Source organism: Streptomyces sp. NPDC050617 (assembly GCF_040654795.1).
GTDB lineage: Bacteria > Actinomycetota > Actinomycetes > Streptomycetales > Streptomycetaceae > Streptomyces.
In genome coordinates, this window is sequence record NZ_JBFAIS010000021.1 from 110,176 (window position 1) to 160,051 (window position 49,876).

The 49,876-nt window shown below is 73.6% G+C and carries 47 protein-coding genes (1 of these 47 cut by a window edge); 23 read left to right on the top strand and 24 right to left on the bottom strand.

What is annotated here, in order from left to right; all coding sequences use genetic code 11:
• On the bottom strand, window positions 1-196 hold the 5' end (the start) of the coding sequence (locus tag AB0I49_RS25910; RefSeq protein WP_363229477.1) for a hypothetical protein. It extends 743 nt beyond the left edge of the window; 196 of the gene's 939 nt are visible here — the first part of the coding sequence; the start codon lies at window positions 194-196; its stop codon lies beyond the left edge, outside the window.
• 256 nt (window positions 197-452) lie between these two features.
• Between AB0I49_RS25910 and AB0I49_RS25915 the strand changes: the two genes are divergently transcribed.
• Complete coding sequence (locus AB0I49_RS25915) at window positions 453-1,199, top strand: polysaccharide deacetylase family protein (RefSeq protein ID WP_363229478.1); 747 nt, start codon at window positions 453-455, stop codon at window positions 1,197-1,199.
• Between the two features lie 160 nt (window positions 1,200-1,359).
• Here AB0I49_RS25915 and AB0I49_RS25920 read toward each other — a convergent pair whose 3' ends face one another.
• Entirely contained in the window at window positions 1,360-2,313 is a 954-nt protein-coding gene (locus tag AB0I49_RS25920; RefSeq protein WP_363229479.1) for an aminoglycoside phosphotransferase family protein, read from the bottom strand.
• 114 nt (window positions 2,314-2,427) lie between these two features.
• On the opposite strand from AB0I49_RS25920, the gene AB0I49_RS25925 reads away from it, so the two are divergent.
• The gene (locus AB0I49_RS25925) at window positions 2,428-3,237 is read left to right on the top strand and encodes an AAC(3) family N-acetyltransferase (RefSeq protein ID WP_363229480.1); all 810 of its coding nucleotides are present in this window, start codon (window positions 2,428-2,430) and stop codon (window positions 3,235-3,237) included.
• A 27-nt stretch (window positions 3,238-3,264) separates the two neighbouring features.
• Window positions 3,265-3,699, top strand: coding sequence for an SRPBCC family protein (locus AB0I49_RS25930; RefSeq protein ID WP_363229481.1), 435 nt, complete (start codon window positions 3,265-3,267; stop codon window positions 3,697-3,699).
• 66 nt (window positions 3,700-3,765) lie between these two features.
• Here AB0I49_RS25930 and AB0I49_RS25935 read toward each other — a convergent pair whose 3' ends face one another.
• From AB0I49_RS25935 to AB0I49_RS25990, 12 genes are all read right to left on the bottom strand, one after another.
• Window positions 3,766-4,095 carry a putative quinol monooxygenase gene (locus AB0I49_RS25935; RefSeq protein WP_363229482.1) on the bottom strand — a complete coding sequence of 110 codons (330 nt, stop codon included), beginning with the start codon at window positions 4,093-4,095 and terminating at the stop codon, window positions 3,766-3,768.
• Window positions 4,096-4,284: 189 nt separating this feature from the next.
• Window positions 4,285-5,307 carry an acetamidase/formamidase family protein gene (locus AB0I49_RS25940; RefSeq protein ID WP_363229483.1) on the bottom strand — a complete coding sequence of 341 codons (1,023 nt, stop codon included), beginning with the start codon at window positions 5,305-5,307 and terminating at the stop codon, window positions 4,285-4,287.
• 207 nt (window positions 5,308-5,514) lie between these two features.
• The gene (locus AB0I49_RS25945) at window positions 5,515-6,291 is read right to left on the bottom strand and encodes an aspartate/glutamate racemase family protein (protein WP_363229484.1); all 777 of its coding nucleotides are present in this window, start codon (window positions 6,289-6,291) and stop codon (window positions 5,515-5,517) included.
• A gap of 62 nt (window positions 6,292-6,353) precedes the next feature.
• On the bottom strand, window positions 6,354-6,839 hold the full coding sequence (locus AB0I49_RS25950) for a MarR family transcriptional regulator (RefSeq protein ID WP_363229485.1): 486 nt from the start codon (window positions 6,837-6,839) through the stop codon (window positions 6,354-6,356).
• Window positions 6,832-7,713, bottom strand: coding sequence for an alpha/beta hydrolase (locus AB0I49_RS25955; protein WP_363229486.1), 882 nt, complete (start codon window positions 7,711-7,713; stop codon window positions 6,832-6,834). Before AB0I49_RS25955 ends, AB0I49_RS25950 begins: the two co-directional genes overlap by 8 nt.
• Window positions 7,714-7,784: 71 nt before the next feature.
• The gene (locus AB0I49_RS25960; RefSeq protein ID WP_363229487.1) at window positions 7,785-8,441 is read right to left on the bottom strand and encodes an isochorismatase family protein; all 657 of its coding nucleotides are present in this window, start codon (window positions 8,439-8,441) and stop codon (window positions 7,785-7,787) included.
• On the bottom strand, window positions 8,438-9,175 hold the full coding sequence (locus tag AB0I49_RS25965) for an SRPBCC family protein (RefSeq protein WP_363229488.1): 738 nt from the start codon (window positions 9,173-9,175) through the stop codon (window positions 8,438-8,440). Before AB0I49_RS25965 ends, AB0I49_RS25960 begins: the two co-directional genes overlap by 4 nt.
• 58 nt (window positions 9,176-9,233) lie before the next feature.
• Window positions 9,234-9,758 (bottom strand): (2Fe-2S)-binding protein, encoded by a 525-nt coding sequence (locus tag AB0I49_RS25970; RefSeq protein WP_363229489.1) that lies wholly within the window; start codon window positions 9,756-9,758, stop codon window positions 9,234-9,236.
• Entirely contained in the window at window positions 9,755-12,202 is a 2,448-nt protein-coding gene (locus tag AB0I49_RS25975; RefSeq protein WP_363229490.1) for a xanthine dehydrogenase family protein molybdopterin-binding subunit, read from the bottom strand. Before AB0I49_RS25975 ends, AB0I49_RS25970 begins: the two co-directional genes overlap by 4 nt.
• Complete coding sequence (locus tag AB0I49_RS25980) at window positions 12,199-13,062, bottom strand: xanthine dehydrogenase family protein subunit M (RefSeq protein ID WP_363229491.1); 864 nt, start codon at window positions 13,060-13,062, stop codon at window positions 12,199-12,201. The genes AB0I49_RS25975 and AB0I49_RS25980 overlap by 4 nt, the downstream gene beginning before the upstream one ends.
• 139 nt (window positions 13,063-13,201) lie before the next feature.
• A complete protein-coding gene (locus tag AB0I49_RS25985; RefSeq protein WP_363229492.1) occupies window positions 13,202-14,470 on the bottom strand; it encodes an FAD-dependent monooxygenase in 1,269 nt (422 codons plus the stop codon).
• A gap of 109 nt (window positions 14,471-14,579) precedes the next feature.
• On the bottom strand, window positions 14,580-15,611 hold the full coding sequence (locus AB0I49_RS25990) for a hypothetical protein (protein ID WP_363229493.1): 1,032 nt from the start codon (window positions 15,609-15,611) through the stop codon (window positions 14,580-14,582).
• A 474-nt stretch (window positions 15,612-16,085) separates the two neighbouring features.
• Here AB0I49_RS25990 and AB0I49_RS25995 point away from each other — a divergent pair, with 474 nt between their 5' ends.
• Together AB0I49_RS25995 and AB0I49_RS26000 are read left to right on the top strand one after the other, a co-directional pair.
• Window positions 16,086-16,349 carry a hypothetical protein gene (locus tag AB0I49_RS25995; protein ID WP_363130654.1) on the top strand — a complete coding sequence of 88 codons (264 nt, stop codon included), beginning with the start codon at window positions 16,086-16,088 and terminating at the stop codon, window positions 16,347-16,349.
• A 210-nt stretch (window positions 16,350-16,559) separates the two neighbouring features.
• A complete protein-coding gene (locus AB0I49_RS26000) occupies window positions 16,560-17,465 on the top strand; it encodes a hypothetical protein (RefSeq protein WP_363229494.1) in 906 nt (301 codons plus the stop codon).
• Window positions 17,466-17,485: 20 nt separating this feature from the next.
• Here the strand turns inward: AB0I49_RS26000 and AB0I49_RS26005 are convergent, their stop codons facing one another.
• Window positions 17,486-17,668, bottom strand: a complete 183-nt coding sequence (locus tag AB0I49_RS26005; RefSeq protein WP_030885513.1) for a hypothetical protein — start codon at window positions 17,666-17,668, stop codon at window positions 17,486-17,488.
• A gap of 70 nt (window positions 17,669-17,738) precedes the next feature.
• The gene (locus AB0I49_RS26010) at window positions 17,739-18,770 is read right to left on the bottom strand and encodes an acyl-CoA desaturase (RefSeq protein WP_363229495.1); all 1,032 of its coding nucleotides are present in this window, start codon (window positions 18,768-18,770) and stop codon (window positions 17,739-17,741) included.
• 320 nt (window positions 18,771-19,090) lie between these two features.
• On the opposite strand from AB0I49_RS26010, the gene AB0I49_RS26015 reads away from it, so the two are divergent.
• From AB0I49_RS26015 to AB0I49_RS26025, 3 genes are all read left to right on the top strand, one after another.
• Window positions 19,091-22,036 (top strand): DEAD/DEAH box helicase, encoded by a 2,946-nt coding sequence (locus AB0I49_RS26015; RefSeq protein ID WP_363229496.1) that lies wholly within the window; start codon window positions 19,091-19,093, stop codon window positions 22,034-22,036.
• Window positions 22,033-23,283: an SWF or SNF family helicase gene (locus AB0I49_RS26020; protein ID WP_363229497.1), complete on the top strand. Its 1,251-nt coding sequence runs from the start codon at window positions 22,033-22,035 to the stop codon at window positions 23,281-23,283. Before AB0I49_RS26015 ends, AB0I49_RS26020 begins: the two co-directional genes overlap by 4 nt.
• 123 nt (window positions 23,284-23,406) lie before the next feature.
• The gene (locus AB0I49_RS26025) at window positions 23,407-24,276 is read left to right on the top strand and encodes a YceI family protein (RefSeq protein ID WP_363229498.1); all 870 of its coding nucleotides are present in this window, start codon (window positions 23,407-23,409) and stop codon (window positions 24,274-24,276) included.
• Window positions 24,277-24,312: 36 nt separating this feature from the next.
• On the opposite strand, the gene AB0I49_RS26030 is transcribed toward AB0I49_RS26025, so the two are convergent.
• Window positions 24,313-24,978 (bottom strand): hypothetical protein, encoded by a 666-nt coding sequence (locus AB0I49_RS26030; RefSeq protein ID WP_363229499.1) that lies wholly within the window; start codon window positions 24,976-24,978, stop codon window positions 24,313-24,315.
• A 224-nt stretch (window positions 24,979-25,202) separates the two neighbouring features.
• Between AB0I49_RS26030 and AB0I49_RS26035 the strand changes: the two genes are divergently transcribed.
• Complete coding sequence (locus AB0I49_RS26035; protein WP_363229500.1) at window positions 25,203-25,700, top strand: hypothetical protein; 498 nt, start codon at window positions 25,203-25,205, stop codon at window positions 25,698-25,700.
• Here the strand turns inward: AB0I49_RS26035 and AB0I49_RS26040 are convergent.
• Entirely contained in the window at window positions 25,648-26,517 is an 870-nt protein-coding gene (locus AB0I49_RS26040) for a phosphatidylinositol-specific phospholipase C/glycerophosphodiester phosphodiesterase family protein (RefSeq protein WP_363229501.1), read from the bottom strand. The genes AB0I49_RS26035 and AB0I49_RS26040 overlap by 53 nt on opposite strands.
• Window positions 26,518-26,723: 206 nt before the next feature.
• Between AB0I49_RS26040 and AB0I49_RS26045 the strand changes: the two genes are divergently transcribed.
• The 3 genes from AB0I49_RS26045 (at window position 26,724) to AB0I49_RS26055 (ending at window position 31,008) form a co-directional block, all read left to right on the top strand.
• Window positions 26,724-27,980: a phosphodiester glycosidase family protein gene (locus AB0I49_RS26045; RefSeq protein WP_363229502.1), complete on the top strand. Its 1,257-nt coding sequence runs from the start codon at window positions 26,724-26,726 to the stop codon at window positions 27,978-27,980.
• 122 nt (window positions 27,981-28,102) lie between these two features.
• A complete protein-coding gene (locus AB0I49_RS26050) occupies window positions 28,103-29,515 on the top strand; it encodes a family 2B encapsulin nanocompartment shell protein (protein WP_363229503.1) in 1,413 nt (470 codons plus the stop codon).
• An 80-nt stretch (window positions 29,516-29,595) separates the two neighbouring features.
• A complete protein-coding gene (locus AB0I49_RS26055; protein WP_363229505.1) occupies window positions 29,596-31,008 on the top strand; it encodes a family 2B encapsulin nanocompartment shell protein in 1,413 nt (470 codons plus the stop codon).
• A 106-nt stretch (window positions 31,009-31,114) separates the two neighbouring features.
• Here the strand turns inward: AB0I49_RS26055 and AB0I49_RS26060 are convergent, their stop codons facing one another.
• Together AB0I49_RS26060 and AB0I49_RS26065 are read right to left on the bottom strand one after the other, a co-directional pair.
• Entirely contained in the window at window positions 31,115-31,870 is a 756-nt protein-coding gene (locus AB0I49_RS26060) for an AfsR/SARP family transcriptional regulator (RefSeq protein ID WP_363229506.1), read from the bottom strand.
• A 290-nt stretch (window positions 31,871-32,160) separates the two neighbouring features.
• On the bottom strand, window positions 32,161-33,831 hold the full coding sequence (locus AB0I49_RS26065; RefSeq protein ID WP_363229507.1) for an MDR family MFS transporter: 1,671 nt from the start codon (window positions 33,829-33,831) through the stop codon (window positions 32,161-32,163).
• Between the two features lie 146 nt (window positions 33,832-33,977).
• Here AB0I49_RS26065 and AB0I49_RS26070 point away from each other — a divergent pair, with 146 nt between their 5' ends.
• From AB0I49_RS26070 to AB0I49_RS26095, 6 genes are all read left to right on the top strand, one after another.
• Entirely contained in the window at window positions 33,978-34,505 is a 528-nt protein-coding gene (locus AB0I49_RS26070; protein WP_363229508.1) for a MarR family winged helix-turn-helix transcriptional regulator, read from the top strand.
• A 56-nt stretch (window positions 34,506-34,561) separates the two neighbouring features.
• Window positions 34,562-35,839, top strand: coding sequence for a beta-ketoacyl-[acyl-carrier-protein] synthase family protein (locus AB0I49_RS26075; RefSeq protein ID WP_363229509.1), 1,278 nt, complete (start codon window positions 34,562-34,564; stop codon window positions 35,837-35,839).
• The gene (locus AB0I49_RS26080) at window positions 35,836-37,095 is read left to right on the top strand and encodes a ketosynthase chain-length factor (RefSeq protein ID WP_363229510.1); all 1,260 of its coding nucleotides are present in this window, start codon (window positions 35,836-35,838) and stop codon (window positions 37,093-37,095) included. The genes AB0I49_RS26075 and AB0I49_RS26080 overlap by 4 nt, the downstream gene beginning before the upstream one ends.
• A gap of 85 nt (window positions 37,096-37,180) precedes the next feature.
• The gene (locus tag AB0I49_RS26085; protein WP_363229511.1) at window positions 37,181-37,465 is read left to right on the top strand and encodes an acyl carrier protein; all 285 of its coding nucleotides are present in this window, start codon (window positions 37,181-37,183) and stop codon (window positions 37,463-37,465) included.
• 12 nt (window positions 37,466-37,477) lie between these two features.
• Window positions 37,478-39,328, top strand: coding sequence for an asparagine synthase (glutamine-hydrolyzing) (gene asnB, locus AB0I49_RS26090; RefSeq protein WP_363229512.1), 1,851 nt, complete (start codon window positions 37,478-37,480; stop codon window positions 39,326-39,328).
• Window positions 39,325-40,599: an FAD-dependent monooxygenase gene (locus AB0I49_RS26095; RefSeq protein WP_363229513.1), complete on the top strand. Its 1,275-nt coding sequence runs from the start codon at window positions 39,325-39,327 to the stop codon at window positions 40,597-40,599. Before asnB ends, AB0I49_RS26095 begins: the two co-directional genes overlap by 4 nt.
• Window positions 40,600-40,672: 73 nt before the next feature.
• Here the strand turns inward: AB0I49_RS26095 and AB0I49_RS26100 are convergent, their stop codons facing one another.
• From AB0I49_RS26100 to AB0I49_RS26115, 4 genes are all read right to left on the bottom strand, one after another.
• A complete protein-coding gene (locus tag AB0I49_RS26100) occupies window positions 40,673-41,707 on the bottom strand; it encodes a methyltransferase (protein ID WP_363229514.1) in 1,035 nt (344 codons plus the stop codon).
• Window positions 41,708-41,822: 115 nt separating this feature from the next.
• Window positions 41,823-42,122, bottom strand: coding sequence for an antibiotic biosynthesis monooxygenase family protein (locus tag AB0I49_RS26105; RefSeq protein ID WP_363229515.1), 300 nt, complete (start codon window positions 42,120-42,122; stop codon window positions 41,823-41,825).
• 103 nt (window positions 42,123-42,225) lie between these two features.
• Window positions 42,226-43,884, bottom strand: coding sequence for a class I adenylate-forming enzyme family protein (locus tag AB0I49_RS26110; protein WP_363229516.1), 1,659 nt, complete (start codon window positions 43,882-43,884; stop codon window positions 42,226-42,228).
• Window positions 43,881-44,336: a nuclear transport factor 2 family protein gene (locus AB0I49_RS26115; RefSeq protein WP_363229517.1), complete on the bottom strand. Its 456-nt coding sequence runs from the start codon at window positions 44,334-44,336 to the stop codon at window positions 43,881-43,883. Before AB0I49_RS26115 ends, AB0I49_RS26110 begins: the two co-directional genes overlap by 4 nt.
• Before the next feature lie 229 nt (window positions 44,337-44,565).
• On the opposite strand from AB0I49_RS26115, the gene AB0I49_RS26120 reads away from it, so the two are divergent.
• The 5 genes from AB0I49_RS26120 to AB0I49_RS26140 are packed head-to-tail and all read left to right on the top strand — an operon-like array spanning window position 44,566 to window position 49,674.
• Entirely contained in the window at window positions 44,566-45,354 is a 789-nt protein-coding gene (locus AB0I49_RS26120) for an SDR family NAD(P)-dependent oxidoreductase (protein ID WP_363229518.1), read from the top strand.
• A 53-nt stretch (window positions 45,355-45,407) separates the two neighbouring features.
• A complete protein-coding gene (locus AB0I49_RS26125) occupies window positions 45,408-46,367 on the top strand; it encodes an aromatase/cyclase (protein ID WP_363229519.1) in 960 nt (319 codons plus the stop codon).
• Complete coding sequence (locus tag AB0I49_RS26130) at window positions 46,357-48,015, top strand: FAD-dependent oxidoreductase (protein ID WP_363229520.1); 1,659 nt, start codon at window positions 46,357-46,359, stop codon at window positions 48,013-48,015. Before AB0I49_RS26125 ends, AB0I49_RS26130 begins: the two co-directional genes overlap by 11 nt.
• Before the next feature lie 58 nt (window positions 48,016-48,073).
• On the top strand, window positions 48,074-48,856 hold the full coding sequence (locus AB0I49_RS26135; RefSeq protein ID WP_363229521.1) for an SDR family oxidoreductase: 783 nt from the start codon (window positions 48,074-48,076) through the stop codon (window positions 48,854-48,856).
• Window positions 48,853-49,674, top strand: a complete 822-nt coding sequence (locus AB0I49_RS26140; protein ID WP_363229522.1) for a cyclase family protein — start codon at window positions 48,853-48,855, stop codon at window positions 49,672-49,674. The genes AB0I49_RS26135 and AB0I49_RS26140 overlap by 4 nt, the downstream gene beginning before the upstream one ends.
• Window positions 49,675-49,876 lie beyond the last annotated feature (202 nt).

Sequence of the window (49,876 nt, forward strand, 5' to 3'; positions counted from 1 at the left end):
CCGACGTCTTCTTGTACGCGGCCGTGATGACCTGCTCAGGGGTGCGCGCGCCCCCGGCGCTCCCCGAACCCCCGCTCCCCGAACTCCGGCTCTCCGCACCGGCCTTGTCCGAGCCTCCCGCGCAGCCCGCCGCCCCCGCCAGCACCGCCACCGCGGCCAGCGAGACCCCCACGTGCCGCATCGCCCTCTTCCGCATGCCCCACCCTTATGCGTCTCTCAGCTCCAGTTATGCCACGCAGAGTAAGGCATTGGTCTGACATCTCACGCGGCAGCGTAGGTTCGGTTCGGCAGGCTTCATGACGTCTCGTCACCCGGACGGCCGCCGCGACGCCGCGGGTGCGGTGGCCGTTGGGGTGATGCGGCAGGCGGCAGCGGCGGGGCGAATGGGGCGCGGTGCCGGGGTGGCCGAGGCTGGGGAGATGGCGACTGACCGTACAACTGACCGTAGAGCCGTGCCGAGACGCCGCTTCCTGACCGGTTGCGGAGCGGGGCTGTTCTCGCTGTCCGCCCTCCCTCAGGCGCGCGCCGCCGGCGGCCGCGGCGCTCCGCCTCCGGCGCCGGAACTGCCGGAACGCACCGTACGAGCCGGGGCCATGACCCTGGCCCTCACCTTCGACGACGGGCCCAGCCCGCTCTACACCCCGAGGGTGCTCGCCGTCCTCGCCCGTCACGACGTACGGGCGACGTTCTTCATGCTCGGCGCCAACGTCGCGAAGTACCCCGACACCGTGCGCCAGGTCGCCGACGCCGGGCATGTGCTCGCCAACCACAGCTGGTCGCACCCCAACCTCGAAACGCTGCGTCCCGCGCAGGTCCGCGACCAGATCCGGCGCACCCAGGACGTCATCGAGCGCACCGCGGGGCGGCGGCCCGTGCTCTTCCGCGCGCCCGGCGGCCACTTCGCCGCCGCCGCGATGGCCGAGTGCGCCGCGCTCGGGCTGCGCCCCATCTCCTGGTCGGTCGACCCGGAGGACTGGTCGAATCCGGGCAGCCGCCGCATCGCCGACCGGGTGCTGGCCGATGCCCGTACGGGCTCGATCGTCCTCAACCACGACGGCACCCTCAGCGGGCAGGACGTCCCCGAGCACGAGGGGCTGGCCGACCGCTCCCAGACCGTCGAGGCGCTCAAGGTCTATCTCCCCCGCCTCAAGGCCGCCGGATACCGCTTCACCACGCCCGACGCGCATCCGCTGCGGTGACGCCGCGGGCCGATTCCGCCGCCGGATGGAGAGCCGGTGGGGCCGTCGCGTCAACGACGGGCGCCGCCCGGAACCGGTCCGGAAGGCCCACGACGCCCCGCCCGCGACAGCTGTCCCGCGCCGGCGGCCGTCGTCCCGACGCGGCGCGCCGGGTCGGGGCTCAGGCCGACGCGTCCATCAGGGCGGTGACGTAGGCGTCCAGGCGCTCCTCCACGGCTCGCGTCGTCAGCTCCGTCCTCCCCGCCTCCCGCCATGGCCGCGACACCGCCCCCACCTCTTCCGAGGCGGCCAGTCCGCTCCGCACCAGCCAGTACAGCCGTTCGCCCGCGTCCGCTGCCAGTACCCCGCCGGCCTCCTCGTACGCCTCGGTGAACCGCAGCCCCCATTCGGGGCCGTGCAGCAGCGCGAGGGCGGTGGAGCAGTGCGCCACGTCGAGATCCGCCGGGCCCCAAGAGGCCGCCGCCCAGTCGACGACGCCGGTGATACGGGCATCCGCCGGGCGTGCGGGCGGGACGTCGAACAGCACGTTGCCGGGGTGGAAGTCCCGGTGCAGGAACCGCCCCTCGTAGGGCGGCGCGGGCCTGCGGATCACGTCGATCGCCGCGGCCCACGCCGACGCGTCGGCGCACTGGGGGATCACGACGGTGTCGGCCGTCGTCAACGCCACGTATTCGCGGGGCTGTTCAACGGGGCGCAGCGCGTGGATCGCCAGGAGTTGCCGGGCCAGCAGGGGGACGCGCGCCTCCACTCCCTCGTCGTCGATGACCGTACGGCCGGCCAGACGCGTCATGAGGAGCGAGGGGTACTCGCAGTGCGCGGCCGTCGGATCCACCGCGACCAGCCGAGGAGCCGGCACTCCGGTCCCGGCGCACTCGGTCAGGGCGCCGGCCTCCCGGTTCAGCCAGTCCTCGGCGTCCGCCACGTCCACGAACGTCCGCAGCACCAACTCGCGGGCGCCCCCGTCCGGCGTGCCGATGGTCAGTGCCCGCATCTCGGCGGTGATGCCGCCGTGCAGGGCCTCGGCCCCGACGATCCGCTCGCCGGCTGCCAGGTGACGGCCCACCCAGGCCAGCGTCGACGGCCGGACGGCCGCCGTCCCATCGTGATTGATCATCGTGCCACCTCATCATGCGGGCGGAGCGCGCTGCCACCGCCTGCGACAGCGGTCACGTCGCCGTTTCCAAAATCGGTGGAACAGTTGTGGCGGGAACGTGCAGACTGATCGCCTATGTCGACGACACTTCCTTCCGGCCCCCTGTGCACCCGCGATTCGCTCGCCGCAGATCTGCGGGGCCTCGGTCTTCTAGAGGGCGAGACCCTGCTCGTTCATTCCTCTCTCAGTTCGCTCGGGTGGGTCTGCGGAGGCCCCGGCACGGTGGTGCAGGCGCTGCTGGATGTGCTCGGGCCGGAGGGGACTCTCGTGGTGCCGACGCATTCCGGGGAGAATTCGGATCCGTCGTTGTGGAGCAATCCGCCGGTGCCCGAGGAGTGGTGGGCGTGGATTCGGGCGTCGATGCCGGCGTATGACGCGCGGACCACGCCCGCCTTCGGTATCGGCGTCATCCCGGAGACCGCCCGGAACTGGCCGGGGGCCGTGCGCAGTGCCCATCCGCAGACGTCTTTCGCCGCGATCGGGCCGCTGGGCTCCGCGATCGTGGACGGGCACGCGCTGGACTGCCGACTCGGGGAGCGGAGTCCGCTGGCGCGGCTGGAGGAGGCGGGGGCGCGGATTCTGCTGCTGGGGGCGGACTTCGAGTCGTGTACGGCGTTTCATCTCGCCGAGTGCCGCGCGGACCCGCCGGAGGTCGACAACTCCTTCGCCGTCATGACCCCGCAGGGCCGTCGCTGGCTGACCGTGCGGGACTCCGGGATCAGCGGGGAGCGTTTCGAGGAGCTGGGCGCGGACTTCGAGCGGGAGCGGCCGGTGGTGCGGGGCACGGTGGGCGCGGCCGGGGCCCGGCTGTTCCCGCTGGGCGACGCCGTCGCGTACGCCCGGACCTGGATCACGCGACACCGGCCGTACGTGTCCGAGTCCTGACCACGCCGTCCTGAATACGATGGCGCCATGGCACCGTTCCTCATCGAATGCCGGACCCGGCTGCCGGCGGACGAGGCGTGGCGGCGGCTCACCGACTGGAAGCGGCATGCCGCGTACGTACCGCTCACCCGGATCACCGTGACGACCCCGCCGCCCAGCGGTACGGGTACGCGGTTCACGGCCCGTACCCGCCTCGGTCCGCTCGCCGTCGACGACCTCATGGAGGTCGTCCGCTGGCAGCCGCCCTCCGCGGACGCGCCGGGGCGCTGCCGGCTGGAGAAGCGCGGGCGGGCGATCACCGGCTGGGCCGAGATCGAGGTGTACGGGGCCGGGGCCGGGGCTCGGGCGCGCTGGACCGAGGAGCTGCGGGTCCGCGGGATGCCGCGAGCGCTCGACGCGCCGACCGCGTGGGCCGGGCGGCTGGTCTTCGGGCGTGTGGTGCGGCGGCTGCTCGACGCGTGACGGCGGCGCCCGGAGCCGATCGCTCCGGGCGCCGCCTTCCGCGTGCGTCGTCTGTGTCCTCGCGGCTCAGCTCTCGCGCGGGCTCAGCTCGCCCATCGGGCCCCAGTCCTCGGCCGGGATCTCGCCGTTGATGATCTCCGGGGTGCTGGCGATCAGCTCCGGCATCCAGGCCATCGCGGTCTGGAAGTGCTCCGAGTTGACGTGCGTCTCGCCCGCGGCGCCGTCCTTGAACGCCTCCAGGAGAACGAACTGATTCGGGTTCTCCACGCTCCGCGACCACTCGAAGAAGACGTTGCCCGGCTCCGCGCGGGTGGCGCGGGTGAACTCCTCGACCCGCGGCAGCCACTGGTCCACGTACTCGGGGCGGACGGTGAACTTGACGTTGATGAGGATCATGGCACTGCTCCTTCGCTGCACGGCGGGCCGACCGCCGGGTCGGCTCGGGAGCCTCCAGCGTGCCGGGGACGGTACCGGGCCCGGAAGCGCGGACCGTGCCGATTCCGGCCCTGCCGGAAAACCGGCCGCTTTCGGGTGCCGCCGGACGGCTCTGCCGGGCCGTTCCCGAGGCCCGGCGGCCCGTTCTCGTCAGCCGAGCGCCGCGGCCCTCGTCCGCAGGCGGTCGTGGAGGCCGCCGTGCGGCTCCGCCGCCGGCAGCCACTCCTTGCGGAGCTTGGCGACGCAGGTGTAGTTGCTGTCGCAGACGTTCGCGAGCGGGGATTCGACGGCTTGCGTCACGAACTGGTAGGCGTCCAGTTCGCTCAGGCCGTAGTCCCGCGCGAGCCACTGGATCAGGTCCAGCTGGGAGATGCGGAAGGCGTCCTCCAGGGGGCGCGCGGAGCCCGTCGAGATGATGTGGGTGTCCGACTCCAGGCGCGGCCAGGGAGTCGAGACGCCCTTGAGCAGCTCCACGATCACGACGCTGTGCATCGCCGTCTCGACCGCGACCCCGCATGTCTCGCCCTCGCCCTGGCGGGCGTGGCCGTCGCCCAGGCTGAAGAGGGCGCCTTCGACGTTGACGCCGAGGTAGCAGGTGACACCGGCGCGCATCTCGGGCGTGTCCATGTTGCCGCCGTGGGCGTCCGGGACGAGCGCGGAGCGCACCTCCAGATTCGCGGGCGCCACGCCGACGGTGCCGTGCATCGGGTCCATCGGCAGGGTGAGTTCCAGCTCGCTGTCTCGGGCCGTGAAGCGGCACTGGCGACGCTCGCGGTCCAGCTGCCAGATCCAGACGGCTTCGGGGAGCGGCGGGTGCAGGGCGGCGGTGGCGTGGGTGGCGGTCAGGGCTCCGAAGAGCGGCACGGTGGTGGAGGCGGCCCAGTCCCGGCGGGGTTCGATGGAGACGAAGTGCACGGCCAGGGTGTCGCCGGGCTCCGCGCCCTCGACGTAGAAAGGGCCGGTCTGCGGGTTCACGAAGGGGAACTCGCAGACGGTGGAGACCAGGTCCTTCTCCGTCCGTACCCGGCCGCCGAAGCAGTCCTCGGTGAAGACGTCGAGGACGGTGCCGGGCGCGATGCGGGCCACCGGCGCGGCCCCGCCGAACGTCCAGGCGTAGTCCTGCTCGCCGGGCCGGACGGTGACGATTCGGGGGTCTGAAACGGGGTCGTTCATACGGGCTCCTGGTCGCGGTGTACGTCGCGGTGCGGCGGGACGGCGGAGAGGGGGCGGGGCGTGCGCCGCGGGATCGGCAGCCCGGTCGTCACTGGTCGCTCCCCTCTCCCCTGCCGCTCTTGATCTTCCTGTCCCCCGCCTCCAAGAGGGTAGGGAGGCGGTGGCGGTTGCGGAAGACTCCGTACTCGTCCAGGTCAGCGCGCACGTTCAGGCGGCGGCCGGGGACGGGGCCGGGTACGCGCCGCTCAGGAGGCGGCCCGCCTCGGGGACCACCGTCGGCAGGCCCAGTTCGGTGAGGACGCGGTGGACCGTGGCCGTCGCCGCCGACAGCACCGGCAGCCCCGACGCGTCTTCCACGTTCTGGATCGCGGACAGCGAGGGCATCTGCACACACGCGGAGAGCACGATCGCGTCGGCGCCGGCCAGGTTCAGGCGCCGCCAGTGCTCGCGCAGGGCGTCCGGGTCGAGGCGGGCGACCGCGAGGTTGTCGGGGACCTCCAGGCTCAGCGCGTCCACGACCTCGGTCCCGGCGTCTTCGAGGTAGCCGGTGACCATGGCGGTGAGGTCTTTCATGTACGGGGTGACGACGGCGACCCGCCGCGCGCCGAGCGCCTCGATGCCGCTCAGCAGCGCCCCGGCGCTGGAGACGACCGGGGCCTGTGACCCCTCCCCGCGGAGCGCGGCCTTGATCTCCGCCTCCGCCGTGCAGTGGTGGCCGGGGCCCTGCGCCATGATCGCCACCAGGCAGGCGGAGGCGACGACGTCGGGGCGGGCGTCGGCGAGTTCGAGGGCGGCGCGCTCCGTCTGGGCGTTCATGCCGCGCAGCTGCTCGGGGGTCACCCGCTGCATCCGGGTGCGGCTGCTGTGGAAGACGAAGTGGTCTTCCGGCTCCACGCTCTCGCGGGACCGCAGCATCCTCGGCAGCTCGGTCTCCATGGTGAGGTTGGAGCTGGGTACGATCATGCCTATGTGATGGGTCGTCATATTGCTTCCCTGTCCTGCCGTTTACGTGCTCACGGCGTCGTGTCGTACGCGTTCGGCGGAAGTCAGATGCTGCCGGTCAGGCCCTCCCAGTGGTCGGCCAGCGCCATCAGCTCCGCCAGCAGGGCTGTCCGCTCCCCGGGCCCGTACGGCTCCAGCAGCCGCTCGTCGAGCAGCCGGGCCCGTCGGTCGGCCTCCGCCAGCGCCTCCTCCCCCGCCTCCGTGAGAGACAGCAGCTTGCGGCGTCCGTCGTCCGGAGCCGTACGCCGCACCAGCAGCCCCCGCCCCTCCAGCCGCCGCGCCACATCCGCCATCGTCGACGTGTCCAGCGCCACCGCCGAGGCCATCGACGACTGGTCCCGGCCCGGCGCCGCCCCCACCGCCGTCAGCACCGCGAACTGCGGACCCGTCAGCGCCGGATCGACCAACCGCACCCACGCCGCCACATACGCCTGGTACAGGCGTCGGACCTGGTAGCCGGGGGCGGCCGAGAGAGCCGTGGGCGGCCCCTCCGCCACTGCCTCCGCCCCCGCCGGGGAGGCGTCAGCCATGGGAGGGCCCCGGCGCGCTCCCGGCCCGGCCGGCTACGTACGCGAGCGCTTCGCGCAGCAGTTTCAGCGCGGCGGGCGAGTTGTCCCAGAACACCATGTGGCCCGCGTCCGGCACCGGAATCAACCGGGCGTCGGGGTGAGTATCCGTCAACTCCCTTACGCCTTGCGCTGTGACCACGGTGCTCTGCTCGCCGTAGAGCAGCGCCACCGGGGACGGCACTCCGGGCCACCAGTCGAAGAAGTCCTCCGACTCGAAGCCGCGGTGGGTGGCCGCGACGGCCTGCTCGCCGCAGCTGGCGAGCCAGCGCGCCCGCAGCTCCTGTTCCCGGCGCGGCCACCGGGGCCACGAGCGGGCCACCTCGTCGGCGTCCGTGCCCCGCGCCGCCTGCTCCAACTGGCCCAGGAATACGGGCAGCGAGGTCGGGTACGGGTCGCGGCCGGTGCCGCTCAGTGGCGGATCGACGGCGACGACGCCGCCCACGGGCGCCGCGGCGCGTACCGCGGTGACTGCCGCGATCCGGGCCCCCATCGAGTGGCCGAGGAGCAGCGGGCGGTCCAGCGCGAGGCCCGAGATGACGGCTTCGGCGTCGCGCGCGTACGTCGTGATGTCGTAGGCGTCGCCGTCGCCGCCGTCGGAGAGGCCGCGGCCGCGTACGTCGAGGACCACGGGCCGTACCAGGTCGGTCAGTTCGCGGGCGACGAAGTCCATGGTGATCGCGGGGCTGGTGATGCCGGGCAGTACGAGCAGCGGTACGCCGTCGCCGCCGTAGTCGAGTACGTGCAGGCGCAGCGCGCCGGAACGGACCCAGCGGCTCGTGGCCGGGGCGTCGGCGAGATCGGCGAGCGCGGGCTGTCCGAGGGACCGTGGCGACACGGGGTCTCCTCCAGGTGATGGCGGGTCAGGTCGTTGGTTGATGGGGCGTCAGGACGGGATGTGAGCGGCTGTCAGGCGTCCGGCAGGCGCCTCAGGTAGTCGAGCGCTTCGGACAGGCCGATGACGTCTCCGTATTTGGCGTCGATGTCGAACAGCGCCGCCTCGTGCGGTCCTTGGGCCCGGTCGCCCGCGCACTCGCGCGGCACCAGCACCGGGAAGCCGCTCTGCACAGCGTCGACGGCGCTCGCCCGCAGGCAGCCGCTGGTGGTGGCCCCGCACAGCAGGACCGTGTCGCAGCCGGCCGCCACGAGGTTCGCGGCGAGCGAAGTGCCGAAGAACGCGGAGGCGCCCTTCTTGACCACCACGACGTCCTCGGGCTCGCGCGGCAGCCGGGGGTCGATGGCCACCGCCTCGCTGCCCTCGGTCAGTACGCGCAGGCCGGGGGCTTTGTCGAGCCAGGTGACGGAGTGGCCCTCGGCCTCGGCCGGGGTGTAGGCGATCACGGTGTAGAGCACCGGCGCCCCGGCCGCGCGGGCGGCCCGTACGAGCGTCGCGGTCGACTCCACCACGTCGGTGAGGTCGGCTCCGCACGCGAAGCGGTCCTCGGTGAACCCGCGGGTGAGGTCCACGACGACGAGGGCGGGGCGGCTGCCGCGCCGTACGGCCGCGCCGAAGCCCGCGCGCTCGTACGTACGGTCGGTCTCCGGTCCGTACCGGCCGCCGCTCATCGGGCGCTCCGGGCCGCGTGGCAGCAGTGCTTCTCGCGGGTCAGGACGCGGCCGAGGAGCCAGCCTTCGAAGAGGCCGAAGGCGAAGGCGGCGGCGGGCGGCCCGTACTTGGCGAGCGCGGGGCCGACGATCATCGAGACGCCGTTCAGCTCGCCCTGCCCGGCGAAGGCGGGCTGCCGCGGAAGCGCGGCTCCGGCGGACCCGGCGGTCTCAGCGGATTCAACGGCTCCGGCGGTCCCCACGGCGGCGGGAGCCGCCGGGGCCGGGGCCGCCGCGCCGCCCGCCGCGCGGTCCTGGTCGAGCAGGGTCCCGAGGTTCTGGGCGAACTGTTCGAGGATCTTGCCCGAGACCGTGGCCACCGCGCCCTTCCCGAACTGGGCGATCTTGCCGCGGATGACCAGGTCCGTGGTCAGCTCCAGCCGCGCGCCCTCGGGGGCCTCGGTGACGGCGAGCGCGACGAGCGCCTCCGCGTCGCCGCTGCCGTGCGTGTCGGCGCCGCGGGCCTGGACGCGCAGCCGGCGCGCTTCGGCGTCGCTCTCCAGGAAGCGGACGGTGCCCGCGTACGCGGCCGTGATCGGGCCGACCTTCACTCGCACCTTGCCCTGCCAGGCGTCGCCGTCGCGGCCGTCCAGGGCGGCGCCCGGCATACAGGAGGCGACCCGTTCGACGTCGTTGACGAGGGCGAACACCTCGTCCGGCGCCGCCTTCACCGGCACCGTGTGGTTCAGCTGCATGGAATCTCCTTCCGCCGCCCGGCGGCGGCACGGTTGCGCGGGGTGCGCGGGAGGGCGGTCAGGCGTCCTGCGCGGGGGCGGCAGCGGCGGCCCGGCGGCGGGCGGCGCAGTCGTCGATGGCCTCGACGATGGTCTGGTAGCCGGTGCAGCGGCACAGGTTGGCGGCGACGACCTCGCGGATCTCCTCCTTGGTCGCGTCGGGCCGCTCCGCGAGGAACCCCTCGGCGAGCATCAGGAACCCCGGCGTGCAGAACCCGCACTGGAGCCCGTGGTGGGCGCTGAACGCCTGTTGCAGGTCGCTCAGTTCGCGTCCGTCGGACAGCGACTCCACGGTGCGGATCCGCGCGCCCTCGGCCTGGGCGGCGAACATCAGGCAGGACCGTACGGGCGCGTCGTCGAGCAGCACCGTGCAGGCGCCGCAGATGCCGTGTTCGCAGCCGACGTGGGTGCCGGTGATCCGCAGGTCGTGGCGGAGCGCGTCGGCGAGGGTGCGCCGGGGCTCGGTGAGGATCTCGTACTGCTCGCCGTTGACGTGCAGGCTGATGAGCTGCTGGTGGTGCGGGTGGTGGGTGGTGTCGCTCATCGGGCGCGCTCCAGGCGGGTGTGTTCCGGTCGGGTCCATTCCGCCGCGGTCCGCTCCAGGGCGCGGGCGACCGTCTCGGGGGTGACGGGTGTGGAGTCGAGTTCGACGCCGGTGGGCAGCAGGGCGTCGTTGACGGCGTTGAGTACGGCCGCGGGCGCGCCGATGGTGCCGCCCTCGCCAGCGCCCTTGGCCCCCGTCTCGGTGAAGGCGCAGGGGGTCTCCAGGTGCGCGACCGTGATGTACGGGATCTCGTGGGCGGTGGGGACCTTGTAGTCCATGAAGCTGGTGGCGGAGGGTTCGCCCTGGTCGTCGTAGGTGATCTGCTCGAAGAGCGCGCCCGCGATGCCCTGGGCGATGCCGCCGCGCGCCTGGCCCTCGACGACCTTCGGGTTGATGGCGACGCCGCAGTCCTCGACGCAGGCGTAGCGCAGGATCTCCACCTGGCCGGTGCCCTCGTGGAGTTCGACGACGACGCCGTGGGCGGCGTTGGAGAAGGTGCCGTCGTTGAAGACGTCGAAGGCGGCGGTGGCGCTCAGGCCGGGCTCCAGGTCCTTGGGGAGCAGGTGCGCCTTGAGGTAGGCGATGTCGGCGAGCTGCTCGAAGGTGAGCTCCTCGCCGTGGTCTCCGCGCCGCCGTACGAGCCCCCGGCCCAGCTCCGTCTCCTCCGGGGGCACGCCCCAGCGCGAGGCGGCGATGTGCCGGAGCTTGTCCCCCAGCTTGGCGGCGGCGAGGCGGACGGCGCTGCCGCCGACGGCGATGGAGCGGCTGGCGAAGGTGCCCCAGCCGTAGCTGACGCGGTCGGTGTCGCCCTGGTGGATACGGACCTTGGCGAGGTCGAGGCCGAGCTGGTCGGCGGCGATCTGGGCCATGGTGGTCTCGTGGCTCTGGCCGTGGCTCATGGTGCCGGTGGTGACGACCAGGGCCCCGCTGGTGTCCATCCGGGCCTCGGCGATGTCGTAGCCGGGCACGACCTCCATCTTGCGCTGGGCGAACGCGGTGGAGCCGTAGCCGGTGCGCTCGCTGAAGCAGGAGTAGCCGATGCCGAGGTGGCGGCCCTCGGCGGCCGCGGCCTCGCGCCGCTCGTACCAGCCCTCGTCGCGCAGCGTCTTCTCGCACAGGTCCAGCGCCTCGCGGTACGAGCCGGGGTCGTACGTGATGTTGTTGACGCCGGTGTAGGGGAACTCGGTGATGAGGTTGCGGCGGCGCAGCTCGACGGCGTCGATGCCCAGCTCGCGGGCGGCCCGCTCGAAGAGCCGCTCCATGACCATCACGTACTGGGGGCGGCTCACGCCCCGGTAGGGGGCGGAGGGGGCCTTGTTGGTGGTGATGGCGCGGGCCCGGACCCGGTAGGCGGGCACCTTGTAGACGCCGGGCATCTCGGCGGAGGCCATCAGGGGCTCGATGCCGGCGGTGAAGGGGTAGCAGGAGTAGGCGCCCATGTCGCAGACGATGCGGGCGTCGAGGCCGAGGATGCGCCCGTCGGCGTCGAAGGCGGCGCGGGCCTCGTAGTGCTGTTCGCGGGCGAGGAAGGAGGCGGTCAGCGCGTCCTTGCGGTCCTCGGTCCATTTGACGGGGCGGTTCAGGCGCAGGGCCGCCGCGGCGGTGGCGATCTCCTCGCGGCCGACGACGCACTTCTGGCCGAAGCCGCCGCCCATGTCGGGGACGACGACGCGCACGGACCGCTCGTCCAGGCGCAGGCAGCGGGCCGCCACGGTCCGTACCTGGTGCGGGGTCTGACTGGACGTCTGGAGCAGCAGCTGCTCCTCGCGGTCGTCCCAGCTCGCGACGGCTCCGCGGGTCTCCAGGGGCAGGGCGTTCTGGCGGCCGGTGCGGGCCTCGACGGCGACGACGCAGGGCGCGCCGTCGAAGACCGCGTCGATGCCCTCGGTCGCGAACATGGAGACGTCGACCAGGGTGTTGGCCGGCGCCTCGTCGTGCACGAGGGGCGCGCCGGGTGCGAGGGCGTCGGCCTCGCGGATGACGGGCGGGCGGGCGTCGTACGTGACCTTGGCGGCCTCCAGGCCGTCCTCGGCCGCGTACGGGTCGCGGGCCACGACGACGGCCAGCGGCTCGCCCGCGTAGCGGACCCGGTCGCGGGCGAGTACGGGCATGTCGGTGGGGACGTACTCGGAGCGGGGGCGGTCCAGGCCGGCGGTGATGTCGTCGAGGTCCAGGTCGTCGGCGGTGAACGCGGCCACGACGCCGGGCACTCGGCGTACGGCGTCGAGGTCGACGGCCACGACCGTGGCGTGGGCCATGGTGCTGCGGACGAACTGGGCGTGCAGCATGCCGGGCAGGTGGATGTCGTCGGTGAACCGGCCGCGGCCGGTGAGCAGTCGGGGGTCCTCGCGGCGTCCCACGGACGCGCCGATCCAGGCGCCGTCCCGGGCGGAGGCGCGGGCTTCGGAGGTGCGGGCTTCGGGGGTTGGGGTTTCGGCGTTCATCGGGCCATCGCCTCCTCGCAGGCGCGGGCGACCAGGGTGCGGGTCAGGGCCTTGCGGTAGTGGGCGCTGCCGTTCGCGTCGTCGGGCGGGTCGATGGCGGCGGCCGCCGCCTCGGCGCAGCGGGCGAACGCTTCGGGGCCGGGCGGCCCGCCGCTCAGCGCCTCCTCGGCCTCGGGTACGCGGACGGGCAGCGCGTCCACGCCGCCCAGGGCGACGCGGCCGCCGCGGAGGGCGCCGTCGTCCGCGACGTCGAGGGCCACGGCGGCGGAGACGGTGGCGAAGTCGCCCTGGCGTTCGGCGAATTCGGTGAGGGCGGCGTGCGGAGCGGGGCGGGGGAAGGTGATCTCGGTGAGCATCTCGTGGGGTTCGAGGGCGGTGGTGTAGTAGCCGTGGAAGAAGTCCTGGGCGGCGATGCGGCGTTCGCCGTCGGGTCCGCGGGCGGTGAGTTCGGCGTCGAGGAGGGTGGCGAGCAGGCACCATTCGGCGGTGGCGTCGGCGTGGGCGAGGCTGCCGCCGACGGTGCCGCGGGTGCGGATGGGCAGGTGGCCGATCCAGCGCATGGCGTCGCGGATGACGGCGTGGCCGGGGCCGAGGCGTTCGCGGGGCGCGGTGTGCACGGCGTGATGGGTGGTCAGCGCGCCGATGCGCAGGGCCCCGTCGGGGTCGGTGCGCAGGTGGCCGAGGCCGTCGATGCCGCCGATGTCGATGAGGTGCCGCGGCCTGGCCAGCCGGAAGTTCATCATCGCGACCAGGCTCTGGCCGCCGGCGATGAGCTTCGCCTCGTCACCGAGCTCGGCGAGCAGGCGGGTGGCGCCGTCGACGTCGCGCGCGCGGTGGTAGGTGAACGCGGCAGGCTTCATGGTCCTCCTCTTCATGCTGGTGGGGCGGTCGGCGTCGGGCCGGGTGCGCTGGGGGGTGTGCGGGGCGTCGTACGGGCTCAGGGGGGAGTGTGGCCCGTACGACGCCCCTGTCCAGGGGGCCGGGCCGGGGTGACGCGGCTCAGCGCGCGAACGGGTAGGAGAACGCGCCCAGATCGGGGGTGGCGATCGGGGAACCGCTCCACAGCCAGTCGTAGGACACGTCCGACTCGCCGTCGAAGCTGCGGAGTTTCGCGTCCCGCTCTTCCTGAAGCGGGCCGTCCGGGAAGTGGTAGAAGGTCTTGTTGCGCAGCGAGGCGTCCTGCACCATTCCGGCGTGGGTGGCGCGCCGGTTCACGTAGCGGCGCAGCGCGCCCTCGATGCCGCCGGCGGTGACGGCGCCGAGCTCCTCGGCGAGTACGGCGGCGTCCTCCATGGCCTGGGACGCGCCTTGGGCCTGGTAGGGCAGCATGGCGTGGCAGGCGTCGCCGAGGAGGGCGACGTTGCCGTCCATCCAGACGGGGTCACGGCGGCGGTGGTAGAGGGCGAAGCAGGAGACGTCGTCCTTGGCCTTGGAGAGCATCGCGGGCACCCGGTCGTCCCAGCCGGGGAACGCTCCGGCCAGTTCGCCGGGGCCGGCGGGGGCGGTCCAGCGTTCGGCGACGTCGTCGGTGCAGGGCACGCAGGCGACGATGTTCAGATACTGGCCGCCGCGGATCATATAGTGGACGAGGTGCCGGTCGGGCCCGTACCAGATGGTGCTCTGGTAGCGGTCGACCAGCCAGCGGGTGGCGGGGTCGGCCGCGATCAGGTCGCCGGGGATCAGCGCGCGGTAGGCCATTTCGCCGGAGAAGACGAGGGTGTCCTCGGCGCCCATCAGGTCGCGGACGCGGGAGCGGATGCCGTCGGCGCCGATGAGGGCGTCCGCGGCGTAGCGGGCGCCGTCCGCGGTGACGGCGGTGGGGCGGGCGGGGTCGGCGCGGTCGAGGCCGACGACCTTGCTGTCGGTGAGCAGCCGGACCGCGGGGCCGGGGCCGTCGGGGTCGGTGCAGGCGTCCATGATGACGCGGTGCAGGTCGGCGCGGTGGTAGTGCCAGTACGGGGCGTTGTAGGTGTCCTTGCAGTAGTCGCCGAGCGAGGTGAGGGCGACGATCTTGCCGTCCTTCCAGCGCCGGCGGACCTGGTCCTGGGGTTCGGTGTGGATGGCTTCGAGCTGGGCGCGCAGCCCGAGGGAGAGCAGCACCCGGCTGGCGTTGGGGGCGGTCTGGATGCCCGCGCCGACCTCGCCGAGCCGGTCGGCCTGTTCGAGCACGGTGACGCGGATGCCGCGGTGGCGCAGGGCGAGGGCGGCGGTGAGGCCGCCGAGTCCGCCGCCGACGACGGTGACTTCGTACGACTGGCTGGGCGCCAAGTCTCCTCCAGGGCGAGGGCGGGCTCGCGGTGCGCGGCGGGGGGGCCGGGCGAGCCGGTGCGGGCAGGTGCGAGGGCGGGCCGGGGGCCGGCGGGGGGCTGCGGCCGGGTCAGCGGTCGGCGAGTACGCCGTCGGTCACGGTCTCGGCGCCGTCGACGGAGACGGTGCAGCCGCGCATCGCGATGTCCAGGTGCGCGTAGGACTCCCGAGCGAGGACGGGGTGCGGTCCGGTGGACCACAGGAAGTTGCCGGCGAAGGCGCGGGCGTCCATGCCCATCAGGTCGCCCTTTCCGTAGAGGGCGGTGGCGAACCAGTCGGCGCTGTGCATCAGGCCCCAGCCCATGTGGGAGAGGCTCCGCGCCCACTGGTCGTCGGCGTCCTCGAAGAAGGTGGTGAGGAGCGCCGCCTCCGCGCCGCCGGTGACGGCGTCGATGTGGCCGTCGCGGATTTCGAGGGTGACGGGTTCGCGCACGTACTCCTTGAAGGGGAGCAGGATGTCGCCCGCGGCCAGCACGATCCGCCCGTTGGAGATCTCCGGCCAGCACAGCACCATCGTGCTCGGCCAGTGGTCCCAGCGGCCGGGGTCGTCGGCGTAGCCGCACTGGAACTCGGGGTGGGAGCCCTCCAGCCGGACGCTCAGATCGGTGCCCGCGCGGGAGGTGACCCGCATCTCCGTGGATCGTTTCAGCAGGTCGGCGGCCTCCAGGCAGCGGTCCTTGTCGCCGTCCCGCGGAAGGTTGCGCATCAGCACGTCGGGGGCGTCGCAGACGAAGATGATGCGGGTGCCGGCCTTCAGGATCTGCTGCTGTACGGGCGCGTGGATGAACCCTTCCTGGGTGAGGTCGACCACGAGGTCCGCGGATTTCAGCAGGTCCTGGGCGGCGGTGTCATTGAGTACGGAGGTGAGGCCGGGGCCGGCGCCGGTGTGGGTGCTGGGGGTGGGTGCGGGGCTGCCGCCGGGGACGGTCGCGGAGATGACGTGGGCTCCGCAAGCCTTCGCGGCGCCGAAGGCCGCCGCGACGTAGTCGCCGCGGCTCGCCGGCTCGGAGAGGACGACCACGTGTTCGCCTGGGCGTACCCGGCACATCGTCAGTTCACGGGTGAAGGCGTCCAGCAGGTCGACGGATGAGAAGTCGAACACGGTTTGTCCTCCAGGAGTCGTCTCGGAGTACGGGGTTCCGGGCAGCGGCGCGAAGGTGCCCGAGGGCAGCCCGAACAGCCCGCCGCGTGCCGCCTGAGCAGCGGAAACGCGGGTGGGGTTGGCGTCCCGACAGAGATAATCCGAACACGTACTAACCCGTCGGGGCAAGGGTCTCGGCGGTCTTCGGCGTCGCTTGCGCACCGTCCGCCTCCCTCGTCGGACTCCGTCCCGGCGGCCGTGCGAGCGCCGTCTTCCCTGTTCAGGCGGTGGGCGGAGGGGTGGGCCGGGCGGCGGCCCGGGAGGCGGCCGAAGCGGAGTGAAATTTCCGGTCGCGTCCGGCCGTTGGAGTGCCGGGCCGGCCGCCGCCGCTCCCGGAGGGTTGACGGCCACGCCGCCGGGCACACTGGAACGGTCCTCGGGACGGACCTCGGCGTGGGGCGGGTGATCCGCGTGTTCGACAGACTCCGCAAGCGAATCGAGGCGGCCTGGACGCTGCCCGGTACCGTGCGCCCGGTCGGCAGGCAGCGCAATCTCTTCGAAGCGGCGGCGACGTATGTGGCCGCGTGCGCCGAGAACGACGAGCAGCGGAGCTCGGAGGCGGCGCGCTGGGTGGCGCCGGAGGCGCTCGCCTTCGGGGTGAACGAGCTCGCCTGCCGCGCGGTCATCGCGCTGGCGCGCGAGCGCGACGAGTCGCCGCACACGGTGGCCCGTTCGCTGCTGGGGCTGCCCGCCGCCTGACGCCCCCTCACGACCGCCGCACCGGACCGAGAATGCGTCAAGGCGGTGGAGACGCCGCGGCCGGGCCCCCTCCCCCTGTCGCCCCGTACCGCGTCGGCACGGTGCACAGGCCGGTCCCGTCACCCGGACCACGGCCATGGCCGATGACGTCCGTGCCGAATACACTCTCTTACGCGGCGTCAGTCTCAGTACATCGCGGGGGAGTTGCCGATGGATTCCGGGGGCCGGGTCGGACGGGTGAAGCGGGCCGGGTCCGTTCCGGCGCTCGTGGTGACGTGGCTGTGGTGCTGCGTTCCCACCGTCCTCGCCTACGCCTCGGCGCGCCCGCGGGCGATGCCGTCCGACTGGCCCGCGATCACGGCCGCCGACTGGATCGTCGCGCTCCTGGTCGCGTACGGCCTGGTGTACGGGCTGCTGCGGCTGCTGGACGCGGGCCGGGACCGGACCTGGCCCGCCTTTCGCGGCGCGGTGGCGGCCGGGGCCGCCGCTCTCGTGGCGGTCAACGCGCTCGCCGGGTTCGTCGCGGCCGGGGCGGGCCCGAGCCCCGGCGAGGCCGCCGCGACGACGTCGGGGATGCTCGTCTCCCTGCTCTCACCGGGGTTGCCGTGCCTGGTGCTGCGGCTGAGGCGGTATCCGCCGCGGGCGTTCTCCCGGCGGCGGTACGAGAGCGCGCCCGGCCGTGCGGGGCGCGCCCCGCACGCGGCGCTGCCGCCGCCCCCGCGCCATGGCGCTCCCCCGCTGCCGGGGCAGGTGTGGGAGGCGTACTTTCCGTTCGAGGACCGGCCGGGCGGCAAGCGCCGGCCGTGTCTGATCGTCGCCGCCGGCCCGCGGGGGCTGCGGGCGCTCAAGATCACCAGCCAGGACAAGAGCCGTCTGCCGGGGTACTACGCCGAGATCTCGAGCGCCCGCTGGCGGGTGATGAACGGGCCGGGCAAGCGGAGCTGGGTCGAGTACGGGAATCCGCGCACCGTCCCCTACGCGGACGTCCACCGGCCGCTCGGCCTGTGCGAACCGCAGCCCCTGTGGAACGCCGTGGCCCGCCGCTACGGCCTGCCGCCCGCGCCCCGGGCGCAGCGCGCCGGGGGCCGCCGGACCCACGGCGCCCGCAGCGGCTAGGCCCGAAGAACCGGGGCCCGTCAGCGGCCCAGCTCCTTGCGGGAGACCCGCTTGAGCCGGCGCCGCTGCGAGGGGTCCAGGAGCAGATACGCCCCGACCGGCACCCCGACCATCACCAGCACCGCCGCCCAGAAGGGCAGCAGCCACAGCAGGATCACTCCGACGGCCACACCGCCGACGGCGACCTTCGCCCTGTTGGTCATCTTTTCCGCCTCCTCCTGCGGCGCGTGCCGCTTTGTCTCTCTGCAACGTCCGCCGGGTGCGTCCGGTTCCTCACTCCGCCCGCAGCGGCGCTCCGACCTCGTGCATGTGGCGCAGCGCCTGCCCGTAGGAGTCGATGAGTCCAGTCTCCGTGTACGGGAGCCCCACCGCACGGCAGTGGTGGCGGACCAGGGGCTGGGCGAGCCGCAGGTGGGGGCGGGGCAGGTTCGGGAAGAGGTGGTGCTCGATCTGGTAGTTCAGGCCGCCCAGGAACCAGTCGGTGAGCAGCGCGCCGCGCACATTGCGCGAGGTGACGACCTGGCGGCGCAGGTGGCCCCAGCGCTCCCCGTCCGGGTCGGGCATCTCCATGCCCTTGTGGTTGGGCGCGAAGGCCAGCCCGAGGTGGAGCCCGAAGAACGCGTGGTGCGCGAAGGCGAAGGCCGCGGCCATCGCGGGCGTCATGCAGGACAGGAGCAGCGTGCAGTAGCCGATGTAGTGCAGGGCCAGCATCGCGCCCTCGACGGCCCGCTCGCGGGGCCGCTGCCGCCGCAGGTCCTGGATGCTGGAGACCTTCAGCGCGATGCCTTCGAGCAGCAGCATCGGGATGAACAGCCGGGCCTGGTTGCGGGTGAGCCAGCGCGCGAACCCCGCGCGCTCGGCCGCCTGCCGCTGGGTCCACACGAGCGCGCCGACGCCGACGTCGGGGTCCTTGTCGACATGGTTGGGGTTGGCGTGGTGGCGGTTGTGCTTGTCGGTCCACCAGCCGACGCTCATGCCGAGGAGCAGATTGCCGTGGACGAGCCCGATGGCGCGGTTGCCACGGCGGGTGGCGGCTATCTGGGAGTGCCCGCTGTCGTGTCCGACGAAGGCGGTACGGGCCCAGAAGACGGCGGCGGGCGGCGCGAGCAGCAGCGTCCACCAGGAGCCGTCGAGCAGGACGATCGCGGCGCCGATCGCGGCCAGGGCGAGCAGGTTGACGGTGATGCCCGCCGCGTACCAGCCCCTGCGCCGTTCGAGGAGCCCCTGTTCCCGCACCTGGCGCAGGAGCGGGGCGAAGTCGCTGCCCGCTGATGGTTCGGCGAGGACGGCGCTGGTCTGGGGCATGAGGTCTCCGGGGCTCGTTACGGCTGACCTCATGAACGTATGGTCCGGGGCCCGGCCGAACCATGGCGTCACCACCCGGCCCCTACGGGGGGCAACCCCCCTCTCCGGGCAGGGGGGTTGGCACCACCATGGGAACGGCCTCGCACGGAGTGACGCAGGCCACATGGGAATCGCTGGGATCGCGGCGGCGGGCGGGGTACCATTCGCGGCCTCCACTTCAAGTAGTCAAATTTGAGGAACGCGTCGACGCCGTGACAGCTCCCTCTGCTCGACCCCATCGCTCCGCCCCCTCCGAACCACCCGCGCCGTCCACATCCCCCATGCCGTCCGATTCGCCAGCGCCGTCCGCTTCGCCCGTGCCGACGCCCGCCGAGATCGCCCGGCTCGCCCGCTGCTCGGCCGTCTTCCTCCCCGGCGACCCGGCGCGCACCGGGCGCGTCGCGTTCTGGCGGCCCGGCGAGGAGCCGCCCGCGGCCCCCGGCTCCGTCGAGGAACTGACCGTGGTGACGCCCCGCGGCACGGAGATCGCGACCGCGTCCGTACGGGCCCTGCTGCTGCCCGTACGCGACGCGCTGCCCGCCCTCACCCGCGCCCGTACGGCCAAGGCCGACGAGGCCGCCGCCTTCTGGGGCGCGGCGGCGGTGCTGGCGCTCCAACTCGCCGCGCGGGGGCTGCTGTTGCCGGGCCTGTCGGCCACCGATCATGACGCGTGGCGGGTGGGGCCGCTGGCTCCGGAGGACCTCCGGCGGATCCGTGAGCTGGCCGCCGCGATGCCGCCCGCCGCGCACGCCGTACCGCTCCCGGAGTCCGACCCGCCGCTGCTGCCCGAGCCCGAGCGGCTGGTGCGCGCGTTTCTCGACGCGGTCGCCGACGGGCTGCCCCGCTCCCCCGCCGCCGCCCTGGCGGCGGGCGGCCCCGCGTTCGCCGCCGTCGAGCCGCGGCGCCTGCCTGAACAGCGCGCCTGGGCCGCGGACATCGCCGCCGGGCACGACGAGGGGGTGCGCCTGTCGCTGCGCGTCGAGGCGCACGAGGTGCGCGGAGAGGACGCCGGTGAAGAGGACGCGGCGGCCCGGCTGAGCCTGCGGGCCGTTCTCCAATTGCACAGCCTCACCGACCCGGCCCTCGTCGCGGACGCCGTCGAGGTGTGGTCCGGCGCGGGGGACGCGGCGGCGTTCGGCCCGCGCGCCCGGATGGACGCGCTCCTCGCGCTGCGCCGCGCCGCCCGCGCCTGGCCCGCGCTGAACCCGCTGCTCTCCGCGGCCGTCCCCGACGCGCTCGACCTGGCCGACGACGAGGTGGCCGAACTGCTCGGGGCCGCCTCCCGGTCGCTGGGCGCGGCCGGGGTCCAGGTCCACTGGCCCAAGGAGCTGGTGCGGGGCCTCGGCACGCAGGCCGTCATCGGCCCGCCCGACGGCCCCGGCCAGTCCGACGATCCCGAGCGGTCCGGCGATCCCGGGCGGCGGTCCGGAGACGGAGCCGACCGCGCCGAGTCCGGCATGCCGTCCGTGCTCTCGGCCGACGCGTTGATGACCTTCAGCTGGCGATTCACCGTAGGCGGCCAGGAGTTGACGCGGCGTGAGCTGGACGCGCTGGCCGAGGCGAGCCGCCCCGCCGTCCGGCTGCGCGATCAGTGGGTGCTCATCGACCCGGAGGAGCTGCGCCGGGCACGGGAGCGCCCGGACTGCAAGCTCGCGCCCGTCGAGGCGCTCGGCGCGGCCCTCACCGGGCGGGCCGAGGCCGACGGCGACACCGTGGAGGTGCGGGCCACCGGCTGGCTCGCCGCGCTGCGCGACCGGCTCGCCGACCCCGACGCGGCGGCGCGGGAACCGGTCCGGCGGCCCGCCGCCCTCGCCGCGACGCTGCGCGACTACCAGCTGCGCGGCCTCGGCTGGCTCAGCCGGATGACGGAGCTGGGCCTCGGCGGCTGCCTGGCCGACGACATGGGGCTCGGCAAGACGATCACGCTGATCGCGCTGCACCTGCACCGGCAGGAGACCCCGGTGTCGGCGGGCCCGACCCTCGTCGTCTGCCCCACGTCGCTGCTCGGCAACTGGCAGCGCGAGATCGAGAAGTTCGCGCCGGGCGTCGCGGTGCGCCGCTTCCACGGCGGCTCGCGCAGCCTGGAGGACCTGGCCGCCGGGGAGTTCGTGCTCACCACGTACGGCACCATGCGGCTGGACGCCGGGACTCTGGCCGGCGGGGACTGGGGCATGGTCGTCGCCGACGAGGCGCAGCACGTGAAGAACCCGTACTCGGCGACCGCGCGGCAACTGCGCGCCATCGGCGCCAGGGCGCGGGTCGCCCTGACCGGCACCCCCGTCGAGAACAACCTGTCCGAGCTGTGGGCGATCCTCGACTGGACGACGCCGGGGCTGCTCGGTCCGCTCGCCCGGTTCCGTACCCGCTACGCGCAGGCCGTCGAGAGCGGCGCGGACCCCGCCGCCGCGCAGCGGCTGGCCCGGCTCGTCGGGCCGTTCCTGCTGCGCCGCCGCAAGTCCGATCCGGGCATCGCCCCGGAGCTGCCGCCCAAGACCGAGACGGACCGGGCGGTCGCGCTCACCAAGGAGCAGGCCGGGCTGTACGAGGCCGTGGTGCGCGAGATGATGGCGGAGGTGGCCGCGGCGGACGGGATGCGGCGGCGGGGTCTGATCGTGAAGCTGCTGACCGGTCTCAAGCAGGTGTGCAACCACCCCGCCCAGTACCTCAAGGAGGGCGCCGGGACGCGGATCCAGGGCCGTTCGGGCAAGGTGGAGCTGCTCGACGAGCTGCTGGACACGATGCTCGCGGAGGGCGCGAGCGTGCTCGTCTTCACGCAGTACGTGCGGATGGCGCGGCTGCTGGAGGAGCATCTGGCGGCGCGCGGGGCGCCGGCGCAGTTCCTGCACGGCGGTACGTCCGTGGCCCGGCGCGAGGAGATGGTGCGCCGGTTCCAGGACGGCGAGGTGCCGGTGTTCCTGCTGTCGCTGAAGGCCGCGGGCACGGGGCTGAACCTGACGCGCGCCGGGCACGTCGTGCACTTCGACCGCTGGTGGAACCCGGCCGTCGAGGCGCAGGCCACCGACCGCGCGTACCGCATCGGCCAGACCCAGCCGGTACAGGTGCACCGGCTGATCGCCGAGGGCACGATCGAGGACCGGATCGCCGACATGCTGGCGCGCAAGCAGGCGCTGGCCGACGCGGTGCTGGGGTCGGGCGAGGCCGCGTTGAGTGAGCTGAGCGACGCCGAGCTGGCGGAGCTCGTCGAGTTGAGGGGGGCCGCCCGATGAGCGGGGCACGGGACATGAGCGGTGAACTCGGGTGCGGGGAGCGGACGTTCGCGGCGCTGCCGCCGGCGCAGGGGCGCGGTTTCGCGCGCAGCTGGTGGGGGCTGGCGTGGCTGAAGGCGTTGGAGGACACGGCGCTGGACGGCCGGCAGCTGAAGCGGGGCCGGCAGCGGGCGCGGGAGGGCGCGGTGGGCGCCGTGTCGGTGCGGCCGGGGCGGATCACGGCCGTGGTGCGGGACCGCGACGGCACGCAGGTCCGTTCCGACGTGCTGGTGCAGGTGCTCTCCGACGACGAGTGGGACCGGCTGCTGGAGACGGCGGCGGACCGGGCGGGCCACATCGCGGCGCTGCTGGACCGCGACATGCCGCCGGACCTCGCGGAGGACGCCGCGGCCCGAGGCATTCAACTGCTGCCGGAGATAGGCGACTTGGAGCCGGAGTGCGGCTGCGAGGCGTGGGACCACTGCCCGCATTCGGCGGCGCTGTGCTACCAGGTGGCGCGGCTGCTGGACGAGTTGCAGCGGCGCAGCGCGGCGCACGCGGAGGCCGGCCGCCCGGCGGACGGTCCGGCGGCGGGCCGGCCGGCGGCGGGAGTCGACGCCGGGGAGGCGTTCGCGGCCGTCGTGCCGCCGCTGCCCGAGCCGCCGCCCGCCGTGGCCGAGGCGGGCGGGCCGCCCGCGCTGGACGGGGAGGTAGCGCCGGCGGCGGGCGTGGACGCGGAGGCGCTGGAGTTCCTGGCCTCCGTCGCGGCCGAACAGGCGCGGCTGCTGCTGGCCCGGGCCCTCGCCCCCGGCCACGAAGGGAGTGCGGCGGAGCGGCTCACGGTCGGGCAGGACGCGGTGCGGCTCGCCGCGGCGGGGCCCGGACCGCGGATCGCCGCCCGGCTCGCGGCGGGCTGCGGGCGCGACGGCGCGGGGCTGGCGCGGGCCGTACGGGCCTGGGGGCACGGCGGGGCCGCGGCGCTCGCCGCGCTCGACGAGGAGTGGACGCCGGACCCGGCGGAGCTGGCGCGGGCCCGCGCCCGGCTGGCCGCCGCGTGGGAGGGGGAGGAGCACCCGCCGAGGCTGCGCGCGTCCCGCGGGAACCGCTGGACGGTGGTGGGCGCGGACGCTCAGCTGCGCTGGGCGCGGGACGGTCTCTGGTGGCCGTACCGCAGGGAGCGGGGGCGCTGGGAGCCGGCCGGGCCGGGCGACGCGGATCCGGCGGGAGCCCTGGCGATGATCCTGTCGGGGCGGACCATGGACGAGTGAATCGAAGGGTTAAGCGGGGCGATACCAGCGGTTTCATAGGCGATGGGCGAGCTCTTCCTGAGCAGTGCCAGAATGTGGTGTTCTCGCATTCGACGACCGACTGATTCAGAAAGGCCCACCGGGATGGCATTCGCCCTGCTGCGCCGTAGCAACCGCTCCGCCCCGCGAACCGCCGCACCGATACCGCGCGGCGCGGGAGCCCTCGACTGCGTCGTGCTCGACCCCGTGCAGTTGCCGCTGCACCGGGCGGAGGTCTCGGTCCGGGACACCGAGGGGCGCGAGGTCGTGCACGGCCAGACCGACCCGAACGGCTGCTTCTCGGCGACCGTGGCGCCGGGCGAGTACAGCATCGCCGTGACCTCGGACGGCTTCCAGCCCGTGCGGCAGACCTGCGAGGCGACGGCGGGCGCGCGGACCGCCACCGGCCCGATGCGGATGGAGCTGGCCCCCTCCCCCGCCATGCCGGAGCCCGGCCGGTGGAAGATCGACCCGGACCACACGGCCGTGCGCTTCATAGCGCGGCACATCGGGCTGGCCGAGATCCACGGCCGGTTCAACCGGTTCGAGGGCGCGCTGTGGATAGCCGAGCGCATGGAGGAGTCGCAGCTGGAGGTGACGATCGACGCGGCGAGCATCGACACCGGCGTCGAGGCGCGCGACCAGCACCTGCGCTCGCAGGACTTCCTGGACGTCAACAACTATCCGTATCTGCAGTTCGCCAGCGAGCGTTTCGTGCACCGGGGCGGCTCCCGCTGGTCCGTGCAGGGCGTGCTGAGCCTGCACGGCGTCAGCCGCAGCATCAATCTCGACACCCGCTACCTGGGCATCGGCACCGGGATCATGGGCGAGACCCGCACCGCCTGCTCGGCCGCCACCGAGCTGCACCGCGAGGACTTCACGCTGGACTGGCGCACGATGCTCGCGCGCGGCATCGCCGCGATCGGCGCGACGATCCGCATCGAGCTCGACATCCAGGCCATTCGCGACGAGTAGGACGGCCGACGGCCGGGAGGTTCGCCGGACCGGCGGCTACGGGCGTTCAGCCGCCGGGGCGCCCGGCGCGGGACCCCGGTCCGACAGCTCGCCGAGCCCGCCGGTGGGCAGCCCCGTCGGCACCTCCGTGGGAAGGCTGGTGGGGAAACCGGTCGGCAGATAGCTCCCGAGGTCGCTGGGCACCTCGGTGGGAATGCCGGACGGCCGGCTCGTCGGAATCCCGGTGGGCACGCTCGTCGGGAGGCGGGGCGGCTTCGAGGCGGCCGGGGAGGACGTGCTCGGCGACGCGTCCTTCGCGGGCTCGCCGCCGCTGTCGCCGCCGATGACCAGCACCGCTCCGACGGCGATGGCCGCGATCACGATGAGCAGGGCGACGGCGATCACGATCCGGCGCCGACCGCCCGGATCCGGCGGCGGCTGGGACCACGGCGGCTCGCCGGGCCCGAAGCCGCCCGGACCACCGGGACCGCCGCCCCCGCCGGGGCCTCCGTAGCCGCCGCTGCCTCCGTAGCCGCCGTGTCCGCCGGGCGGGCCGTAGCCGCCGCGCTCACCATGCCCGCCAGGCGGTTCGCCGGGCGGACCGTAACCGCCCTCTCCATATCCGCCGGGCGGGCCGTACCCGCCGTAGCCGGGCGGCGGATCGTTCGGCGGCGGCGGGGGTCCGGACGGCGGGCCGGGCGGCTGTCCAGGTGGCGTTGCCATACGGACCAGGGTCGCCGCCCGCGCCAGGCGACCGCGCGCTCGTGACGAACCCGAGACACGTTTCGTCACGGACCGCTACATTCCGCCCGGTCCCGACCCCGGGACGCGCAGTCATGACGTACTTTCAGCGCGGCGCTGTCCGGCAAAAAGATCCAAAAACAGTACGATTTACCGGTGACCGCCAAGATCGACATATACCCGCCGCTGACGAATGGCGAACACTGGTGACCGCCGAGATCTCCGAGATACGGGTCGCCGAGGCGAAGGCGCGGGCCGCGCGCCTCCTGCTGGCCTTCCGCCACGGCAACCAGCAATCGTTCGACGCCGCCCTGCCCGAGGACATGGGGACCGATGAGGCCAAGGATCTCGTCTCCGCACTCGCCTGGGTCGCCAACGAGTCCGTGCGCAAGGCGTATCAGCCGGACGTGGCCGACCGGGTGCTGCGCCACCTCGCCCGCCGCTCCCCCGACGAGCCGGGCTGGGTGCAGACCGACGAGCAGGCCGCGCCGGACGTGGCGGTGCTGCTGGAGTCCGTCTGGCGCGGGGACGTCGAGGCGGTCCGCGAGCTGGTGCGCGCGACGCCCGACACCACGTACGTGCTCGGCGGGCTGGTCCTCGCGGTCGCGATGCTGCTGCCCTCGGTGGCGGACGCGGACGTCCGCGAGGTGCTCAGCGAGCTGCGCGCAGAAACGCCTCAAGACCCGCCAGATCATCCGTGTTGAGGTAGTCGGCGCCGGCGGCGAGCAGCTCGCGCCAGACGGCCTCGCGGGCCGGGCCGGGCAGGTCGGGGGTGGCCCACCACCGTACGCGCTGCCCCGCGTCGTGCGCGGCGGCGACGGTGCGGCGCAGCTCGGCGCGCTCGTTGGGCGGCATCGGGCCGACGCCCCGCCAGCCGAAGTGGAGCGTCCAGTTGTCGCTGATGAGCGGGATCAGGGAGGCGGGGGCCGGGCCGCCGAGGTCGCTCAGGCGTCCGTCGTAGAAGGCGTGCCGTACGGTCTCGGCCTCCATGGGCTCCCGCGCGCCGCGGTCGCCGGAGACGACGGCCGTCACGGCGCCGGCGTGGACGTGGCCGCCGACGCAGACGCTGAGCATGGTGCGGTAGCGGCGCAGCCGGCGGGAGAGCTCGCGGTAGGTCGGGCCGCCCGCGGTCTTGATGTCGATGAGCAGTTGCAGGGAGAGCCGGTAGCCGCGGTACACCCGGCCGTGCTGCGCCCGTACCCGGCGCAGCAGCGGGTCGAGGTAGAGGGCTTCGAGGGTGCGGGCGGGGTCGAGGTCCGCCTCGTCGTGGGCGACGAGGAGCCGGCCGTCGACGAGCCAGATGTCCGCCTCGACGCTGCCGAAGCCGTGCCCGAGCGCGTCGGTCAGCGGGTGCGGGTGCTCGTAGTCGTTGTGCGCGTGGGCGCGGCGGAGCGGGGGTCTGCCGCGTCCGTGGTCCGGCGCGGCGGCCAGCGCGGGGGCGGCGAAGGAGCCCGCGAAGGCCGCCGCGGCGGTCACGACGGCCGCGCGGCGGGTGTGCGGGGTCCGGGTGGGCGCTGTCATGGTGCCTCCTGGGTCCGGGGGGCCTGGTCGGCGGCCGCGTGCCGGCGCGAGTCGCTCTCTGTGAGTATCGGGGCGGAGCTGACGGTTTGGCAGGGGCGCGCGAAGAGTTACGCGCGATGACGCCGCCCCGTCGCCGGCCGTTCTCGTCGGCCTCCCGCGCCATGGTGAACTCCCCTGTGTCATGGGAGAGTTCAAGGGACGTCCGGATGTCTGGGGGGACCGTGGGGCGATTCTCGGGCCGGCTGCGCGCGGTGGCGGCGGTGTGCGCGGCGTGGGTCGCGCTGGTGGGCGGGGGCACGGCGCGGGCCGACGGCGGCGAGCCGTCCGGGGCGCTGCGGCTGGGCGCGCGGACGGCGCTCGCGCCGGGCGTCGGCTACCAGGAGTTCTCGCTCCCGGCCTCGCACGGCCCGGCCTACGGGCATCTGCTGACGGTGGATCTGCGCGAGCCGCGGGTCTCCCTGGACCTGCTGCATCCGGGTGCGGTGGCCGCCCGCTCCCCTCTCTCGCGGCTGGCGGACGGGCGCGGCGCGGTGGGCGCGGTGAACGGGGACTTCTTCAACATCACGGAGGCGCAGCATCCGGGCGTCGAGCCGACCGGAGCGCCGGTGGGCCCGGCCGTCGCGAGCGGTCTGCCGCTGAAGGCGGCGGTGCCGGACGGGCAGCGCTTCGGTCCGGCGATGCCGCCGGGGGTCACGACCGAGGCGGTGCTGGGCGTGGGGGCGGACCGCCGGGCGCGGCTGGACCGGCTCACGCTGGAGGGCGTGGTGCTGACGAGTCGCGGCGCGGTGCGGCTGCGGGGGTTCAATCAGTACGCGCTGCCGGTGGGCGGCGTCGGGGCGTTCACGTCGCGGTGGGGCGCGGCCTCGCGGGTCCGCGCGACGTGCGGCACGGACGCCGACCGGTCCGCGCCGTGCAGTGCGCGGACCTATGAGGTGACGGTCCGGCGCGGGCGGGTGGTCTCGGCCGCCGAGAAGCCCGGCGGCGGGCCGGTGGCGGCGGGGTCGGTGGTGCTGGTCGGCCGGGAGGCGGGCGCGCGGGAGCTGCGGCGGCTGCGGGTGGGCGACCGGGTGCGGGTCACGGAGCGGCTGCGGTCCGAGGGGCGGGGGCCGCTGCGGTTCGCGGTCGGTGGCTTCCCGGTGCTGCGCGACGATGCGCCGCTGGAGGGTCTTGACACGGTGACGGCGGCCGTACGGACGTCGGCGGGCATCGGCGACCGGGGGCGGCGGCTGTATCTGCTCGCGCTGGACGGCGCCGCCGAATTCCGCTCCGGGCTGACGGTCAGTGAGCTGGCCGTGGTAATGCGGTCGTTGGGGGCCGACGACGCGCTGAATCTGGACGGCGGCGGTTCGACGACCTTGGTGACGCGCGGTGCGGGCGATGCCGGCGCCAGGGTGCGCAATCATCCGTCGGGCGGCGCGGAGCGCCCGGTGCCCAATGGCATCGGAGTATTTACCCGACCTTAACCAATGGGGTTATGCCACCCTTTCGAGTGACTGCCATCGCCAAAGCCCGCTGCTAGCTTCGGTGTTGCTCAAGCGGCGATCACGCTGTTTGTTCCGCACGGTGATTGGGTGGGCATTCAACTATGACGACGTCAGTGGAATCGGGCGCCGGTACCGACAATTCACCGGCGCCGATGAGTCTGGGCACCGCGGCGGCCCGGAATCTGGCGACCACGACCAAGTCCGTACCGCAGATGCAGGGCATCAGCTCGCGCTGGCTGCTGCGCATGCTGCCCTGGGTCGAGGTGCCCGGCGGCGCGTACCGCGTCAACCGCAGGCTGTCGCACACGCTCGGCGACGGGCGGGTGGAGTTCGTCTCCCGCGGGGCCGAGGTCAGCGTGATCCCCGCGGAGCTCGGGGAGCTGCCGCTGCTGCGCGGCTACACAGACGCAACGATTCTGCAGACGCTCGCGGACGGCTTCGCCCAGCGCGACTTCGCCCCCGGTGACGTGCTCGCCGAGCGGGGACGGCCGGCGGACCAGGTGGTCCTGATCGCGCACGGCAAGGTGGACCTGATCGGCGAGGGCGCGTACGACCGGCCGAGCGTGCTGCGGGTGCTCGCGGGCGGCGAGTTCTTCGGCGACCGGGCGCTGGCCGCGGACGAGGGCGGCGCGTGGGACTTCACGGCGAAGGCGCTGACGGCCGGCACGGCGCTGACGCTGCCGCGCCGGGCGTTCGAGGAGGCGCTGGGCCGTTCGGAGGGGCTGCGCGCCCATGTCGAGGCGTTCCGCGCGGAGCGCGACCGGCCGCGGAACGAGCACGGCGAGTCGGCGATCGACCTGGCCTCCGGCCACGAGGGCGAGCCGGTCCTGCCCGGCGTCTTCGTCGACTACGAACTCGCGCCGCGTGAGTACGAGTTGAGCGTCGCCCAGACCGTGCTGCGGGTGCACAGCCGCGTCGCCGACCTCTACAACGACCCGATGAACCAGGTCGAGCAGCAGCTGAGGCTGACCATCGAGGCGCTGCGCGAGCGCCAGGAGCACGAGATGGTCAACAACCGGGAGTTCGGGCTGCTGCACAACGCCGACCTGGGGCAGCGCATCCACACCCGCGGCGGTCCGCCCACCCCCGACGACCTCGACGACCTGCTCGCCACGGTGTGGAAGAGCCCGGGGTTCCTGCTCGCCCACCCGCGCGCCATCGCGGCCATCGGCCGGGAGTTCAGCGGCCACGGCATCTACCCGGAGAGCGTGGACGTCGGCGGGCACGCGATCCCCGCCTGGCGCGGGGTGCCGATCCTGCCGTGCGGGAAGATCCCGGTCTCGGCGGCGGGCACCACGTCCGTTCTCCTGATGCGGACCGGCGAGGAGGAGCGGGGCGTCGTGGGGCTGCACCGGACGGGAATTCCCGATGAATACCAGCCGAGCCTTTCGGTGCGCTTCATGGGCGTCAACGAACAGGCCGTCATCTCCTATCTGGTGAGCGCCTATTACTCGGCGGCCGTCCTCGTCCCCGACGCCCTCGGCATTCTCGAGAACGTCGAGGTCGGACTCTGAGGGGGCCCGGCCTCGAACCGCAGTTCCGCCTCTCCAGCTCCACCGCTTCGCCGTTCACGCACAGAGATGGATGATCACATATGACCACGTCAGTGGAGTCCGGCCGTACCGCGCAGCCGGGTGAGGAACAGCCGCAGCTGAGTCTGGGCACGGCGGCAGCGCGCCAGCTGGCGACGACCACCAAGTCCGTACCGCAGATGCAGGGCATCAGCTCGCGCTGGCTGCTGCGCGTACTGCCCTGGGTGCAGGTGTCCGCGGGCACGTACCGGGTGAACCGGCGGCTCGCCTACACCGTCGGCGACGGCCGGATCGAGTTCGTCACGGAGGGCGCCGAGGTCCGCGTCATCCCGCCCGAGCTGGGCGAACTGCCGCTGCTGCGCGGCTTCGAGGACAGCTCGGTGCTGGAGTCGCTCGCGGGTGCCTTCGTGCAGCGGGAGTACGCGCCGGGGGACGCGATCACCGTGGCGGGGCAGCCGGCGGACCGGGTCTATCTGCTGGCGCACGGCAAGGTCCGCAAGGTGGGCACCGGCCGGTACGGCGACGAGAGCACGCTCGGCGTGCTGGCCGACGGGGACTTCTTCGGCGAGCGGGTGCCGCTGGAGCCGGACGGCGTCTGGGAGTTCACGGCGCGGGCCCTCACCCGCACCACGGTGCTGACCCTCTCCCGCTCCGCCTTCCAGGTGCTCGCGGACCGGTCCGAGGCGCTGCGCGCCCATGTGGCGGGGTTCGCGTCGCGGTCCGTTCCGGCGCAGAACAAGCGCGGCGAGGCCGATATCGCGGTGGCCTCCGGCCATGTCGGCGAGCCGGCCATCGCGGGCACCTTCGTGGACTATGAACTCAAGCCCCGTGAGTACGAGTTGAGCGTCGCGCAGACGGTGCTGCGGGTGCACAGCAGGGTCGCCGATCTCTTCAACGACCCGATGAGCCAGGTCGAGCAGCAGCTGAGGCTGACCATCGAGGCGCTGCGGGAGCGCCAGGAGCACGAGATGGTCAACAACCGGGAGTTCGGGCTGCTGCACAACGCCGACCTCAAGCAGCGCATCCACACCCGCAGCGGCCCGCCGACCCCCGACGACCTCGACGAGCTGCTGTCGCGCCGCCGCAAGACGCAGTATCTGCTCGCGCACCCGCGCACGATCGCGGCGTTCGGCCGGGAGTGCAGCAGCCGGGGCCTGTATCCGAAGGAGCTCGAGTTCCAGGGCGCGTCCGTACGGGCCTGGCGCGGGGTGCCGCTGCTGCCGTGCAACAAGATCCCGGTCACCGACGCCGGCACCAGCTCGATCCTGGCGCTGCGCACGGGTGAGGAGAACCAGGGCGTGGTGGGGCTGCACCAGACGGGCATCCCCGATGAGTACGAGCCGGGCCTCAACGTCCGGTTCATGGGGATCAATGAGCAGGCGGTGACGTCCTACCTGGTCAGCGCGTACTACTCGGCCGCCGTTCTGGTGCCGGACGCGCTCGGTGTGCTGGAGGACGTCGAGATCGGCCGCTGACCGGGGGCCGGCGGGTGTGCCCGTGGGCCGGGCGAGGGGCCGGGCCGTGTCGCCGAGGTGACGCGGTCCGGCCCCTCGCCCGTCCCGGCCCGGGGCCGCCGCCGGCTCAGGACGGGGAGTTCAGCACTTCCTGCTGGGCGCGGCGCAGGTCGTCGGAGGGGTCGAGGCCCAGTTCGTCCCGGAGCAGGACGCGGGCCTTCTGGTACGCCTGGAGCGCCTCGACCCGGCGGCCCGCCTTGTTGAGCGCCAGTACGAGCTGGGTCTGGAACCATTCGTTGAACGGGTACTCCACGACCAGGGAGCGGAGTTCCGCGACCAGTTCGTGATACCTCTTCAGTTCCATGGCCGACCGTATGTGGAGTTCGCGGACGGAGACGCGTTTCTCCTCCAGCCGGCTCACGTAGTTCTGGAGTACCGCGCCGCGTTCGACATTCGCCAGCGGCACCCCTTGCCACATTGCCAGCGCCGATTCCGTCCACCGCGCGGACGCCTCGGTGTCGCCGGCCGTCCGGCAGGCCCGCGCCCTTTCCGCCAGCCGTTCGAAGTTGCGGAAATCCAGGGATTCCTCCGGTGTCCGCAGCACATAGCCCGGGGGTGCGGTGACGATGGCGCGGTCCCCGAGCTTGTCGCCGAGCTCCATCACAAAAGCCCTGCGCAGCTGGTAGATATAGGTCTGCGCCGTGGTGATGGCGGTGCGCGGTGGATTGTCGCCCCAGAGTTCGTCGATGATGGTCTCCAGGCTGACGACATGATTCGCACGCAGTACCAGAAGTGCCAGAACCTGTTTGACCTTGGGCGCACTCGGTGTGAATACGAGTCGTTTATTGACGGCTACGATCGGACCTAGCACCTTGAATTCCATTGCCTCTCCTGCCCTCGCCGAGGAGCTGCGGCCCGCCGTCGACCGCGTCTCTTGGGGACCATAGGAGCGGGGGAATTGGACTTCAAGGGAAGGGAACCGAAGGTTCCGGAATATCCGGGGCTTCGGAAATCAAACTACTCCCTTGGAGGCACCGGGCGCCGCCGTCGCCCGCCGGGCGCGCCCCGAAGACGCCTTAGCCGGCCCGCCGGACCGCTGGCACCCGTCACCGCCAACGGCCCGCCGGACCCGTGGGCCGCCGGCCCGTTCACCGCCGGCGGCCCGCCCGGCCGCTACCCCTCGGCGGCGGCCCGGCCGTCCGCGGCCCCGGCCGGAGCGGCCTCCGCGGGCGCCTCCTCCGGCTCCAGTTCGCGCAGGAACCACGTCATGACGAAGCCGGCCAGCAGGACCACGCCGCCGATGAGGTACATGACGTGGAAGCCGCTCGTGAAGGCGTCCATGACGGGGTGGGCGATGCGCTTGTCGATGTCGTGCAGGAACGAGGTGTCGTTCAGGTCGATGGCCTTGCCGTTCGCGGACTTCGCCATCTCCAGGAAGCGGTGGTTGGCGGGGTCGGCCGCGACCGCGGGGTCGGCGACGACGGGGCCGAGGCGGGGCCCGTGCAGCATGTCGGCGATCTTGCCGAGGGCCACCCCGAACATGACGGAGAACAGCACGGCGACGCCCGTCGATCCGCCGATCTGGCGGCACAGCCCGGACGCGGCGTTGGCCACGCCCAGTTCGCTCTTGGGGGCCGCGTTCTGCATGGCCAGGGTGACGACGGTCTGGGCGAGACCGATGCCGACGCCGAGCCAGAGGGCGAGGAGCGCGACCGTCCACAGCGGGGTGTCGGCGTCGATGACGCTGAGCACCAGCAGGGCGCCGGCCATCGAGCCCAGGCCCACGATGGCCAGCTTCTTGAACTTGCCCGAGGCGGAGATCAGCTTGCCGGAGACGATCTGCGAGGCGATGGTGCCGACCATCAGCGGGATGACGACGAGCCCCGCCTGGGTCGGCGTGCGGCCCTGCACCAGCTGGAGGAAGAGCGGCAGGGTGGTGACCGCGCCGAAGATGCCGACGCCGACGGTGAAGTTGACCCCGGTGCACAGGGCGACGCCGCCGGTCTTGAAGAGCCGCAGCGGCAGCACGGCCTCGTCTCCCCGGCGCGACTCCACCACCAGGAACAGGACGAGTCCGACGGCGCCGAGGCCGATGAGGGCCAGCGCGGTGGGCGAGGACCAGCCCCAGGCCCGGCCCTGTTCGGCGACGATCAGCAGGGGCACCAGGAACAGCGCGAGGAGCAGCGCGCCGAGGACGTCGATGCGGTGCTCGGTGCGCTGGTGCGGCAGGTCGAGCGCCTTGCGCACGGTGATTAGGGCCAGTAGCCCGAGGGGCACGTTGGCCACGAAGATCCAGCGCCAGCCGTCGAGGCCGAGGGTGTGGCCCATGCCCGCGAGCGCGCCGCCCGCCAGCGGGCCGATGACGCTCGCCGCGACCCAGGCCATCTGGAGGTAGGCGAAGTAGCGGCCGCGCTCGCGGACCGGTGCGAGGTCGGCGACGATCGCGGTCGGCAGGGACATCAGCCCGCCGCCGCCCAGGCCCTGGAGGGCGCGGAAGAGGGCGAGCTGCTCCATGTTCTGGGCCATGCCGCACAGGCAGGAGCCCACGATGAAGACGCCGATGGCCGCGAGGTAGAGGGGCTTGCGGCCGTAGATGTCGGAGAGCTTGCCGTAGAAGGGCATCGAGAGCGCGGCTGCGATGAGATACGCGGTGGTGGCCCACGCCTGCACCGTCTGTCCGTGCAGCTGGTCGGCGATGGTGCGCATGGCCGTCGCGACGACGGTCTGGTCCAGCGCCGCGAGCAGCACGGCGAGCAGCAGACCGGTCATGGCCGTCATGATCTGCGCATGGGTGAACCCGGCGGCGCCCTTATCCGCGGTGGCGCTCGGACTCGTGGGTGACACGGTTTCCTCATTCCCCGGCCGGTCGGCTCACCGGCTCCGTACGCAGACGTTCCGACAAGCCCTTGTCATGTGCCGAAGGTAGTCAGAGGGTACTCATTTTGACAAGCTCTTGTCGAAATACGGGTGGCTCGAAATAGGCTGAAGCCATGACATCGTCAACACCCCGAGCGGATGCCGTGGTGGAGCTGACCGCCGAGGTCTTCGCGGTCAACGGCCGCCTGCTGCGCGCCGGAGACCAGCTGTCCGCCCACGCGGGGCTCACCTCGGCCCGCTGGCAGGTGGCCGGCCTGCTGCTGGACGGGCCCGCCACCGTCGCCCAGCTCGCCCGCGAACGGGGGCTGCGCCGCCAGGCGGTCCAGCAGACCGTCGACCGCCTCCGCGCCGAGGGCATGGTCGCCACCAGCCCCAACCCGCACGACCAGCGCAGCCCGCTGGTCGAGCTCACCGACGCCGGCCGGGGCGCGCTCGACGACCTCGCCCCCCGCGAACAGCGATGGCTCGACGAGCTGGCGGCGGGGATCCCCGCCCGGGATCTGCGCACCGCGATCGGGGTGCTGCGGGCCCTGCGCACCAAGCTCGACGAACAGCTGGACGACAGCGCTCCGGCCCCGCGGGGCGGCGGCCGACCCTCGAAGCGGGCTCCAAGCCGCCTTGAACACCGCGGGCCACTCTGACCTGAATCGATCTCGCCGCCCGGCCGGGGCGACGGGATGACAGCAGAGGAGACGCAGTGTCCGATACCAACGGCACGCGACGCGTCGTGATCACCGGGATCGGTGTGGTCGCCCCCGGAGGCGTGGGCACCAAGGCGTACTGGGAGATGCTCACGGCGGGGCGCACCGCCACGCGCACCATCTCCTCCTTCGACGCCTCGCAGTTCCGCTCCCGGGTCGCGGCCGAGTGCGACTTCGACCCCGTCGCGGCGGGCCTGACGCAGTTGCAGATCCGCAAGTGGGACCGGACCACGCAGTTCGGCTACACGGCCGCGAAGGAGGCGCTGGCGGACAGCGGCGCGAGCGGGGAGCTGGACCCGGCCCGTACGGGCGTGATGATGGGCACCGCGTGCGGCATGACCATCAGCCTGGACCGCGAGTACGCCGTGGTCAGCGACGAGGGGCGGCTCTGGCAGGTCGACGACGCGCACGGCGTCCCGTATCTCTACGACTACTTCGTGCCCTCCTCCATGGCCACCGAGATCGCCTGGCTCGCGGAGGCCGAGGGGCCGGTCGGGGTGGTCTCGACGGGCTGCACCTCGGGCATCGACGTGATCAGCCACGCCGTGGACCTGATCCGCGACGGCGAGGCGGATGTGATGGTCGCGGGGGCCGCCGACGCCGCGATCTCCCCGATCACCGTGGCCTGCTTCGACGCGATCAAGGCGACGACGCCCCGCAACGACGAGCCGGAGACCGCCTCCCGCCCCTTCGACCGCACCCGCAACGGGTTCGCGCTCGGCGAGGGCTCGGCGGTCTTCGTGCTGGAGGAGCTCTCGCACGCCCGGCGGCGCGGCGCCCATATGTACGCCGAGGTCGCGGGGTACGCCTCGCGGTGCAACGCGTACAGCATGACGGGGCTGCGGTCGGACGGTAAGGAGATGGCCGAGGCCATCCGCGCCGCGCTGGACCACGCGCGGATCGACCCGTCGGCCATCGACTACGTCAACGCCCACGGCTCGGCGACCAAGCAGAACGACCGCCATGAGACGGCGGCGTTCAAGCGGAGCCTGGGGGCGCACGCCTACACCACGCCCATCAGCTCCATCAAGTCGATGATCGGCCATTCGCTGGGGGCGATCTGCTCGCTGGAGGTCGCCGCGTGCGCGCTGGCCGTCGAGCACTCGCTGATACCGCCCACCGCCAACCTCCACGAGCCCGACCCGGAGTGCGATCTGGACTATGTGCCGCTGGTGGCGAGGGAGTTGCCGGTGAACACCGTGCTCTCCGTGGCCAGCGGGTTCGGCGGGTTCCAGAGCGCCATCGTGGTGACCAAGCCGGGGAGGGCGGCATGAGCGCCTCCCCCGCACCCGCGCCCGCCCCCGCGGCCCGCCCGGCGGACACCGCGCCGCCCGTCGTCACCGGCATCGGCGTGATCGCCCCCAACGGCCTCGGCACCGAGCCCTACTGGGCGGCGACGCTGCGCGGGGAGAGCGGCATCGCACGGGTCACCCGCTTCGACCCGAGCGGCTACGCCTGCACGCTGGCGGGCGAGGTCAAGAACTTCGTGCCGCAGGACCACCTGCCCGGCCGGCTGCTGCCGCAGACGGACCACATGACCCGGCTCGCGCTGGTCGCCGCCGACGAGGCGCTGGCCGACGCGGGCGCCGACCCCAAGCAGATGCCCGAGTACGCGGCGGGCGTGGTGACCGCGGCGTCGGCGGGCGGCTTCGAATTCGGCCAGCGGGAGCTGGAGGCGCTGTGGAGCAAGGGCGGCTCGTACGTCAGCGCGTACCAGTCGTTCGCCTGGTTCTACCCCGTCAACTCGGGACAGGTCTCCATCCGGCACGGCATGCGCGGGCCGGGCGGCGCGCTGGTCGCCGAGCAGGCCGGCGGCCTGGACGCCGTCGCCAAGGCCCGCCGCCATGTGCGTACGGGCACGCCGCTGATGCTGACCGGCGGCGTGGACGGCGCGCTGTGCCCCTGGGGCTGGCTGTGCGCGAGCCGGTCCGGGCGGCTGAGTCCGCGCACCGATCCGCGCCGCGCCTATCTGCCGTTCACCGCCGACGCCACGGGCTATGTGCCCGGCGAGGGCGGCGCGCTGCTGGTGCTGGAGGACCCGAGGGCCGCGGCCGATCGCGGGGCGCGCGAGTACGGGCGGATCGCCGGGTACGCCGCGACGTTCGACCCCCGCCCCGGCTCGGACCGCGAGCCGGGCCTGCGCCGGGCGATCCATCTGGCACTGGCGGACGCGCGGCTGTCGCCGGACGCCGTGGACGTGGTGTTCGCCGACGCCATGGGCGTCCCGGAGCTGGACGCCGCGGAGGCCGCGGCGCTGACCGCGGTGTTCGGCCCGTACGGCGTGCCGGTGACGGCGCCGAAGACGATGACCGGGCGGCTGCTGGCGGGCGGCGCGCCGCTGGACGTGGCGACGGCGCTGCTGTCGCTGCGGGACCAGGTGATCCCGCCCACCGCGCACGTCGACGGGACCGCCGCCGCCCTCGACCTGGTGACCGGCTCGGCCCGCGAGGCGGAGCTGGGCTGCGCGCTGGTGCTCGCGCGCGGCTACGGCGGGTTCAACTCGGCGCTGGTGGTGCGCCGCCCGGAGTGAGGCGCGCCCTCGCTCCGGCGGGCGGCCCCGCCAGGCCGCCCGTACATCACTGATTTCCCACCGCTTTCTAGGAGAGGACTCCCCCATGCCCACCATGCTCACCGTCGGTGACCTTCTCGTTCTGCTGCGCGAGTGCGCCGGTGAGGAGGAGTCGGTCGATCTGGAGGGGGACATCCTGGATGTCCCGTTCGAGGACCTCGGCTACGACTCGCTGGCCCTGCTCAACACCGTGGGACGCATCGAACGCGACTGCTCCGTGCGGCTCGGCGACGACACCGTGGAGAAGGCGCTGACGCCCCGCGATCTGATCGACATGACCAACTCGGCGCTCGGCGCCGGGGGTTCGGCGTCCGCCGCCGACGAGGTGTGAGGGGCCCACGACATGTGCGGAATCACGGGCTGGATCGATTTCGGCAAGGATCTCACGCGGGAACGCGCCACGGCCCAGGCGATGACCGACACCATGGCCTGCCGCGGCCCGGACGCCGAGGGGCTGTGGCTCGGCGGGCACGCGGCGCTCGGCCACCGCAGGCTCGCGGTCATCGACCCGGCGGGCGGCGCCCAGCCGATGTCCGCCGAGACCGGGGCCGGCTCCACCGCGGCGATCACGTTCAGCGGCGAGATCTACAACTTCCGGGAGCTGCGCGCCGAGCTCCTCGCGTACGGGCACCGCTTCCGTACCCGGTGCGACACCGAGGTCGTGCTCCGCGCCTACCTCCAGTGGGGCGCGGCGCTCGTCGACCGGCTCAACGGCATGTACGCGTTCGGCATCTGGGACGAGGGGCGCCAGGAGCTGCTGCTGGTCCGCGACCGGATGGGCGTCAAGCCGCTCTACTACCACCCGACCGCGCGCGGGGTGCTGTTCGGCTCGGAGCCCAAGGCGGTGCTGGCCAATCCGCTGATGCCGCGGCGGGTGACGGCGACCGGCCTGTGCGAGGTGCTGGACATGGTGAAGACGCCCGGCGAGGCCATCTTCGCCGGGCTGCGGGAGGTGCGCCCCGGCGAGCTGGTGCGGGTCACCCGCTCCGGCACGGCCGCCAGGCGGTACTGGTCGCTGCGGGCCCAGGAGCACACCGACGACCTGCCGACGACCATCGCCACGGTGCGCGAGCTGCTGGAGGACATCGTCTCCCGCCAGCTGGTGTCCGATGTGCCGCTGTGCGGCCTGCTCTCCGGCGGTCTGGACTCCTCGGCCGTCACCGCGCTCGCGGCGCGCTCGCGCGCCGCGTCCGGCGGCGGCCCGGTGCGCAGCTTCTCCGTCGACTTCGTCGGCGCGGACGCGGCGTTCGAGCCCGACGCCGTGCGGGTCTCCCCGGACGCCCCGTTCATCCGGGACATGGTCCGCCACGTCTCGGGCGAGCACACCGAAATCCTGCTGGACAGCGACGAGTTGAGCAGTCCGGCAGTAAGGTCGGCCGTGCTGGGGGCGACCGATCTGCCGCCGGTGTACTGGGGCGACATGTGGCCCTCCCTCTACCTCTTCTTCCAACAGGTGCGCCGGCACTGCACGGTGGCGCTGTCCGGGGAATCGGCCGACGAACTGTTCGGCGGCTACCAGTGGTTCCATCGCCCGGCGGCCGTCAACGCGGACACCTTCCCGTGGCTCACCTCGGGCTCGGCCCGCTACTTCGGCGGCAAGTCGCTGCTCGACCCGCGGCTGCTGGAGAAGCTCGACCTGCCCGGATACCGGCGGGCGCGCTATCAGGAGGCGCTCGACGAGGTGCCGGAGCTGCCCGGCGAGGACCTCGGGGAGCGGCGGATGCGCGAGGTGACGTATCTGAACCTGACCCGGTTCGTACAGACCCTGCTGGACCGCAAGGACCGGATGAGCATGGCGACCGGGCTGGAGGTCCGGGTGCCATTCTGCGACCACCGGCTGGTGGAGTACGTCTTCAACGTGCCGTGGGCCATGAAGAGTTTCGACGGCCGGGAGAAGAGCCTGCTGCGGGCCGCGGTCCGCGACCTGCTGCCGCGCTCCGTGCTCGACCGGGTCAAGACGCCCTACCCCGCCACCCAGGATCCGGGGTACGAGCTGCTGCTGCGGCGGGAGCTGGCGGGGGTGCTGGCCGACCGGGACGCGCCCGTACGGGACCTGCTGGACCTGGACCGGGCGCGCGCCACGGCCGGGCGGCCGGTGGGCGCGGTCAGCCGCCCGTACGACCGCGGCAGCCTGGAGCTGGTGCTCTGGCTCAACGCCTGGCTGACCTCCTACGGCATCACCCTCGAACTGTGAGCCCGCGCGACGAGGGGCCCGGCGGACGCGACAGCGGCGTCCGCCGGGCCGATGTGTGCGTCGTCGGCGCGGGGCCCGCCGGGCTGACCCTGGCGCTGCTCATGGCACGGTCCGGCGCGCGGGTCACCGTCCTGGAACGCAGCCGGTCGCTGGACCGGGCCTACCGCGGGGAGATCCTCCAGCCCGGCGGGCAGCGGCTGCTGGACTCCCTCGGGGTGCTGGCGGGCGCGCGGCGGCGGGGCTGTCACGAGCACGGCGGCTTCCGGCTGGAGGAGCGCGGCAAGGTCCTCATCGACGGGGACTACCGGCGGCTGCCCGGCCCGTACAACTGCCTGCTGAGCCTCCCGCAGCGCCACCTCCTGGCGGAGCTGCTGGAGCGCTGCCGCGCGTACCCGGGCTTCGAGTACGTCGAGGGGGCCAAGGTCACCGGGCTGCTGGAGGAGGGCGGCGCGGTGCGGGGCGTGGTCTGCCGGGCCGCCGGGGACCGGCCGCCGCTCCAGGTCCGGGCGGTGTGCGTGGTCGGCGCGGACGGCCGCTTCTCGACCGTGCGCCGGCTCGCCGGCATCGCCCACGACCGCCTCGACCTCTTCGACCAGGACGTGCTGTGGTTCCGGCTCGCGCAGCCGGCGCTGGAGAACGTCCGCATCTTCCGGGCCGGCGGGAGCCCGCTGCTCGCCTACACGTCCTTCCCCGACAGCGTGCAGCTCGGCTGGACGCTGCCGCACGGGGGCTATCCGGCGATGGCGAGCCAGGGCTTCGCGCATGTGAAGGAGCAGCTCCGGCGCGCGGCGCCGCACTACGCGGACGCCATCGACGCGCAGGTGCGCGGCTTCGGCGACCTGTCGCTGCTGGACGTCTTCGCCGGGAGCGTACGGCGGTGGGCGCGGGACGGGCTGCTGCTGATCGGCGACAGCGCGCACACCCACAGCCCCATCGGCGCGCAGGGCATCAACCTCGCCATCCAGGACGCGGTGGCCGCGCATCCGCTGCTGTGCGAGGGCATCCGGCGCGGGGCGGCGAGTGAGGCGCTGCTGGCGCCGTTCGCCGCTCAACGCGGGCGCGACGTCAAGAACATGACGCGCATTCAGATCATGCAGAGCCGGATGATGCTCTCGCGGGGCCGGGTCTCCTCGCTGGTACGGCCGCGGGCCGCGGCGCTGGTCTCGCGCACCCCGGCCTACCGGTCGCTGTTGCGGCGGATCGCGTTCGGCAACGAGTCCATCGAGGTCCGCTCCGACCTGTTCGACGAGAGCGGTTCCGCGGCGGCTTGACGGGCCCGTCCGACACGGAGAACCCCACCGCTCCCCAAAGCGGTGGGGTTCTCCGTACGGTCGCTGCCCGCTCCTACACCACGGTGCTCTCGAACATGTGGAGGTAGGAGTTGACGGGGGTGACGGCGTCGAGCCGCAGGCCGGCCTGGCCGACGAGCGCCCTCAGCCCGGCCTCGGTGTGCTTCTTCCCGCCGACGTTGAGCAGCAGCATCAGGTCCATGGCCGTGGTGAAGCGGGCCTCCGGGCTGCCGTCCACCAGGTTCTCGATGACCACGACGCGGGCGCCGGGGCGGGCCGCGGCGGCGGCGTTGCGCAGGGTGCGCACGGTGCTCTCGTCGTCCCACTCCAGGATGTTCTTCAGGAGGTAGACGTCGGCGGAGACCGGGATCTCCTGGCGGCAGTCGCCGCCCACCAGCGTCGCGCGGCCGGCGAGCGCGCCGCCGGACCGCAGCCGGGGGTCGGCCCCGGCGACGACGTCCGGGAGGTCGAAGAGCGTTCCGCGCAGCGCCGGGTGGCGCTCCAGGAGGGTGGCCAGCACCCGGCCCTGTCCCCCGGCGATGTCCACGATCCGCTCGACGCCGTCCAGGTTCAGCACGTCCGCGATGGCCCGTGCCGAGAGGATGCTGGACTGGGTCATCGCCTTGTCGAACACCTCGGAGGACTCGCGCGCCTCGCTGGTGTGCAGGTAGTCGAAGAACTCGGTGCCGAACAGGTCGGCGAAGGCGCTCTTGCCCGTGCGCACCGCCTCGTCGAGGTGCGGCCACAGCTCCCAGGTCCAGGGCTCGGTGGCCCACAGGCAGGTGTAGCGCAGGCTGCGCGGGGCGTCCTCGCGCAGCAGCCGCGAGGTGTCGCTGTGCGCGAAGCGCCCGTCGGGGAGCTCGGCGCCGATGCCGTGCGAGGCGAGGGCGCGCAGCAGCCTGGCCAGCGCCTCGGGCTGGGCGTTCACGGCCGCGGCGAGTTGCTCGGCGGTGGCGGGCTCGTCGCCGAGCGCGTCCATGACGCCGAGGCGGGCCGCCGCGCGGACGGCGGCGGCGCAGGCGGCGCTCAGGGCGAGTTCGCGCAGTTGCGTCACTGCGGGCGGGATGGCCGTGGGCGATGCGTCGGTCACGGTGGAGACCCTTCCGTTCGGTGCGGGTGTGCGGGTGTACGGGCGTGGGGACGTGCTGCGGGCGTGCGGGAGCGCCGGCGTACGGGCGTACCGCGGGCGGCGCCGGCGGCGGGGTCTAGCGGGCCGCCGCCGTGTGCGTGGTGACCACGGAGAAGGGCGCGGGTTCCGCGGTGGCCAGCGACATGACGGGCCGTACGGCCTGCTGGAACCCCTCGGTGCGCACGGCGCGCTGGTGGGCGTCGGCGTCGTCCCACTCCGCCACCTCCACATAGACCGCGGCGTCCTTCGCGGAGTGGTAGAGCCGGTGGGAGCGGAAGCCCGGCTGCCGGGTCATGTGCTCGGTGATCCCGGCGATCCGGGCCTCGAATTCGGCGGTGTCGCCGGTGACGGTGAAGCGGTTGATGAAGGTGAACATGGCGTGTCGTCCTCTCCGTGCGTACTGCGGTGGCGTGCGGGGCTGTGGCGATGTTTGGGGCTGCGGTGGTGTGCGGAGCTGCGGTGGTCCGGGTGTTCCGCGCTCACTCCGGCAGGCGGCCCGCGAGGGCTTGTTCGCGCAGGTCGCGGCGTTGGACCTTGCCGGTGGGCGAGCGCGGTATCCGCTCCACCACGTCGAGGTAGCGGATGTGCGCGTAGTAGGGCAGCGCTCCGTTGGCCTCCCGGACGGCGGCGTCGACCTCGGCGCCGGCCGCCGATTCGTCGCGCGGCACGATCCAGGCGTGCGCGACGGCCCCGCTGGTCTCCTCGGGGTGGTCGAAGACGACGCAGTCGGCGATGCCGGGGCCGCGCAGCAGGACGCTCTCGATCTCCAGCGGCGACACCAGCCAGTTGTCGCACTTGAAGACGTCCTTGATGCGGTCGACGACGAACAGCCGCCCTTGCGCGTCGGCGTAGCCGATGTCGCCGGTGGAGAACCAGCCGTCCGCGTCGACGGCGCCGGGCGCGCCCGTGGCCGGGTCGAGGTACCCCTTCATCAGCTGCGGGCCGCGGACCTGTATCTCGCCGCGGGTGTCCGGGGGCAGCACGGCCCGCGTCTCCGGTTCGACGATGCGGCACGCGGTGCCGGGTACGGGCGGGCCGCAGGATCCGGGGACGGGGCGGTCCAGGGTGTCGAAGTGCGTGGACGGGGAGGTCTCGGCGAGCCCGTACCCCTGGCCGACCGGTACGCCGAAGTGGGCGCTCAGCACCGAGCCGGTGCGGCCGGGCAGCGCCGAGCCGCCGGAGAGCACGGCCCGGAGGGTGGGCACGGCGAGTTCCGGCAGCCGGGGGCAGGCGGCCAGCCGGGCGAGCCGGACGGGCAGGCTGTAGTAGTGGGTCGCGCCGTGCCGGGCGGCGGTGCGAGCCGCGTGTTCGCTGTCGTCCTCGGGGCACAGCACATGGGTGGCGCCGACGACCACGGCGATGTTCAGGTGCATCAGGTGGAACGACGGCAGGTTGTTGAGCAGCACGGAGTCCGGGGTCAGCCGGTGGACGTGCGCGGTCTGGGCGGCGTTGACGGTCAGATTGCGGTGGGTGAGCATGACGGTCTTCGGGGCGCCGGTGGTGCCGCTGGTGAACTGGAGGTTCGCCACGGAGTCGGCCTCGTGCTCGGCCCCGACGGGCCCGGCCGGGGCGTCGCGGATCAGCTCGTCGAGCGTCGGCACCCCCGCGACGGCGGCCGCCCGCTCGTCCCGGTGGGTGAGCACCACGGCCCGTAGCGCGGGCAGACGCGGCCGTACCGCTTCGATGAGCGGGTGCATCGCGGGCGGGATGATCACCGCTTGCGCGCCGGAGGACGCGAGGACGTGTTCCAGGCGCTCCTCGCGCAGCAGCGGGTTGAAGATGGCGCTGACGTTCTGCGCTCGGGCGAGGCCGAAGTAGGCGACGGCGAACGGCAGATCGAGCGCCGCCGCGATGCCCACCACGGTGTCGGGCCCGCCGAACGCGGCGCGCAGGGCGGCGGCGCAGCGGCTGACGCGCTCGTCGAGGGCGGCGTAGGTCAGCTCCCCCGACGGGCCGCTCAGCGCGAGCCGTTCGGGGGCGCGGGCCGCGGCGCGGCGCAGCAGGTCGTCGATGCGCGGGCCGCCGAGCAGTCCGCCGAGCGTCTCCAGCGGGGCGCCGATGGCGGTGCTGTCGCGGCTCGTGCTGTCGCGGGCGGCCCCTTCCCCGGTAGCGGTGCCGTCGCCGGTAGGGGTGCTCACCGGCCGGTCCGCAGGTCGTCCCGCTCGACCTTGCGGTGCTTGACCAGCAGCTTTCCGTCCTGGCGGACCAGCACGTCATCGCAGGAGCAGCTGAGGTGCACGGCCGCCTGGCCGCCGCGCGGGGTGCTCAGGATGAGCGCGTACGTCCGGGCCCGTACGGTGCCGTCGGGCTGCTCGTCGACCTGGAGCATGCCCAGCCAGTGGCGGCGCTGGATGCCCTGCTCGGCGAGTTGGTCCGCGGCCTTGCGGGCCCCGGCGGCGATCTCGGCGCGGCCGGTGGACGGCTGGGGGTGCGCGTTGGCGGTGAACACGCCGTCCTCGGTGAAGGTCCCGGCCCATTCCGTGACCCGCGCCTCGTCGAGATACCGCATCTGGCGTCCGTAGAAGTGCTGGACCTCCTGGTAGAGCGCCGTTTCCGGGCCGGCCTCGGCCGGCCGCTGCGAAGGCGACATGCTCTCTCCCCTTTGTCGGTGGGTGGTGTCTCTCCGGACCGGGGCGGCCCGCGTTCCGTGCTGCCCCGCGGCCGCCCGGCGAGCGTGGCAGCAGGTCTTCGAAAGGTTTTCGAGGCGCGTTCGGGCGGTGGGCGGCGGGCGGCGGCACCACCGGCGTTCGGCTCAGCCTCGAAGACCGCTGTGCACCCTGAGGCGCACAGGCAACGCGCGACACGATGGAGGAACGGTCATGAGCAGCACGGGTGTGCCCCGAACCGCCCTGGTCACGGGCGGAACCAGCGGTATCGGTCTCGCCGTGGTGAGGACGCTCGCCGAGCGCGGCCTACGGGTGTTCCTCTGCGCGCGGAGCGCCGAGAACGTGGCGGCGGTCGTCAAGGAGCTGCGCGCCGAGGGCCTCGACGTGGACGGCCGCGAGGGCGACGTGCGGTCGCCGGAGTCGGTGCGGCAGGTGGTACGGGCGGCGGTCGACCGGTACGGGCCGCTGACGGTGCTGGTCAACAACGCCGGGCGGAACGGCGGCGGGCCGACGGCGCGGATCACCGACGAGCTGTGGAACGACGTGATCGACACCAACCTCAACAGCGTCTTCCGCGTGACGCGCGAGGCGCTGACGACCGGCGGCCTGGAGGGCACGGAAGGCGGACGGATCATCAGCATCGCCTCGACCGGCGGCAAGCAGGGCGTGCCGCTGGGCGCGCCGTACTCGGCGTCCAAGAGCGGCGTGATCGGCTTCACCAAGGCGCTGGCCAAGGAGCTGGCCCAGACCGGCGTCACCGTCAACGCGGTGTGCCCGGGGTACGTCGAGACGCCGATGGCGGTGCGGGTCCGGCAGGCGTACGCGGCGACCTGGGAGACCACCGAGGACGACGTGCTGGGCCGTTTCAACGACAAGATCCCGATGGGGCGTTACTCCACTCCGCGGGAGGTGGCGGGGCTGGTCGGCTACCTGGTGACCGAGGAGGCCGCGTCGATCACCGCGCAGGCCCTCAACGTCTGCGGCGGGCTCGGCAGTTACTGACCTGCCCCCCCTTGAACCCACGTTCCCCCATCAACGAGAAGGAAGGCTGCTCCATGACCTCGTACGGACGCCACCGCACCGTGCACGAGATCGAGATCGACGCTCCGGCCGACACCGTGTACGCGATCATCGCGGACGCCGCGGCGTGGCCGGGCCGGTTCACGCCCACCGTCCACGTCGAGCGCGAGGCGCTCGACGCCGCCGGCGAGCGGCTGCGGATCTGGGCCACCGCCAACGGCGAGGTGAAGCACTGGACTTCGCGCCGCGACCTGGACGAGGCGGCGCGCCGGGTGCGGTTCCGGCAGGAGGTGTGCTCGCCGCCGGTCGCCGCGATGGGCGGCGAGTGGGTCGTCGAGGAGCGGCCCGGCGGCGGGACGCGGCTGGTGCTGCACCACGACTTCGAGGCCGTCGACGACAACGGCGACAACGCGACCCAGGTGGCCTGGATCGGCACGGCGACCGACCGCAACTCCCGGACGGAGCTCGCCAACATCAAGGATCTGGCGGAGAGTTGGCGGGACCGCTCGGAGCTGGTCTTCTCCTTCGCGGACTCGGAGCTGATCGACGGCCCGGCCGATGTCGCGTACGACTTCCTGCACCAGGCCGCGAAGTGGCCGGAGCGGCTGCCGCACGTCTCGCGGATGGAGCTGACCGAGCCGGCGGCGAACGTCCAGGCGATGACGATGGTCACGCGCGCCGGGAACGGCTCGGAGCACACCACCGAGTCGGTTCGCGTCTGCTTCCCGGGCGACCGCATCGTCTACAAGCAGCTCGTCACCCCGCCCCTGATGACCACGCACACCGGCACCTGGCTGCTGGAGAAGACCGCCGAGGGGCTGAAGGTGACGTCCCATCACACCATCGCGCTGAACGCGTCGGCGATCCCCGCCGTGCTGGGCGAGGAGGCGACCCCGGCGTCCGCGCGGGCGTATGTGCGCGCGGCCGTGGGCGGCAACAGCGCCGCGACGCTCGCGCACGCCAAGCGGTTCACGGAGTCGGCGCATGCGGGGTGACGGGCCGGGCCCGGCGGCCCCGGACGTCGAGGTGCTGGTCGTCGGCGGCGGCCCGGCGGGGCTGACCGTCGCGCACGAACTCGTCCGGCGCGGCATACGGCCGCGGGTGGTGGACCGGGCCCCCGGGCCGGCGACCACGAGCCGCGCGCTGGCCACGCACCCGCGCACGATGGAGGTCTTCCACCAGATGGGGCTGGTGGACGAACTCCTCGCGCGGGGGCAGCGGGTCGAGCACTTCACGCTGCACATGCGGGGCCGGCCCCTCATCCGCTTCGACACCAACTACGGGAAGCTGCCCACCCGTTACCCGTACACACTGATGGTCGATCAGGTACTGACGGAGGAGGTGCTGCGGGACGGCCTGCGGCGCCTCGGCGTCGAGGTCGAGTGGGGCACGGAGCTGGTGGACTTCGCGCCGGGCCTCCAGCAGGTCACGGCCCGGCTGCGGAGCACGGGCGCGGAGGCGGCGCAGGAGGTCACCGCGGGGTGGCTGGTGGGCGCGGACGGCTCGCGCAGCACCGTGCGCGAGCGGCTCGGGCTGCGGCTGCACGGCGGCGCGGCGCGCACCTGGCTCAACGCCGACGTGGTGCTCGACGCCCCGCTCCCCCGCGACTCCAACCACCTCGTGCACACCGGCCAGGGCACCCTGCTGCTCGTCCCGTTCCCCGCGCCCGGCAAGTGGCGGATCGTGGACACGGAGTACGCCGAGGACACCGTGGACGCGGGCGACCCGGAGGCGGTGCGCGCCCTGCTGAGCCGCAAGCTGGAGAAGGCGCTCGGGCAGCCCGTCGCGGTGTCGGCGCCCACCTGGATCTCGGTGTTCCGGGTCCAGCAGCGCATGATCACGGCCATGCGGTCCGGGCGCTGCTTCGTGGCCGGGGACGCGGCGCACGTGCACAGCCCGGCGTCCGGCCAGGGCATGAACACCGGTATCCAGGACGCCTACAACCTGGCCTGGAAACTCGCCGACGTGGTGCGGGGGCACGCGCGCGACGCGCTGCTCGACACCTATCCGGCGGAGCGGCTGCCGGTGGGCGGCCGGCTGCTGGGCTCGACCAGGAAGGCCACGGCGCTCGTGGCGCTGCGCAACGCCGCCGCTCCCGTGTTGATGCCCGTGGGGCTGACCGCGCTCAAGGCGCTGCGGCCGGCGAAGCGGCGCGTCGAGCACCGGATGATGGCCGGGATGTCCGGCCTCGCCCTGCACTACGAGGACGGGCCGCTGACCCCGCGGCCGGCGGCGGGCGCCATGGACGGCGTCCGGCCGGGGCGGCGGGTGGGGTGCTCGGCCGACGAGGAGAAGCGGCACCCCGGCTGGCGGGCGCTGTGCCAGGAGCTCACCGATCCGCGCTGGACGCTGCTGCTGTTCGGCGACGGGCAGCGGTGCGCGGAGCGGGTGGACGGCGCGTACGGCGGGGCCGTGTCCGTACGCGTCGTCACATCCGGGTCCGCGGGCGGCGACGGGCCGTACGCGCTGGCCGACCCGGACGGCGCGGTGGGCCGGGCGCTGGGGCCGGGCCCCGGCGCGTACGCCCTGATCAGGCCGGACGGCTATCTCGCGGACCGGGGCCCGCTGGCGGGTTTCGCGGGGATCGCGGCCGTGTTCGACGGCTTCCATCTGCTGCCCGGCGACGAGCGCGCCGGCGAGTGACTGCCGCGGGCCGGGCGCCGGCCCCGTACGGAGAAGACGAAACGAAAGGGCCACAGATATGACTGCACAAGCGCAGAACGCCGCCACCGGCGTGAGCGGCGGTTCACCGGCGCTGGTCACCGGGGCGACGAGCGGCGTCGGGCTGGCCGTAGCCCGGCGGCTCGCCACCGCCGGGCACGAGGTGCTGATGAACTACGCGCACGACGACGACCGGGCGCTCCGTGCCGAGAAGGAACTGGTGGAGGCCGGGGGCGCGGTACGGCTGATGCGCGCGGACATCGGCACGCCGCTGGGGGTGGTGCGGCTGCTGGAGGAGATCCGGTCCGCGTACGGCCGGCTCGACGTCATGGTGCACAGCGCCGGTTCGTTCCATCCCATGGCCACCGCCACGCCTCGCGTCGAGGGGTGCCTGCGGGACGGCGCGGTGGCGCTGGGGCCGCTGGTGTACGGGGCCGGGCGGCTCGGCGATCTGCTGGCGCCGGGGTGCGGGCGGCTGGTCGCGGTCTCCGCCACGGGCGCCCGTTCCGTGGTGCCGGGCTACGCGGGCCTGGGCATGGCGAAGGCGGCGCTGGAGTCGATGGTGCGCTATCTCGCCGTGGAGCTGGCCGGCCGGGGCGTCGCCGTCAACGCGGTGGCCGGCGGCAAGCTCGCGCCGGAGGGACCTGCCGGCCCGGACGGGCCTCCGGCCGAGGCGCTGGCGCGGATCGCGGCACGGACGCCCGCGGGCCGGCTGACCACGGCCGGCGAAGTCGCGGACGTGGTGGCGCTGCTGTGCCGCCCGGAGGCTGCCGCGCTGCACGGCCAGGTGCTCACCGTGGACGGCGGGGCCGGGCTGCTGTGACGGAGACGGTGCGGCAGGACATCGGGAAGGGACCCCGCGCGACCTCGCGGTTCATCGATCTGTCCCAGGCGGTGGACGCCGGGCAGTGGGAGGTCGATCCGGTCAGGCACGAGATCATGAGCCCGGCCGAGGGCGGCCGGCACATGGCGGAGGGGATGCGGCGCCACCACGGCGTGGAGTTCGATCCGTCCGAACTCCCCGGCGGCGAGCTGCTGTCGCTGGACACCCTGACGCTCACGACGCACACCGGCACGCATGTCGACGCGCCGTCGCACTACGGCTCGCGCGCGGCGTACGGCACGCCGCGCCATATCGACCGGATGCCGCTGGACTGGTTCCACCGGCCGGGGTTCCGGCTGGATCTGCGGGGCGAGCCCGTCGGGGCGATCGGCGCGGACCGGGTGCGCCGGGCGCTGGACGAGGCCGGGAGCGTGCCGGGCCCGCTGGACATCGTGTTGCTGTACACGGGCGCGGACCGGCTGGCGGGGACGCCCGAGTTCTTCACGGACTTCGCGGGGCTCGACGCGGCGGCCACGCATCTCCTGCTGGATCTCGGGGTGCGGGTGATCGGCACCGACGCGTTCAGCCTGGACGCGCCCTTCGGCCACATGATCGGGGAGTATCAGCGCACCGGGGACCGGGGCGTGCTGTGGCCGGCGCACTTCGTGGGGCGCGAGCGGGAGTACTGCCAGATCGAGCGGCTGGCCAACCTCGGCGCCCTGCCGGGGCCCACCGGCTTCACGGTGACCTGCTTCCCGGTGAAGATCGCGGGTGCGGGTGCGGGCTGGACGCGGGCGGTCGCCGTCGTCGAGGAGTGAGCGGTCGCCCCGAGACCCGTACCGTCCGGTTCCGTGGAGCCGGACGGTACGGGGCCGCCGCGCGAGAACGGACAAGGGGCAGGAAGCAGGGGCGGGGTGCGGGACCACGGCGTCGACAAGCTCGTCGGGAAGCTCTCTCTGCTCCGCTGACCCTCGCTCGCTTGACCGCAGGCCGCTGCGGCGGGGGACGGCGCGGAACCCC

Coding starts and splice junctions, on each gene's coding strand:
- AB0I49_RS25920 (WP_363229479.1), bottom strand. CDS start 2,313: ATGATCAATCACGATGGGACGGCGGCCGTCCGGCCGTCGACGCTGGCC.
- AB0I49_RS25925 (WP_363229480.1), top strand. CDS start 2,428: ATGTCGACGACACTTCCTTCCGGCCCCCTGTGCACCCGCGATTCGCTC.
- AB0I49_RS25930 (WP_363229481.1), top strand. CDS start 3,265: ATGGCACCGTTCCTCATCGAATGCCGGACCCGGCTGCCGGCGGACGAG.
- AB0I49_RS25935 (WP_363229482.1), bottom strand. CDS start 4,095: ATGATCCTCATCAACGTCAAGTTCACCGTCCGCCCCGAGTACGTGGAC.
- AB0I49_RS25940 (WP_363229483.1), bottom strand. CDS start 5,307: ATGAACGACCCCGTTTCAGACCCCCGAATCGTCACCGTCCGGCCCGGC.
- AB0I49_RS25945 (WP_363229484.1), bottom strand. CDS start 6,291: ATGACGACCCATCACATAGGCATGATCGTACCCAGCTCCAACCTCACC.
- AB0I49_RS25950 (WP_363229485.1), bottom strand. CDS start 6,839: ATGGCTGACGCCTCCCCGGCGGGGGCGGAGGCAGTGGCGGAGGGGCCG.
- AB0I49_RS25960 (WP_363229487.1), bottom strand. CDS start 8,441: ATGAGCGGCGGCCGGTACGGACCGGAGACCGACCGTACGTACGAGCGC.
- AB0I49_RS25965 (WP_363229488.1), bottom strand. CDS start 9,175: ATGCAGCTGAACCACACGGTGCCGGTGAAGGCGGCGCCGGACGAGGTG.
- AB0I49_RS25970 (WP_363229489.1), bottom strand. CDS start 9,758: ATGAGCGACACCACCCACCACCCGCACCACCAGCAGCTCATCAGCCTG.
- AB0I49_RS25975 (WP_363229490.1), bottom strand. CDS start 12,202: ATGAACGCCGAAACCCCAACCCCCGAAGCCCGCACCTCCGAAGCCCGC.
- AB0I49_RS25980 (WP_363229491.1), bottom strand. CDS start 13,062: ATGAAGCCTGCCGCGTTCACCTACCACCGCGCGCGCGACGTCGACGGC.
- AB0I49_RS26000 (WP_363229494.1), top strand. CDS start 16,560: ATGGATTCCGGGGGCCGGGTCGGACGGGTGAAGCGGGCCGGGTCCGTT.
- AB0I49_RS26005 (WP_030885513.1), bottom strand. CDS start 17,668: ATGACCAACAGGGCGAAGGTCGCCGTCGGCGGTGTGGCCGTCGGAGTG.
- AB0I49_RS26010 (WP_363229495.1), bottom strand. CDS start 18,770: ATGCCCCAGACCAGCGCCGTCCTCGCCGAACCATCAGCGGGCAGCGAC.
- AB0I49_RS26015 (WP_363229496.1), top strand. CDS start 19,091: ATGCCGTCCGATTCGCCAGCGCCGTCCGCTTCGCCCGTGCCGACGCCC.
- AB0I49_RS26020 (WP_363229497.1), top strand. CDS start 22,033: ATGAGCGGGGCACGGGACATGAGCGGTGAACTCGGGTGCGGGGAGCGG.
- AB0I49_RS26025 (WP_363229498.1), top strand. CDS start 23,407: ATGGCATTCGCCCTGCTGCGCCGTAGCAACCGCTCCGCCCCGCGAACC.
- AB0I49_RS26030 (WP_363229499.1), bottom strand. CDS start 24,978: ATGGCAACGCCACCTGGACAGCCGCCCGGCCCGCCGTCCGGACCCCCG.
- AB0I49_RS26040 (WP_363229501.1), bottom strand. CDS start 26,517: ATGACAGCGCCCACCCGGACCCCGCACACCCGCCGCGCGGCCGTCGTG.
- AB0I49_RS26045 (WP_363229502.1), top strand. CDS start 26,724: ATGTCTGGGGGGACCGTGGGGCGATTCTCGGGCCGGCTGCGCGCGGTG.
- AB0I49_RS26050 (WP_363229503.1), top strand. CDS start 28,103: ATGACGACGTCAGTGGAATCGGGCGCCGGTACCGACAATTCACCGGCG.
- AB0I49_RS26055 (WP_363229505.1), top strand. CDS start 29,596: ATGACCACGTCAGTGGAGTCCGGCCGTACCGCGCAGCCGGGTGAGGAA.
- AB0I49_RS26060 (WP_363229506.1), bottom strand. CDS start 31,870: ATGGAATTCAAGGTGCTAGGTCCGATCGTAGCCGTCAATAAACGACTC.
- AB0I49_RS26070 (WP_363229508.1), top strand. CDS start 33,978: ATGACATCGTCAACACCCCGAGCGGATGCCGTGGTGGAGCTGACCGCC.
- AB0I49_RS26080 (WP_363229510.1), top strand. CDS start 35,836: ATGAGCGCCTCCCCCGCACCCGCGCCCGCCCCCGCGGCCCGCCCGGCG.
- AB0I49_RS26085 (WP_363229511.1), top strand. CDS start 37,181: ATGCCCACCATGCTCACCGTCGGTGACCTTCTCGTTCTGCTGCGCGAG.
- asnB (WP_363229512.1), top strand. CDS start 37,478: ATGTGCGGAATCACGGGCTGGATCGATTTCGGCAAGGATCTCACGCGG.
- AB0I49_RS26105 (WP_363229515.1), bottom strand. CDS start 42,122: ATGTTCACCTTCATCAACCGCTTCACCGTCACCGGCGACACCGCCGAA.
- AB0I49_RS26115 (WP_363229517.1), bottom strand. CDS start 44,336: ATGTCGCCTTCGCAGCGGCCGGCCGAGGCCGGCCCGGAAACGGCGCTC.
- AB0I49_RS26120 (WP_363229518.1), top strand. CDS start 44,566: ATGAGCAGCACGGGTGTGCCCCGAACCGCCCTGGTCACGGGCGGAACC.
- AB0I49_RS26125 (WP_363229519.1), top strand. CDS start 45,408: ATGACCTCGTACGGACGCCACCGCACCGTGCACGAGATCGAGATCGAC.
- AB0I49_RS26130 (WP_363229520.1), top strand. CDS start 46,357: ATGCGGGGTGACGGGCCGGGCCCGGCGGCCCCGGACGTCGAGGTGCTG.
- AB0I49_RS26135 (WP_363229521.1), top strand. CDS start 48,074: ATGACTGCACAAGCGCAGAACGCCGCCACCGGCGTGAGCGGCGGTTCA.